This is a genomic window from Acidovorax sp. SUPP1855 (assembly GCF_030158955.1).
GTDB lineage: Bacteria > Pseudomonadota > Gammaproteobacteria > Burkholderiales > Burkholderiaceae_C > Paracidovorax.
This window is the reverse complement of record NZ_BQXI01000007.1, coordinates 1-55,639: the sequence shown is the minus strand read 5'-3', so window position 1 is coordinate 55,639 and position 55,639 is coordinate 1. Positions and strand designations below refer to the sequence as shown.

The 55,639-nt window shown below is 67.2% G+C and carries 53 protein-coding genes and 1 riboswitch (1 of these 54 cut by a window edge); of the genes, 34 read left to right on the top strand and 19 right to left on the bottom strand.

What is annotated here, in order from left to right:
* From AVMA1855_RS08150 to AVMA1855_RS08125, 6 genes are all read left to right on the top strand, one after another.
* Positions 1-590 carry the final stretch of an acetyl-CoA C-acyltransferase gene (locus AVMA1855_RS08150; protein ID WP_284425320.1) on the top strand. The gene continues 610 nt to the left of window position 1, outside the view, so 590 of the gene's 1,200 nt are visible here — the last part of the coding sequence; its start codon lies beyond the left edge, outside the window; the stop codon is at positions 588-590.
* A gap of 94 nt (positions 591-684) precedes the next feature.
* Entirely contained in the window at positions 685-1,512 is an 828-nt protein-coding gene (locus AVMA1855_RS08145; RefSeq protein ID WP_284425319.1) for an acyl-CoA thioesterase, read from the top strand.
* Positions 1,513-1,573: 61 nt separating this feature from the next.
* Positions 1,574-2,353, top strand: coding sequence for an enoyl-CoA hydratase (locus tag AVMA1855_RS08140; RefSeq protein WP_272565146.1), 780 nt, complete (start codon positions 1,574-1,576; stop codon positions 2,351-2,353).
* 120 nt (positions 2,354-2,473) lie between these two features.
* Positions 2,474-3,511 (top strand): tripartite tricarboxylate transporter substrate-binding protein, encoded by a 1,038-nt coding sequence (locus AVMA1855_RS08135; protein ID WP_284398164.1) that lies wholly within the window; start codon positions 2,474-2,476, stop codon positions 3,509-3,511.
* Between the two features lie 18 nt (positions 3,512-3,529).
* Positions 3,530-4,018, top strand: coding sequence for a thioesterase family protein (locus tag AVMA1855_RS08130; protein ID WP_284404954.1), 489 nt, complete (start codon positions 3,530-3,532; stop codon positions 4,016-4,018).
* A 150-nt stretch (positions 4,019-4,168) separates the two neighbouring features.
* Positions 4,169-4,756 carry a bactofilin family protein gene (locus AVMA1855_RS08125; protein WP_284413805.1) on the top strand — a complete coding sequence of 196 codons (588 nt, stop codon included), beginning with the start codon at positions 4,169-4,171 and terminating at the stop codon, positions 4,754-4,756.
* Between the two features lie 114 nt (positions 4,757-4,870).
* Here the strand turns inward: AVMA1855_RS08125 and AVMA1855_RS08120 are convergent, their stop codons facing one another.
* On the bottom strand, positions 4,871-5,308 hold the full coding sequence (locus AVMA1855_RS08120; RefSeq protein ID WP_284404957.1) for an acyl-CoA thioesterase: 438 nt from the start codon (positions 5,306-5,308) through the stop codon (positions 4,871-4,873).
* A gap of 41 nt (positions 5,309-5,349) precedes the next feature.
* Here AVMA1855_RS08120 and AVMA1855_RS08115 point away from each other — a divergent pair, with 41 nt between their 5' ends.
* On the top strand, positions 5,350-7,179 hold the full coding sequence (locus AVMA1855_RS08115; protein ID WP_284425318.1) for an ABCB family ABC transporter ATP-binding protein/permease: 1,830 nt from the start codon (positions 5,350-5,352) through the stop codon (positions 7,177-7,179).
* A 58-nt stretch (positions 7,180-7,237) separates the two neighbouring features.
* Here AVMA1855_RS08115 and AVMA1855_RS08110 read toward each other — a convergent pair whose 3' ends face one another.
* From AVMA1855_RS08110 to AVMA1855_RS08100, 3 genes are read right to left on the bottom strand one after another with little or no spacing between them, the layout of a single operon-like run.
* Positions 7,238-8,269 (bottom strand): DctP family TRAP transporter solute-binding subunit, encoded by a 1,032-nt coding sequence (locus tag AVMA1855_RS08110; RefSeq protein ID WP_284425317.1) that lies wholly within the window; start codon positions 8,267-8,269, stop codon positions 7,238-7,240.
* Between the two features lie 51 nt (positions 8,270-8,320).
* Complete coding sequence (locus AVMA1855_RS08105) at positions 8,321-9,619, bottom strand: TRAP transporter large permease (protein ID WP_284425316.1); 1,299 nt, start codon at positions 9,617-9,619, stop codon at positions 8,321-8,323.
* Entirely contained in the window at positions 9,616-10,173 is a 558-nt protein-coding gene (locus tag AVMA1855_RS08100; protein WP_284425315.1) for a TRAP transporter small permease, read from the bottom strand. Before AVMA1855_RS08100 ends, AVMA1855_RS08105 begins: the two co-directional genes overlap by 4 nt.
* A gap of 197 nt (positions 10,174-10,370) precedes the next feature.
* On the opposite strand from AVMA1855_RS08100, the gene AVMA1855_RS08095 reads away from it, so the two are divergent.
* The 7 genes from AVMA1855_RS08095 to AVMA1855_RS08065 all read left to right on the top strand — a co-directional run bounded on the left by AVMA1855_RS08095 (position 10,371) and on the right by AVMA1855_RS08065 (position 16,420).
* On the top strand, positions 10,371-11,309 hold the full coding sequence (locus AVMA1855_RS08095) for a LysR substrate-binding domain-containing protein (RefSeq protein WP_272565137.1): 939 nt from the start codon (positions 10,371-10,373) through the stop codon (positions 11,307-11,309).
* Between the two features lie 185 nt (positions 11,310-11,494).
* Positions 11,495-12,382, top strand: a complete 888-nt coding sequence (locus AVMA1855_RS08090; protein ID WP_272565136.1) for an amino acid ABC transporter substrate-binding protein — start codon at positions 11,495-11,497, stop codon at positions 12,380-12,382.
* 122 nt (positions 12,383-12,504) lie between these two features.
* The gene (locus AVMA1855_RS08085; RefSeq protein WP_284425314.1) at positions 12,505-13,407 is read left to right on the top strand and encodes an amino acid ABC transporter substrate-binding protein; all 903 of its coding nucleotides are present in this window, start codon (positions 12,505-12,507) and stop codon (positions 13,405-13,407) included.
* A gap of 122 nt (positions 13,408-13,529) precedes the next feature.
* Positions 13,530-14,261 (top strand): amino acid ABC transporter permease, encoded by a 732-nt coding sequence (locus tag AVMA1855_RS08080; protein ID WP_272565134.1) that lies wholly within the window; start codon positions 13,530-13,532, stop codon positions 14,259-14,261.
* Position 14,262: 1 nt separating this feature from the next.
* Positions 14,263-14,955: an amino acid ABC transporter permease gene (locus AVMA1855_RS08075; RefSeq protein ID WP_284425313.1), complete on the top strand. Its 693-nt coding sequence runs from the start codon at positions 14,263-14,265 to the stop codon at positions 14,953-14,955.
* A gap of 23 nt (positions 14,956-14,978) precedes the next feature.
* Positions 14,979-15,716 carry an amino acid ABC transporter ATP-binding protein gene (locus tag AVMA1855_RS08070; protein WP_272565132.1) on the top strand — a complete coding sequence of 246 codons (738 nt, stop codon included), beginning with the start codon at positions 14,979-14,981 and terminating at the stop codon, positions 15,714-15,716.
* 218 nt (positions 15,717-15,934) lie between these two features.
* A complete protein-coding gene (locus AVMA1855_RS08065; RefSeq protein WP_502870298.1) occupies positions 15,935-16,420 on the top strand; it encodes a hypothetical protein in 486 nt (161 codons plus the stop codon).
* A 61-nt stretch (positions 16,421-16,481) separates the two neighbouring features.
* On the opposite strand, the gene AVMA1855_RS08060 is transcribed toward AVMA1855_RS08065, so the two are convergent.
* Positions 16,482-18,983: a glucose/quinate/shikimate family membrane-bound PQQ-dependent dehydrogenase gene (locus AVMA1855_RS08060; RefSeq protein WP_502870297.1), complete on the bottom strand. Its 2,502-nt coding sequence runs from the start codon at positions 18,981-18,983 to the stop codon at positions 16,482-16,484.
* A 300-nt stretch (positions 18,984-19,283) separates the two neighbouring features.
* Here AVMA1855_RS08060 and AVMA1855_RS08055 point away from each other — a divergent pair, with 300 nt between their 5' ends.
* Entirely contained in the window at positions 19,284-20,246 is a 963-nt protein-coding gene (locus tag AVMA1855_RS08055) for a tripartite tricarboxylate transporter substrate binding protein (RefSeq protein WP_284404963.1), read from the top strand.
* 79 nt (positions 20,247-20,325) lie between these two features.
* On the opposite strand, the gene AVMA1855_RS08050 is transcribed toward AVMA1855_RS08055, so the two are convergent.
* The 8 genes from AVMA1855_RS08050 to AVMA1855_RS08015 form a co-directional block, all read right to left on the bottom strand.
* Positions 20,326-21,153: an HAD-IIB family hydrolase gene (locus AVMA1855_RS08050; RefSeq protein WP_502870300.1), complete on the bottom strand. Its 828-nt coding sequence runs from the start codon at positions 21,151-21,153 to the stop codon at positions 20,326-20,328.
* Between the two features lie 119 nt (positions 21,154-21,272).
* A complete protein-coding gene (locus tag AVMA1855_RS08045; protein ID WP_284425310.1) occupies positions 21,273-23,117 on the bottom strand; it encodes a hypothetical protein in 1,845 nt (614 codons plus the stop codon).
* A gap of 91 nt (positions 23,118-23,208) precedes the next feature.
* Positions 23,209-25,011 carry a hypothetical protein gene (locus AVMA1855_RS08040; protein WP_284425309.1) on the bottom strand — a complete coding sequence of 601 codons (1,803 nt, stop codon included), beginning with the start codon at positions 25,009-25,011 and terminating at the stop codon, positions 23,209-23,211.
* Positions 25,008-26,021: a glycosyltransferase family 2 protein gene (locus AVMA1855_RS08035; RefSeq protein WP_284425308.1), complete on the bottom strand. Its 1,014-nt coding sequence runs from the start codon at positions 26,019-26,021 to the stop codon at positions 25,008-25,010. The genes AVMA1855_RS08040 and AVMA1855_RS08035 overlap by 4 nt, the downstream gene beginning before the upstream one ends.
* The gene (locus AVMA1855_RS08030) at positions 26,018-26,371 is read right to left on the bottom strand and encodes a DMT family transporter (protein ID WP_272565124.1); all 354 of its coding nucleotides are present in this window, start codon (positions 26,369-26,371) and stop codon (positions 26,018-26,020) included. Before AVMA1855_RS08030 ends, AVMA1855_RS08035 begins: the two co-directional genes overlap by 4 nt.
* Before the next feature lie 21 nt (positions 26,372-26,392).
* Positions 26,393-27,808, bottom strand: a complete 1,416-nt coding sequence (locus tag AVMA1855_RS08025) for a hypothetical protein (RefSeq protein WP_284425307.1) — start codon at positions 27,806-27,808, stop codon at positions 26,393-26,395.
* Positions 27,809-27,855: 47 nt separating this feature from the next.
* Positions 27,856-29,484 carry a peptide chain release factor 3 gene (locus AVMA1855_RS08020; RefSeq protein ID WP_272565122.1) on the bottom strand — a complete coding sequence of 543 codons (1,629 nt, stop codon included), beginning with the start codon at positions 29,482-29,484 and terminating at the stop codon, positions 27,856-27,858.
* A 191-nt stretch (positions 29,485-29,675) separates the two neighbouring features.
* Positions 29,676-30,713: an acyltransferase family protein gene (locus AVMA1855_RS08015; protein WP_284425306.1), complete on the bottom strand. Its 1,038-nt coding sequence runs from the start codon at positions 30,711-30,713 to the stop codon at positions 29,676-29,678.
* Between the two features lie 152 nt (positions 30,714-30,865).
* Positions 30,866-30,962, top strand: a riboswitch (S-adenosyl-L-homocysteine riboswitch).
* Between the two features lie 68 nt (positions 30,963-31,030).
* Between AVMA1855_RS08015 and ahcY the strand changes: the two genes are divergently transcribed.
* The 5 genes from ahcY to AVMA1855_RS07990 all read left to right on the top strand — a co-directional run bounded on the left by ahcY (position 31,031) and on the right by AVMA1855_RS07990 (position 35,695).
* Entirely contained in the window at positions 31,031-32,461 is a 1,431-nt protein-coding gene (gene ahcY, locus AVMA1855_RS08010; RefSeq protein ID WP_284413776.1) for an adenosylhomocysteinase, read from the top strand.
* A 117-nt stretch (positions 32,462-32,578) separates the two neighbouring features.
* Complete coding sequence (locus tag AVMA1855_RS08005) at positions 32,579-33,580, top strand: TlyA family RNA methyltransferase (RefSeq protein WP_284425305.1); 1,002 nt, start codon at positions 32,579-32,581, stop codon at positions 33,578-33,580.
* Positions 33,577-34,419, top strand: a complete 843-nt coding sequence (gene metF / locus AVMA1855_RS08000) for a methylenetetrahydrofolate reductase [NAD(P)H] (protein ID WP_272565118.1) — start codon at positions 33,577-33,579, stop codon at positions 34,417-34,419. The genes AVMA1855_RS08005 and metF overlap by 4 nt, the downstream gene beginning before the upstream one ends.
* A gap of 51 nt (positions 34,420-34,470) precedes the next feature.
* Positions 34,471-35,073, top strand: a complete 603-nt coding sequence (locus AVMA1855_RS07995) for a hypothetical protein (protein ID WP_284425304.1) — start codon at positions 34,471-34,473, stop codon at positions 35,071-35,073.
* Positions 35,039-35,695 carry a septal ring lytic transglycosylase RlpA family protein gene (locus AVMA1855_RS07990; protein WP_284425303.1) on the top strand — a complete coding sequence of 219 codons (657 nt, stop codon included), beginning with the start codon at positions 35,039-35,041 and terminating at the stop codon, positions 35,693-35,695. Before AVMA1855_RS07995 ends, AVMA1855_RS07990 begins: the two co-directional genes overlap by 35 nt.
* Positions 35,696-35,705: 10 nt before the next feature.
* Here the strand turns inward: AVMA1855_RS07990 and AVMA1855_RS07985 are convergent, their stop codons facing one another.
* Entirely contained in the window at positions 35,706-36,599 is an 894-nt protein-coding gene (locus AVMA1855_RS07985) for a 23S rRNA (adenine(2030)-N(6))-methyltransferase RlmJ (protein ID WP_284425302.1), read from the bottom strand.
* Positions 36,600-36,848: 249 nt separating this feature from the next.
* Here AVMA1855_RS07985 and AVMA1855_RS07980 point away from each other — a divergent pair, with 249 nt between their 5' ends.
* From AVMA1855_RS07980 to mdtD, 7 genes are all read left to right on the top strand, one after another.
* Complete coding sequence (locus AVMA1855_RS07980; RefSeq protein ID WP_284425301.1) at positions 36,849-38,768, top strand: serine/threonine protein kinase; 1,920 nt, start codon at positions 36,849-36,851, stop codon at positions 38,766-38,768.
* Between the two features lie 162 nt (positions 38,769-38,930).
* Entirely contained in the window at positions 38,931-39,359 is a 429-nt protein-coding gene (rplM, locus tag AVMA1855_RS07975; protein ID WP_092745280.1) for a 50S ribosomal protein L13, read from the top strand.
* 11 nt (positions 39,360-39,370) lie between these two features.
* Positions 39,371-39,763: a 30S ribosomal protein S9 gene (rpsI, locus tag AVMA1855_RS07970; protein ID WP_092745279.1), complete on the top strand. Its 393-nt coding sequence runs from the start codon at positions 39,371-39,373 to the stop codon at positions 39,761-39,763.
* Positions 39,764-39,928: 165 nt separating this feature from the next.
* Entirely contained in the window at positions 39,929-40,642 is a 714-nt protein-coding gene (locus AVMA1855_RS07965) for a DUF6776 family protein (RefSeq protein ID WP_284425300.1), read from the top strand.
* A 60-nt stretch (positions 40,643-40,702) separates the two neighbouring features.
* Complete coding sequence (locus AVMA1855_RS07960; protein ID WP_272565112.1) at positions 40,703-41,101, top strand: bactofilin family protein; 399 nt, start codon at positions 40,703-40,705, stop codon at positions 41,099-41,101.
* A gap of 59 nt (positions 41,102-41,160) precedes the next feature.
* On the top strand, positions 41,161-41,526 hold the full coding sequence (gene erpA / locus AVMA1855_RS07955) for an iron-sulfur cluster insertion protein ErpA (protein WP_008907234.1): 366 nt from the start codon (positions 41,161-41,163) through the stop codon (positions 41,524-41,526).
* A gap of 95 nt (positions 41,527-41,621) precedes the next feature.
* On the top strand, positions 41,622-43,046 hold the full coding sequence (mdtD, locus tag AVMA1855_RS07950; protein WP_272565111.1) for a multidrug transporter subunit MdtD: 1,425 nt from the start codon (positions 41,622-41,624) through the stop codon (positions 43,044-43,046).
* Positions 43,047-43,050: 4 nt separating this feature from the next.
* Here mdtD and AVMA1855_RS07945 read toward each other — a convergent pair whose 3' ends face one another.
* Together AVMA1855_RS07945 and AVMA1855_RS07940 are read right to left on the bottom strand one after the other, a co-directional pair.
* Positions 43,051-44,160, bottom strand: coding sequence for an anhydro-N-acetylmuramic acid kinase (locus tag AVMA1855_RS07945; protein ID WP_284425299.1), 1,110 nt, complete (start codon positions 44,158-44,160; stop codon positions 43,051-43,053).
* A gap of 22 nt (positions 44,161-44,182) precedes the next feature.
* Positions 44,183-45,544 carry a M23 family metallopeptidase gene (locus AVMA1855_RS07940; protein WP_284425298.1) on the bottom strand — a complete coding sequence of 454 codons (1,362 nt, stop codon included), beginning with the start codon at positions 45,542-45,544 and terminating at the stop codon, positions 44,183-44,185.
* A gap of 178 nt (positions 45,545-45,722) precedes the next feature.
* Between AVMA1855_RS07940 and tyrS the strand changes: the two genes are divergently transcribed.
* On the top strand, positions 45,723-46,958 hold the full coding sequence (gene tyrS, locus AVMA1855_RS07935) for a tyrosine--tRNA ligase (protein ID WP_284398336.1): 1,236 nt from the start codon (positions 45,723-45,725) through the stop codon (positions 46,956-46,958).
* A 31-nt stretch (positions 46,959-46,989) separates the two neighbouring features.
* Here tyrS and AVMA1855_RS07930 read toward each other — a convergent pair whose 3' ends face one another.
* Entirely contained in the window at positions 46,990-47,982 is a 993-nt protein-coding gene (locus AVMA1855_RS07930; RefSeq protein WP_284425297.1) for a LysR substrate-binding domain-containing protein, read from the bottom strand.
* Between the two features lie 118 nt (positions 47,983-48,100).
* On the opposite strand from AVMA1855_RS07930, the gene AVMA1855_RS07925 reads away from it, so the two are divergent.
* The 5 genes from AVMA1855_RS07925 (at position 48,101) to AVMA1855_RS07905 (ending at position 52,664) form a co-directional block, all read left to right on the top strand.
* Positions 48,101-48,628, top strand: coding sequence for a DUF2917 domain-containing protein (locus AVMA1855_RS07925; RefSeq protein ID WP_284425296.1), 528 nt, complete (start codon positions 48,101-48,103; stop codon positions 48,626-48,628).
* A 194-nt stretch (positions 48,629-48,822) separates the two neighbouring features.
* Positions 48,823-49,122: a DUF2917 domain-containing protein gene (locus AVMA1855_RS07920; RefSeq protein ID WP_284413753.1), complete on the top strand. Its 300-nt coding sequence runs from the start codon at positions 48,823-48,825 to the stop codon at positions 49,120-49,122.
* Positions 49,123-49,407: 285 nt separating this feature from the next.
* Positions 49,408-50,178 carry a Crp/Fnr family transcriptional regulator gene (locus AVMA1855_RS07915; protein WP_284425295.1) on the top strand — a complete coding sequence of 257 codons (771 nt, stop codon included), beginning with the start codon at positions 49,408-49,410 and terminating at the stop codon, positions 50,176-50,178.
* Positions 50,179-50,345: 167 nt separating this feature from the next.
* Positions 50,346-51,782, top strand: a complete 1,437-nt coding sequence (gene glmU / locus AVMA1855_RS07910; protein ID WP_284425294.1) for a bifunctional UDP-N-acetylglucosamine diphosphorylase/glucosamine-1-phosphate N-acetyltransferase GlmU — start codon at positions 50,346-50,348, stop codon at positions 51,780-51,782.
* Positions 51,783-51,785: 3 nt separating this feature from the next.
* Complete coding sequence (locus AVMA1855_RS07905; RefSeq protein WP_284425293.1) at positions 51,786-52,664, top strand: sensor histidine kinase; 879 nt, start codon at positions 51,786-51,788, stop codon at positions 52,662-52,664.
* Between the two features lie 33 nt (positions 52,665-52,697).
* Here the strand turns inward: AVMA1855_RS07905 and AVMA1855_RS07900 are convergent, their stop codons facing one another.
* Positions 52,698-53,210: an Lrp/AsnC family transcriptional regulator gene (locus AVMA1855_RS07900; protein WP_284425292.1), complete on the bottom strand. Its 513-nt coding sequence runs from the start codon at positions 53,208-53,210 to the stop codon at positions 52,698-52,700.
* A 138-nt stretch (positions 53,211-53,348) separates the two neighbouring features.
* Between AVMA1855_RS07900 and glmS the strand changes: the two genes are divergently transcribed.
* A complete protein-coding gene (gene glmS, locus AVMA1855_RS07895) occupies positions 53,349-55,271 on the top strand; it encodes a glutamine--fructose-6-phosphate transaminase (isomerizing) (protein WP_284425291.1) in 1,923 nt (640 codons plus the stop codon).
* Positions 55,272-55,374: 103 nt separating this feature from the next.
* On the opposite strand, the gene AVMA1855_RS07890 is transcribed toward glmS, so the two are convergent.
* The coding region (locus tag AVMA1855_RS07890; RefSeq protein WP_284425290.1) for a hypothetical protein at positions 55,375-55,639 on the bottom strand (265 nt) is incomplete at its 5' end.

Below are 55,639 nucleotides of genomic sequence, written 5' to 3'. Positions count from 1 at the left end.
GCACGGCGAACCTGGAGACGGGCGAGAGCATCGCCAAGACCCGCACCGTGGCGCTGGACGAAGGCGCACGGCCCGACACCAGCCTGGAAGGCTTGGCCAAGCTCAAGACGGTGTTCGCCGCGCTGGGCTCGGTCACCGCCGGCAACAGCTCGCAGACCAGCGACGGTGCGGGCGCGCTGATCCTGGCGAGCGAGGCGGCCGTGAAGCGTTTCGGCCTCACGCCGTTGGCCCGCTTCGTGAGCTTCGCCAGCAAGGGCGTGCCGCCCAGCATCATGGGCATCGGCCCCATCGAGGCCATTCCGGCCGCGCTGCGCTACGCGGGCCTCAAGCACGAAGACATCGACTGGTTCGAGCTGAACGAAGCCTTCGCCGCGCAGTCGCTGGCGGTCGTGCGCCAATTGGGCCTGGACCCCTCCAAGGTCAACCCCATGGGCGGCGCCATCGCCCTGGGCCACCCGCTGGGCGCCACGGGCGCCATCCGCGCCGCCACGGTGGTGCATGCGCTGCGCCGCAAGAACCTCAAGTACGGCATGGTGACCATGTGCGTGGGCATGGGGCAGGGCGCTGCAGGCATTTTCGAGCGCGTCTGAGGTCGGGGGCGCATTGCGCGCCCCGGCATTCCGGGGTTCAGGCAGTCGCCGGCACGACGGGACGGAGAAAGCAATCACGGCACACTCGCACACCATGACTCTCGATCTCCATCCCCTGGACGACGCGCTGGCCCTGGAGCCGGCCGGCGCCCACCGGTACACCGGCCGGACCACGCCCGCCTACTGGAACATGGTCGGCCCTTTCGGCGGCGCGACGGCCGCGGTGCTGCTGCAGGCCGTGCTGCAGCACCCCGACCGCCTGGGGGAGCCGCTGTCGCTCACCGTCAATTACGCCGGTGCGGTGGCGCAGGGTCCCTTCACGGTACAGGCCACGCCGGTGCGTACCAACCGGTCCACTCAGCACTGGACGCTGTCCATCGTGCAGCCCGACGCCGACGGCGAATGGGTCACCACCACCACGGGCACCGCCGTGACCGCCGCCCGCCGCGAAACCTGGAGCCTGGCCGACACCCCCATGCCGACAGCGCCCGGCCCCGACACCCTGGAGCCGCTGGCCAAAGGGCTGGGCGTGGCCTGGCTCGACCGCTACGAACTGCGGCCGGTGGCGGGGGCCTTGCCGCAGCGCTGGGACGGCAGCTGCGACAGCAGCCTGTCGCAGCTGTGGATGCGCGATGCGCCCGCCCGCCCGCTCGACTTCTGCGCGCTGGCGGCGCTGGCCGATGTGTTCTTTCCGCGGGTCTGGCTGCGTCGTGCGCACCGGGTGCCGGCAGGCACGGTGTCCCTCACGGTGTATTTCCACGCGGGCCGGGAGCAGCTGGCGGCCACGGGCACCGGATTTTTGCTGGGCCAGGCGCGTGCGCAAGAATTCCGCAATGGCTTTTTCGATCAGACCGCCCAGTTGTGGAACGATGCCGGCACCATGCTGGCCAGCAGCCACCAGATCGTTTATTACAAGGAATGAGGCGCCCCCGGCGCCCCGTTCGCTTTCCCCGCCCACGACCTTCCATGGCAGGAGCTTTCCCATGACCGATACCCCGACCCAGGACATCCTCGTTCACACCGAATCCGGCGTGGCCACCATCACCTTCAACCGCGTGGAGAAAAAGAACTCCATCACCACCGCGATGTACGCCGCGCTGGCGGATGCGCTGGAGTCCGCCGCGGCCGACAGCGCGGTGCGCGTGGTCGTGCTGCAGGGCGATGTGGCCATCTTCAGCGCCGGCAACGACATCGGCGACTTCCTGAACAAGCCACCATCCACGCAGGACTCGCCGGTGTTCCGTTTCCTGCGCGGCATCGCCACGTTCCCGAAGCCGGTGGTGGCCGCGGTCTGCGGTCCGGCCGTGGGCATCGGCACCACCATGCTCTTTCACTGCGACCTGGTCTATGCGGGCGACAACGCCGCGTTCTCCATGCCCTTCGTCAACCTGGGGCTGTGCCCCGAGGCCGCGTCCAGCCTGCTCGTGCCGCAGATGATGGGCTACCACCGTGCCGCCGAGGCGCTGCTGCTGGGCGAGCCCTTCCTGGCCGAGGCGGCGCTGGAGGTGGGACTGGTCAACCGCGTGGTGCCGCCCACCGAGTGCAACATGGTGGCCCAGACCCAGGCGCGCAAGCTGGCCGCCAAGCCGCTTTCCGCGCTCATCGAGACCAAGCGGCTCATGAAGCAGGGCCAGACGGCTGCGGTGCTGGAGCGCATGGCGCAGGAGGGTGCGAGCTTCGGTCGCATGCTGCAGGAGCCCGCGGCGCGGGAGGCGTTCAGCGCCTTCGTCGAGAAACGCCGGCCGGATTTCAGCGCGGTGTGACAGCATCTGGGGGGGACGGCCTGGCGTTTTGCCTGGGAACTGGGCATAACGATAGATGCCGGTGGCATGAATCTGGCAGTACATTCCTGCTCATCCATAAACCCCCTGCCGGACCGTGCCATGACTGCTGTCAAACCACCTTCGCCATTCGCTGCTCCCCGCGCGCCGTCGCGCCGCGCCTTTGTGCAATGGGGCGCATCGCTTGCCAGCGGCGCCCTGGGGTCGTCGGCCCTGGCGCAGGGGGCGGTCGCTCCGGCACCTGTGCCGCTGGAAGGCGGCATCCTCAAGGTGGTGGTGCCGTATGCGGCCGGCGGCGCATCCGACCGGGCCGCGCGCCTGCTGGCCGATGCCCTCGGGCCCCGGCTGGCGGTACCGGTGGTGGTGGAAAACCGCGTGGGCGCGGGGGGGCGGCTGGCCGTCCAGCAGTTGCACCGCGACAGTTCCGGCCAGAACCAGGTCGTGCTGGCCAACCCGGCCACCATGCTGGTGGCGCCCCTGGTCTTCAAGGACAACGGCTACGACCCCGACAAGGACTATGTGGCCCTGTCCCAGATCACGAGCTATCAGTTCGGCCTGGCCGTGTCCACGGCCGTGCCGGTCAAGGAATTCGCCCACCTGCACGCCTGGATGCTGGCCAATCAGGACAAGGTGGCCGCCGGCGTGCCGGCCACTGGCAGCCTGCCGCATTTCTTTGCCCTGATGCTGGCGGAAAAGCTTTCCCTGCAACTGCCCGTCGTCGGATATCGGGGGTCCGCGCCGCTGCTCAACGATCTGATGGGCGGTCACGTCCCCATCGCCGTGGACACGCTGGATGCGCTGGAGCCGCTGCACAAGGCCGGCAAGCTGCGCATTCTGGCGGTGTCGGGCGATCACCGGTCGTCCACGCTGCCGACGGTGCCCACCTTCAAGGAGGCGGGGCTGGGCCTGTCCGCCCTGGGCTGGAACGTGCTCTACGCGCCTGCGTGGCTGCCGCCCGCCCGCGCCCGGCGCATCGCCGACACGGTAACCCAGGTCATGGCGGACCCGGCCCTGCAGGCCCGCTTCGTGGCGGCCGACATGGTGCCCGTGGTCAGCTCGCGAGACCAGACCGCCAAAATGCTGACGGCCTACAAGGCGCAATGGGCGCCGGTGGTCCGCCATTCGGGCTTTCAGCCCTGAACCCTTGCCCCTTCCTCGATGACTCCACCCCCTGATTCCGCCCAGCCCTCTCCGTTCGAGGCCGAGTTCATCGATGGTTTGAAGGACATCTTCGAGCAGCGCATCGTCTTCAACCAGCTGCTCGGTCTCAAGGTCACGCACCTGGGGGCCAAGCATGTCGAGGCGCGCATCGAGATGAAGCCCGAGCTGGTGGGGCACTACGCCTACAACCGCGTGCACGGCGGTGTCATCAGCGCGGGGCTGGATGCCATGGGGGGGCTCGCGGTGATGGCGGCCATCGGTGCCCGCCACATGGACGAGCCGCCTGCGCAGCGCCTGCACCGCTTCGGCAAGCTGGGCACCATCGACCTGCGCATCGACTATCTGCGGCCGGGCATCGGGAGCCACTTCACCCTGCGGGCTGAGGTGCTGCGGCTGGGCTCGCGCGTGGCCAGCACGCGCATGGAGTTTTTCGGCCCGGACGGCACCCTCATGTCGGCGGGTGCTGCGGCCTACATCGTTTCGTAGCCGGAGCCTACGCGCGATCGCGGCGATGTATGTCGCTGCAAAGCATGCAAGTGCATGCAACGATCGAATGGTTTGGTTACCGTTCTTGCGTAACGCGGGGAGTTTTCGCGGAACGTCGCTTCTAGCATGGCTCTTTTTCAAGGAGATCTGATGGCCGTGCAAAACCCCTTCTTCGGCAAGCGTGAACCCGACGCATTCCAGCCTCGCCAACCTTCTTCCGTCCTCGGCGGTGCGACCACCGTGGTGCCCGGTGGCAACAGTGCCACGACCACCACCCCTTCTTCCGCCAAGCCCGTGTCCACGGGCACGGCGCCCGGCAGTGCCGTTTCCGACGGCGTGGGCAGCAAGCTGACGGTGGGCCCGAACATCAAGCTCAAGGGGGTGGAGATCACCGATTGCGACACGCTCGTGGTCGAAGGCACGGTGGAGGCCACGATGGACTCCCGCGTGATCCACATCGCCGAGCAGGGCGCCTTCCGCGGCTCCGCCGAGATCGACATCGCCGAGATCCATGGCGAGTTCGACGGCACGCTCACCGTGCGCGAAAAGCTCGTGATCTACAGCACCGGCAAGGTGACCGGCAAGATCCGCTACGGCAAGGTGGTGATCGAAGAGGGTGGCCAGCTGGCCGGCGAAATCTTTGCCGGCACGTCGGGCCCCGCTCCCCGAGCCAATGCGGTGAGCAACAACAACACCACCAACGCGCGCAACGAAGCGCCTGCACTCGCCGCGGCCTGAGCCTCGGCGGGCATTGCGATCAACCCCGGCGTGCGCCGAGGGCGCGCTTCACCGACCTGCCACGTACGGCCCGTGGCAGGCCAGGCGTTTCGCGCCGGGGTTTACTCCACGTTCTCAGCCTGCCGCGCCACCCTCGGGCGCTGCGGTGGCCGGTAGCGGGCGGGGCCTGCCTGCGGCATCGATGGCCACATAGGTCAGTCGCGCTTCCGTGACCTTCACATACCGGCCCTGCGCTGAAAAGCGCTCTGCGTACACCTCGACCTCCACCGTGACCGAGGTGCGTCCGGTGCGCGTGACCGCCGAGAAGAACGACAGGATGTCCCCCACGCGAACGGGCTGCTTGAACACGAATTCGTTCACCGCCACGGTGGCCATGCGGCCCTGCACATAGCGCGCCGGCAGCACCGACCCCGCCAGGTCCACCTGGGCCATGACCCAGCCGCCGAAGATGTCGCCGTTGGCGTTGCAGTCGGCCGGCATCGGAATCACCTTGAGCACCAGCTCCTTGTCGGTGGGCAATTCGGTCAACGCAGCGCTGGGAAGAGCGGTCATGGGCACAATCTCGGTAAAAACAACAACCGGAATTGTCCTTCATGCGCCCCCACGGCGAATCCCCACCCCCTCTCGTCGCGCGCCCCGGCGCCGGCTCCCGCACCGACTGGGCCACGCTCGGCCGGCTCGTTCCCTATCTCTGGCAATACAAATGGCGGGTGATCGCGGCGCTGGTCTTCGTCGTGGGGTCCAAGGTGGCCAACGTCGGAGTGCCGCTGCTGCTCAAGCAATTGATCGATGCCATGTCGATCGCTCCGGGCGACCCCGCCGCCGTGGTGGTCGTGCCCATCGCCCTGTTGCTGGCCTATGGCGGGTTGCGCCTGTCCACCTCCATCCTGACCGAACTGCGGGAACTGGTCTTCGCCAAGGCCACGCAGGGCGCGGCCCGCAGCATCGCGCTGCAGACGTTCGAGCACCTGCATGCCTTGAGCCTGCGCTTTCACCTGGAGCGGCAGACGGGTGGCATGACGCGCGACATCGAACGCGGCGTGCGCGGCATCGAATCGCTGATCTCGTTCACGCTGTTCAACATCGGCGCCACCCTGATCGAGGTGTTCCTGGTGCTCACCGTGCTGGCCGTCAAGTTCGACGCGTGGTTCGCCTGGATCACGCTGGGCGCCCTGGGCCTCTACATCGCGTTCACCGTGCTGCTGACCGAATGGCGCACGAAGTTCCGCCGGCAGGCCAACGAGTTCGACTCGGCCGCGCACGCCAAGGCGGTGGACTCGCTGCTGAACTACGAGACCGTCAAGTACTTCAACAACGAGGCGTTCGAAGCCCAGCGCTACGACGAAAGCCTGCAGCGGCTGCGCCATGCGCGGCTCAAGAGCCAGACCTCGCTGTCGCTGCTGAACAACGGGCAGCAGCTCATCATCGCCACCGGCCTGGTAGCCATGCTGTGGCGTGCCGCGCAAGGCGTGGCCGATGGCCGCATGACGCTGGGTGATCTGGTCATGGTGAACGCCTTCATGATCCAGCTCTACATTCCGCTCAACTTTTTGGGCGTGATCTACCGAGAGATCAAGCAGAGCCTGACCGATCTCGACAAGATGTTCACCCTGATGGACAAGGAGCGCGAGGTGGCCGATGCGCCCGGCGCCCAGCCGCTGGTCCACCTGGAGCACCCGGCCGTGCGCTTCGAAGACGTGCACTTCGCCTACGAAAGCCGTGCGGGCAGCGCGCGGCCCATCCTGCACGGCATCAGCTTCGAGATTCCTGCTGGCAAGACGGTGGCGGTGGTGGGGCCTTCGGGCTCGGGCAAGTCCACGCTGGCGCGCCTGCTCTTTCGCTTCTACGACATCCAGTCGGGCCGAATCACGGTGGCCGGGCAGGACATTCGGGCCGTCACGCAGGACAGCCTGCGGCGCGCCATCGGCATCGTGCCGCAGGACACCGTGCTGTTCAACGACACCATCGCCTACAACATCGCCTACGGCCACCCGGGCGCGGGCCAGGATGCCGTGGAAGCCGCCGCCCAGGCCGCGCGCATCCACGGCTTCATCGCCGCCACGCCGCTGGGTTATGCCACGCAGGTGGGCGAGCGCGGCCTCAAGCTCTCCGGCGGCGAGAAGCAGCGGGTGGCGATCGCCCGCACGCTGCTGAAGAACCCGCCGATCCTGATCTTCGACGAGGCGACGTCTGCGCTCGATTCAGCCAATGAGCGGGCCATTCAGACCGAGCTGAAAAGCGCGGCGCGCAACAAGACGGCCCTGGTGATCGCGCACCGCCTCTCCACGGTGGTGGATGCGCACGAGATCCTGGTGATGGAAGCCGGCCGCATCATCGAGCGCGGCACCCATGCCGCGCTCCTGGAGCAGGGCGGCCGCTACGCCAGCATGTGGGCGCTGCAGCAAAGCGGAGAGGCCGGCTGACGGGCCGCCGCAGCGCGCCCTGGTGCACGGGCGCCGGCCCGCAGGCCGGCCCGGCCCGTCAGGGCTTGCGCGCTGCGATCGCCTTCTCGGCCTGGTCCACCAGGTCCGCGCCGATCTGGCCCTTCCACTTGTCGAACACCGGGCGCGTGGCCTTGGCGAAGGCCATGCGCTCGGCGGGGCTGAGCTGGGTCACCGTCACCCCGTGGCTGGCGATTTCCTTGAGCAGGGGCTTGTCGGCTTCGACCATGCCCTTGCGCGCGATGGCGATCTGTTCCTTGCCGGCGTCGATGGCGGCCTGCTTGACGATTTCGCGGTCGGCGGGCGTCCAGGAGTTCCAGATGTCCTTGTTGACCACGAAGATCAGCGGGTCGTTCATGTAGCCCCACAGGGTCATGTATTTCTGCGCCACGGTGTAGAGCTTGGCGGCCATGTAGACCGACACCGGGTTCTCCTGCCCGTCCACGGCGCTGCTGGCCATGGCGGGCTGGGCGTCGGCCCAGCTCATCTGGGTGGGGTTGGCGCCCAGTGCGGAGAAGGTGTCCAGGAACAGCGGCGAGCCGACCACGCGGATCTTCAGGCCCTTGAGGTCTTCGGGGCTCTTGATGGGGCGCTTGGAGTTGGAGATTTCGCGGTAGCCGTTCTCGCCCCAGGCCAGCGGCACCACGCCGGCCTTGTCCAGCGTCTGGAAGATGCTCTTGCCCACCTCGCCTTGCGTCACCGCATCCACGGCGGCGTAGTCGGGAAACAGGAAGGGCAGTGAGAACAGGTTGAGCGGCTTGACCTGGGGCGACCAGTTGATGGTGGAGCCCACGGCCATGTCGATGACGCCCTGGCGCAGCGCGCTGAACTCGCGCGTCTGGTCGCCCTGGATCAGCGAAACGCCGGGGTAGAGCTTGATGTTGATGCGGCCCTGCGTGCGTTCGCGGACCTTGTTGGCCCACAGTTCGCCGCCCTTGCCCCAGGGGAAGGCGGTGCCCAGCACCAGCGACATGCGGTATTCGCTCTTGTAGTTTTGCGCCAGGGCCGGCGTGGCGAAGGCCAGTGCGGCGGCGGCAGCGACGGCGCTGGTGAGGAAGGTGCGCAGTTTCATGGGTTCAGTCTCCTGGTTCTCGGTGAAAAGGGGGCGGTGGGGTCGATGGGGTCAGTAGCCCAGGCGGGCGGGCAGCCACAGCGCCAGCTGCGGGAAGGCGATGACCAGCACCATGACGACGAACATCGCCAGCAGCATCGGCCCCACCCAGCGCACGGTGGACTCCATGCGCACGCCGGCGATGCGGCACGACACCATGAGGTTCACGGCCAGCGGCGGCGTGAACTGGCCCAGGGCGACCTTGAGCGTGAGGATGACGCCGAACCACACCGGGTCCCACTGGTAGTGCTGCATGATGGGCAGCAGCAGCGGCACGAAGATCAGGAAGATCGAGATGCCGTCGAGGAACATGCCCACCGTGATGAGCAGCAGGATCAGCAGCGCCATCACGCCGTATTCGCCCAGGCCCGAGTTCACGATGGCCTTGGCCACCGGATCGATCACGCCCAGCGTGGACAGCGAGAACGCGAAGATGCCGGCCAGCGACACCACCAGCAGGATCACGGCCGAGAGTTCGCCCGCCTCGCGCAGGATGGGGAACAGGTCGCGCACCTTGATCGTTCGGTGAATGCACATGCCCACGAACAGGCCGTAGAACACCGCCACCACGGCCGCCTCGGTGGGGGTGAACCAGCCCGCCCGCATGCCGCCCAGGATCAGGACCGGCGCGGCCAAGCCCCAGGAGGCCTCGCGCAGGCTGCGCCAGAACGGCGGGCGCGGCATGGAGGATTCGAGCGCGCCCATCTTGTGCCGGCGGGCCAGCCACACCGCGGGCACGATCAGCGCGATGCCGGCGAGCACGCCGGGAATCATGCCGGCCGCGAACAGCGCGGGCACCGAGGCGCCTGGCACCAGCACCGAATAGATGATGAACGCGACGGAGGGCGGGATCAGGATGTCGGTGGCCGCCGCGGCGCCCACCACGCTGGCGGAGAACGAGCCCGGATAGCCCGCCCGCGACATGGCCGCGATCATCACGCCACCCACCGCGGCCGCATTGGCCGGGCCCGAGCCGGAGATGCCGCCCAGGAACATCGCCACGGCGATGGCCACCAGGGGCAGCATGCCCGGGCCGCGGCCCACGATGGCCACCGCGAAGTTCACGAGCCGAAGCGCCACCCCGGAGCGGTCGAAGATCGAGCCCACGAGCACGAACATGGGAATGGCCAGCAGCGGGTACTTGCCCAGGCCGGCATAGAAGTTCTGGGGCACGGCCAGCAGGCCGAACCACTGGCTGTCGGCATTGGCCAGCGCAATGGCCGCCACCCCCGCCAGCCCCAGCGCGGCGCCGATGGGCACGCCCACGAACATCATGGCGAGGAACGCCACGAACAGCAGGGTCGCGATCATGCGGAAGTGTCCTGCCGGCCCGCCGAGGAGGCCGTGCGGCTCCGGCGGATGAACAGCCCCACCGCCCGCCAGGTGATCAGTGCGGACAGCAGCGGCAGCCACACCGAGTACCACCACTGTGGTACGCCGATACCGGGAGAGGTCTCGCCGAAGCGGTAGTCGTCCCACACTACCCGCACGCTCAGCACGGCGATCACGCCGAACAGCAGCGCCACCATCAGCGCACCGAAGCGCGCCAGCGCGTGCCGGCGGGCCGCCGAGCCGCCCTCGGCGAACCATTCGATGCGGATGTGCTGGTCGCGCGCGACCGCGGCGGAGCCCGCCACCAGCGCCAGGACGATCATGAGGAAGACCGAGATCTCCTCGGTCCAGGCGAAGGAGGAGTTGGTGAAGTATCGCACGAGCACGTTGGCGAAGGTGATGAGGGCCAGCGCTGCCATCACGATGACGGTGAGCCAGTCTTCGATGCGCAGGGAGCGGGGAGCGTCGTCGGGCGGTGCGGCAGGCCGTGCCGCGTCGTGGGACACGGGCCCGGACGGGGGAAGTGAGGACATGGGAGGCAGAGGGTCGAGAGAACGGACAACGTGGCGTGCGGGTCACTCTGCCCGCCGGCCTTGTGCGCCAGGGGCCCGGACGGGGCGGCGCTCGGAGCGCCGAAGCCATTTTGCAAGCAAACGTGGCAGGGCCCGGTGCAGGGTTTCCCCAAGGGGCCTTGCGGCGCAGGCGCGCGCGGCCCCCGATAATGCGCGCCATGGAAACCAAGTGGCTCGAGGATTTCGTCAGCCTCGCGGAAACGCGCAGCTTCAGCCGTTCAGCGCAATTGCGCCACGTGACCCAGCCGGCGTTCTCGCGCCGCATCCAGGCGCTGGAGGCCTGGGCCGGCACCGATCTGGTGGACCGCAGCTCCTACCCGACCCGGCTCACGCCCGCGGGCAAGACGCTCTATGAAGAAGCGCTGGAGATGCTGCAGGCCATGCAGAACACCCGCGCCATGCTGCGGGCCCACACCAGCGCCGGCAAGGACATGATCGAGTTCGCGGTGCCGCACACGCTCGCCTTCACGTTCTTTCCCGCCTGGCTGTCGAGCCTGCGCGAGCGTTTCGGGCCGGTCAAGAGCCGCCTCATCGCGCTCAACGTGCACGATGCCGTGCTGCGCCTGGTGGAGGGGGGGTGCGACCTGCTGATCGCCTACCACCATCCCTCGCAGCCCTTCCAGCTCGACGCCGACCGCTACGAAATGGTGACCCTGGGCCAGGAAATCCTCTCGCCCTATTCGCGCGCCAATGCCGATGGCCAGCCCCTGTTCAGCCTGCCGGGCCGCGCGGGCGAGCCGCTGCCCTACCTGGGGTATGCACCCGGGGCCTATCTGGGCCGCGTGACGGATTTGATCCTCAAGCAGTCGGGCACGGCCATCCACCTGGACCGCGTCTATGAAACCGACATGGCCGAGGGACTGAAGGCGATGGCGGTCGAGGGGCACGGGGTGGCCTTCCTGCCGCACAGCGCGGTGAAGAAGGAACTGCGCTCGCGCCGCCTGGTTAGTGCGGCGCCCCCGGGCGTGGAGGACCTGCAGATGGCGATGGAAGTGCGGGCCTACCGCGAAAAGCCGTCCGGCAAGGAACCCTCCAAGGGCATCGCGCAGTCGCTGTGGACCTACCTGCAGGCCCACAGTACGGACAAGCCCCTTTGACCGCAGGGTCAGGTTATGTGTCAAATGCATATTCCACCGTGCATTTGGCATTGGAAAGACCGTGTGACGGGACGTACATTCCGTCCCGGCGTCCGGAGCGAAGTGCACAAGCCTTCGCCCAACAGAGAGGCCCGGCCTGGCACGGTGTTTGCTCAGGTTAGAACTTACGAACTTTGAGACAAGCCATGAAAACATTCCATTGGAAGGCCGTATGGGGCGTTGCCGCCTTGTGCTGGGGCATGGCTGTCTCCGCGCAGGGGGTACTGGAGCGGGTCACCGCCGGCGGCAAGCTGGTGCTGGCCTACCGGGAATCCTCGGTGCCCTTCTCCTATGTGGACGCCGGCAAGCCCGTGGGCTATGCGGTGGAGCTGTGCCAGCGGATCGCCGAGGTCGTTCGCAAGAAGACCGGCCGCAAGGACATGGATGTGGAATTCGTGCCGGTCACCTCGGCCAACCGCATGGAGACCATCGAGAAAGGCCGCGCCGACATGGAGTGCGGCTCCACCACCAACAATGCCGAACGTCGCCAGGTCGTGGCGTTCACTGTGCCCCACTTCATCACCGGCGCCCGCCTGCTGGTGCCGGCCCAGAGCAACGTGGACCGCATCGAAGACCTCAGCGGCAAGAAGCTCGTGTCCACCAAGGGCACCACGCCCTTGAAGGCGGCACAGCAGATCAACCGCGAGCGGCTCCTGCAGATCAACATCGTCGAAGCCCCGGACCATGCCCGGGCCGTCGAGATGGTGGAAAAGGGCGAGGCCGACGCCTTCGCGATGGACGACGTGCTGCTCTACGGCCTGGCGTCCAACCGCCCCAATCCGGCCGCCTTGAAGGTGGTCGGCAAGTTCATCACCACCGAGCCGCTGGCCATCATGCTGCCCAAGAACGACCCCGCGTTCAAGAAGCTGGTGGACGACGAGATGCGCCGGCTGATCACCAGCCGCGAGATCTATCCCATCTACGACAAGTGGTTCGCCCAGCCCATCCCCCCGTCCAACCGCGCGCTCAATCTTCCGGTGAGCTATCTCTTGCGGGATTTCTGGCGCTATCCCACCGATCAGGTTCCGTTTTGAGCGCCGTTTTTTAGCTGCGCTGACCCGATGTTCCGGGTATTCGGCATGGTGGCGAATTCCACTCCGTGCCACTATCTAGAATGATTGTTTCCGTTGTATCCGTAAGTTCTAAGGAGATCCTGATGAAGAAGCATTTGCTGGCAGTCGCCATCACCGCCCTGGCCGCAGGGAGCGCATTCGCGCAAGCCAACGACACGCTGGCCAAGATCAAGGCCTCCGGCACGATCACCGAAGGTGTGCGCGAATCCTCCGGCCTGTCGTACACCCTGGGTGACGGCAAGTACACGGGCTTCCACTACGACGTGTGCGCCAAGGTGATCGCCGACGTGCAAAAGCAGCTCGGCCTGGCCAAGCTGGACGTCAAGTACCAGCCCGTCACGTCGCAAAACCGCATCCCCCTGGTGCAAAACGGCACCGTGGACATCGAGTGCGGCTCCACCACCAACAACGCGGCCCGCCAGAAGGACGTCGCCTTCGCGGTCACGACCTATGTCGAGGAAGTGCGCATCGCCGTCAAGGCCGATTCGGGCATCACCGGCATCAAGGACCTGAACGGCAAGAACATCGCCACCACCACGGGCACCACCTCGGTGCAGACGCTGCGCAAGAACAAGCGCGCCGAAGGCCTGACGTTCAAGGAAGTGTTCGGCAAGGACCATTCCGACAGCTTCCTGCTGCTGGAATCCGGCCGCGCCGACGCCTTCATCATGGACGGCTCGATCCTGGCTTCCAACATCGCCAAGTCCAAGAGCCCCAACGATTTCAAGATCGTCGGCGAAGTGCTGAGCGTGGAACCCATCGCGATCATGATCCGCAAGGACGACCCCGCCTTCAAGAAGGCCGTGGACGACAGCATCAAGGCGCATATCAAGTCCGGCGACATGGCCAAGCTGTACGACAAGTGGTTCCTGCAGCCCGTGCCCCCGAACAACGTGAAGATCGGCCTGCCAGCGAGCGAAGCGACGAAGGCGGCCTGGGCGAACCCCAACGACAAGCCCATGGAAGAGTACGCCACCAAGGACTGAGCGCCCGGCGCTCGCATGCGGCAAACGCCCACCTGACGGTGGGCGTTTGTTTGTTTCCCCGGCAGGGATGCCCGGGATGGGGCGCCAAGTTTGAAGACAACGAGATTTGAGAAGGATTTCCCATGGGATCAAATTGGGATTGGCAAGTCTTCCTGCAGGACCCAGGGGGTGAATACCCGACCTACCTCCAGTGGATGCTCTCTGCCTGGGGCTGGACGGTGTCGGTGGCCCTGCTGGCCCTGGTCATCGCGCTGGTGATGGGATCGATCGTCGGGACACTGCGCACGCTGCCCGACAACAAGGTGCTGGTCGGCTTCGGCAATGCCTGGGTCGAGCTGTTCCGCAACATTCCGCTGCTGGTGCAGATTTTTCTGTGGTACCACGTGCTGCCGGCGATCTTCCCGGTGCTCAAGGGCGTCTCGGGCTTCATCCTCGTGGTGCTGGCGCTGGGCTTCTTCACCTCGGCACGGATCGCCGAGCAGGTGAGGGCGGGCATCCAGGCCCTGCCGCGCGGCCAGCGCTACGCGGGCATGGCCATGGGCTTCACCACCGTGCAGTACTACCGCTACGTGCTGCTGCCGATGGCGTTTCGCATCATCATTCCGCCGCTCACGAGCGAGACGATGAACATCTTCAAGAACTCGTCCGTGGCCTTCGCCGTGTCGGTGGCCGAACTGACGATGTTCGCGATGCAGGCGCAGGAAGAGACCTCGCGCGGCATCGAAATCTATCTGGCCGTGACGGGCCTGTACGTGATCTCGGCCTTCGCCATCAACCGCATCATGGCCTTTATCGAAAAGCGCACGCGCGTTCCCGGCCTGATCGTGTCCGGCGGCACGGGGGGAGGCCACTGACATGATGAATCTCGACCTTTCCTTCTACAACTGGGACATCATCAGCAAGTTCGTCGTCAAGGGCTTTTACTTCAGCATCATGCTGACGCTGATCGCCACGGTCGGCGGCATCCTGCTGGGCACCGTGCTGGCGCTGATGCGCCTGTCGGGCAAGAAGTGGCTGGACGCGCCGGCCACGTTCTACGTCAACGGCATGCGCAGCATCCCGCTGGTGATGGTGATCCTGTGGTTCTTCCTGCTGGTGCCGGCCTCGTTCTACGCGGCCCTGCCCGGCGGAATCGGCACGAGCTACCGCTCGGAGCTGTCGGCCATCATCACCTTCATCGCCTTCGAGGCCGCGTACTTCAGCGAGATCATGCGGGCCGGCATCCAGTCGATCTCCCGCGGACAGGTGTTCGCGGGCCAGGCGCTCGGGATGACCTACGGCCAGAACATGAAGCTCGTGATCCTGCCGCAGGCGTTCCGCAACATGCTGCCCGTGCTGCTCACGCAGACCATCATCCTGTTCCAGGACACTTCGCTGGTCTACGCCATCGGCGCCTACGACATGCTCAAGGGCTTCGAGACGGCGGGCAAGAACTATGGGCGGCCGATCGAGGCCTACCTGCTGGCAGCCGTCGTGTACTTCGCGATGTGCTTCGCACTGTCCTGGGTCGTCAAGCGCCTGCACCGGAAAATCGCCATCATCCGCTGAGCGGAAAGAGTGAGGAAATAGCAATGATTGAAATGAAGAATGTCTCGAAGTGGTACGGCAGCTTCCAGGTGCTGACCGACTGCTCCACTTCCATCCAGAAGGGCGAAGTCGTGGTGGTGTGCGGCCCGTCGGGCTCCGGCAAGTCCACGCTGATCAAGACCATCAACGCGCTCGAACCCTTCCAGAAGGGCGAGATCTTCGTGGACGGCATCGCCGTGCACGACCCCAAGACCAACCTGCCCAAGCTGCGCAGCCGCGTGGGCATGGTGTTCCAGCACTTCGAATTGTTCCCCCACCTGTCGGTGACCGAGAACCTGACGATCGCGCAGATCAAGGTGCTGGGCCGCGGCGCGGACGAGGCCAAGAAGCGCGGCCTCAAGATGCTGGACCGCGTGGGCCTGTCGGCGCACAAGGACAAGTTCCCCGGCCAGCTGTCGGGCGGCCAGCAGCAGCGCGTGGCGATCGCCCGCGCGCTGTCGATGGACCCCATCGTGATGCTGTTCGACGAACCCACGTCCGCCCTCGACCCCGAAATGGTGGGCGAAGTGCTGGACGTGATGGTGGGCCTGGCCAACGAAGGCATGACCATGATGTGCGTGACCCACGAAATGGGCTTCGCGCGCAAGGTCAGCAACCGCGTGATCTTCATGGACGTGGGCGGAAAGATCCTGGAGGACTGCTCCAAGGACGATTTCTTCAACAACCCGGATGCCCGCCAGCCGCGCACCAAGGACTTCCTCAACAAGATCCTGCAGCACTGATCCGCTGCGATCCCCCGAGCCCCTGCGCCCCCGTCGCCAGCAGCAGGGCACGAACGAGAAGCGCCCCCCGGGGCGCTTTTTTCATGGGCATCCGGGCAGGGACGGCGGGGTGGCGCAACAATGGGGCGCCCTGGCGGATGGGGCCGTGGTTCGCGACCGTCCGCTTCTCTTTTCCCCTGCGTGCGCGTTGCCCGCCTTTCCTGGATCCCCAATTGCCCATGCCACTGCCCGACGACATTCAGGCCGACGATGCAGCCGCTGGCGGCGCATGTGCAGGCGCTGGTGCGGGTCGGGAAGTGGATGCCCGTGCGGGAGCGCATGGCCCGGATTGGCAGGTCGTGCACCTGCACCCCTCTGCCCCGCAGCAGCCGGGGCAAGGTGCGCCCTGCAACGGCTGCGGCCTGTGCTGCCTGGCCGAGCCCTGCCCGATGGGCATGCTGGTGTCGCGCCGCCGGCATGGCCCGTGCGCGGCGCTGCGCTGGCGCGAAGAAGGCGCTGGCGGCGATGCCGCACCGGGCCGCTATGTCTGCGGCATGGTCGCGGACCCCGGCGAGGTCATGGGCTGGCGCAGTGCCTGGGCCGTGCGGCTGGTGCGCGCGCTGGCCCGGCGCTGGATCGCGGCCGGCATCGGCTGCGATGCGCCGCCGCTGCGGGTGCCTGAGGGGGCGGTCCATCCCCAAAAGGGCCCAGGCAGATTGCTATAAAAATAATAGCTATATGCCCTAGTATCGATTGTGCTGGAGGCCTTTTTGGTTCAAAACCTTGTCAAGTGCGCGGCAGGGCGTAGGCGATCAGCCAGTCCCCCGTGCGCGTGCCGAGCGAGCCGTGCCCTCCCGCCGCCACCACGATGTACTGCCGGCCATCGGCCCCGGTGTAGGTCATCGGGGTGGCCTGGCCGCCCGCGGGCAGGCGGCTCTTCCACAGCTCGTTGCCGTTGGAAACATCGTAGGCCCGCACGTAGTAGTCGAGCGTGCCGGACAGGAAGGCCACGCCGCCGGCCGTGGTCACCGGGCCGCCCAGGTTGGGCACGCCCATCTTGAACGGCACGGGCACGGGGGCCAGGTCGCGCACGGTGCCGTTCTTGTGCTTCCAGATGATCTTGCCCGTGGTCAGGTCCGCGCCGGCCACATAGCCCCAGGGCGGCGCCTGGCAGGGAATGCCCAGCACCGAGACGAAGGGCTTCAGGCGCACGGCGAACGGCGCGCCCACGTTTTCGTTCAGTGCGGGCAGCATGCCGTGCGGTGGCGCACCGCCGGGCTGAACCAGCAAGGTGGTGTCGTCGGTGCGCGGGATCAGCTGCGAGGTGAAGGCCAGGTAGGTGGGCGTGGTGAACGCCATCTCGCGCTGCGGGTCCACGGCCACGCCGCCCCAGTTGAACACGCCGAAGTTGCCGGGATAGACCAGGGTGCCGCGGGTGGAGGGCGGGGTGAAGCGGCCTTCGAAGCGCAGCTTCTCGAACGCGATGCGGCACATGAGCTGGTCGAAGAGGGTCACGCCCCACATGTCCGCGCCGGTGAGCGGTGCGGGGTCGAACGACAGGGCCGATTTGGGCTGCGTGGGCGCGGTGCGGTCGCCCTCGGCGGCGCCCTGGGGGGCGGGCACCTCGGTGACCGGCAGGATGGGGGTGCCGGTGCGACGGTCGAGCACGAAGACCTCGCCCTGCTTGGTGGGCTGCACCAGCGCGGGAACGCGCTCGCCCTTGACGGTCAGGTCCACCAGGCTGGGCTGCGCGGGCACGTCGTAGTCCCACAGGTCGTGGTGCACGGTCTGGAAGTGCCAGCGCACGCGGCCGGTGGCCAATTCGAGCGCGACGACGGAGGACGAATAGCGCTCCACCTCGGGGCTGCGGCGGCCGCCCCACTGGTCGGGCGGCTGGTTGCCCATGGGCACGTAGACCAGGCCCAGGGTTTCATCCACGCTGGAGATCGACCAGCTGTTGGGCGAATTGGCGGTGTAGGTTTCGCCGGGGCCGATGGGCGCCGTGGCCTCGGGTTTGGCCGAATCCCAGTTCCACACCAGCGCGCCGGTATGCACGTCGTAGGCGCGGATCACGCCGGACTGCTCCTTGGTGGAGGCGTTGTCCAGCACGGTGCCGCCGATGATGACGAGATCGCGCGTGACCACGGCGGGCGAGGTGGAGTAGTAGGCGCCGGGGCGGCGGTTGGGCATGCCGGTCCACAGGTCGATCTGCCCGGTGCCGTTGCCGAAATCGGTGCACAGGCCGCCGGTGCGCGGGTCCAGCGCGAGCAGCCGGCCATCGGCCGTGGGCATGAACAAACGCCCTTCGCAGGACGCGGTGGGCAGGGCGGGTGCCGAGGCCGGCACGGGTGTGGCCGGCTTGGCTGCGGGTGGGGAAGAGGGCGCTGGCGCGGCCGTCGGAACGGCCGCGGTGCCGGCGGTGGCCGGCTCGGGCGGCTGGTACGACAGGCCGCGGCAGGTCAGGTGCTGCAGCGCCAGTTCGCCTTTGCCCTGCACCTGGGTGTCGTAGCGCCAGACCTGCGCGCCGGTGGTCGCGTCGAGCGCGATGACCGACTGGTGCGGGGTGCACAGGTACAGGCGGTTGCCGACCTTCAGCGGCGTGACCTCGAAGGTCGTCTCCTGCGGATCGCCGGGCTCGCCGCGCACGTCGCCGGTGCGGTACTGCCAGGCGACCTCCAGGCCGCGCACGTTGTCGGGGGTGATCTGGCCCAGCGGGGAGTAGCGCTGGCCCTCGCCGGTGCGGCCGTAGGCATGCCATTCGCCGGGCGGGATGGCGCCGTTGTCGCCAGGGCCGCCAGCCGCGGCAGGCACCGTGGTGGTGGGGGTGGGGGCGGCATGCGCGGCGAAGGCGCCGGGCACGTCGTGCGCGTCATGGAACCACGATGCCACGGCCACGGCCAGGAAGGCCGCCAGCGTCACGCCCAGCGCACGGCGCGGGCCGCGCTGCGATGGCGAGACCAGGCCGCGGGACCCCCAGGGCGTGAGCAGCAGCACGCCCAGCACGAAGAACACGTCGCCCCGTGCGGCGAGCGGCCACCAGTCCAGCCCGGCCTCCCACAGCGACCACAGCAGCGTCACCAGCACCAGCCCGGCATAGACCCACAGGGCGGCGGGGTTGCGCTGGGCCAGCATCCAGCCGGCGAGCAAAGTGGCCAGGCCCGCGGGCAGGTAGTACCACGAGCCGCCCAGGGCGATGAGCCAGACCCCGCCCACGCCGATGGCCAGGCCGATCACGACGAGAAGCACCCCCAGGAAAACAGGCGCGTGGCGTTGGTTGGGCATGACCATTCCTCTTGAATAGGCAGTTCCCGGGCATGGCCTGCGGGCCGGATGTGCGGGGGGTGGGGCTGGGAAGCGGCACGCTGGAAGTCGCGTGCGCCGGGGGTGACGTTAAGCGGGCACCCCGCGCCCCCGTGTCGGTTCCGCCCGTCGGCCCATGTAGGACGAACGCACCGGCCCTTCCGGCGCCGTTGCAATGGGGTCCGTGCATGACGCGTGCGTGACAGGGCCTCAGGGTTTCCGGCCTGCAGGGACGGGGCTGCCCTGCGCTGCAATGGCGGTTGCTTACTTTGCGAGAACCGACCGACCATGCAGCGCCGCCATCTCATGCAGCTCGGGGCCGCGGCCCTGGCCGCCCCCGCCCTCACCGCCCGTGCCCAATCCTTTCCCGCCCGGCCCATCAAGCTGGTGATCGCCTTCCCGGCCGGCGGGCCCACCGACATCACCATGCGCGTGCTGGCCGACAGCGCCGGCAAGGCGCTGGGCCAGCCGGTCATCGTGGACAACAAGCCCGGCGCCGGCGGCACGCTGCCCGCGCAGCTGCTGCAGTCCTCGGCGGCCGACGGCTACACGGTGGCGCAGATCCCGCTGGGCGTGTTCCGCATGCCCTACACCACCAAGATCAACTGGGACCCGGTCAAGGACATCACCTATGTGCTGAACGTCACGGGCTACGCCTTCGGCGTGGTGGTGCCGGCCGATTCGCCGTTCAAGACCTGGGCGGACTTCGTGGCCTATGCCAAGGCCAACCCCGGCAAACTCAGCTACGGCTCCACCGGCACGCTGACCAGCCCGCACCTCACGATGGAGCTGGCCGCGCAGCAGCTCGGCCTGCAACTGCTGCACGTGCCGTACAAGGGCAGCGCCGACCTGATGCAGTCCATCCTGGGTGGACAGATCATGGCCGCGGCCGACTCCACCGGGTTCGCTCCGCAGGTCGAGGCAGGCAAGCTGCGCGTGCTGAACACCTGGGGCGCCGAGCGCCTGGCGAAATTCCCCGATGCGCCCACGCTCAAGGAACTGGGCATCGACGTGGTGCAGAACTCGCCCTTCGGCATCGGCGCACCCAAGGGCACGCCGCCGGACGTGGTCAAGCGCCTGCACGATGCGTTCAAGCAGGCGATGGACCAGGAGTCCTACCGCACCGCGCTGGCGCGATACGACATGGTGCCGATCTACATGGACAGCGCGCGCTATCGCCAGTTCGCGCAGGACACCTTCACGCGCGAGAAGGCGCTGGTGGAGAAGCTGGGCCTGGGCAAGCCGCTGTAGGCCCCCGCGCACCGGGGCGGGGCGCTGCTTGCGATGGACTGATTTGCTATGAAAATAATAGCTACAAGGGCAATATTTTCTAGGGCATGCGACCCATTGCACCCAAAATGGCCTGCGCGACCTCGGCGAAGCCCGCGCCGCGCTCGCCCCGGGTGACGTAGCGCGGCCGGTGGCGCAGCTGCGGCACGAAGCGCGCCACGTTCGCCACGCCCACGCTGTGGGCGAAGCGCTCGAACATCAGTTGGTCGTTGGTGGAGTCGCCCACGTACACCCAGCGGTCGATCTCGGCGTCTAGGTCGCGGCCCAGGCGCTCGCGCACGATCCAGCGGGCGCCCTCCAGCTTGTTGTGCGCCCCGAACCAGCCGTTGATGTGGATGCTGCTCACCGTGGCGTGCATGCCCGCCGCGTGCAGGCGGTCCACCACCTGGTCGATGGCGGCCTGCGGCAGGTGCACGAACTCGCTGTGGTCGATGGCGATGTCGCACTCGCGCCCGGCGGAATCGGTGGCGCGGCGCGCGCCCGGCACTTCGCGCTCGATCTGCGTCAGCACGGCCTGCATCCGCGCGTAGTTGGCCGCCCGCGTCGGCGCATCCTGTTGATACCATTTTGATAGCACGATGTCGGCGTTTTCATTGCGCTCGAGGGCATTCTGGTTCCGCTCCGCCACCAGCGCCACCGCGCCGTTCTCCGCCACGATGGCGTCCACCGGCCACGCAGCCGCGAAGGGCTCGCTCCAGCCCACGGGGCGCCCGGTGATCGGGATCACGTGCAGGCCCGCCGCTTTCAGGTCCGCGATGGCGGCCAGCGCATCGGCGGTGATGGCGCCGTCGGTGGTGAGGGTGTCGTCGATGTCGGTGAACACCCCGGCGAGCGTGGCCGGCGGTTGCCACGCGGCCAGGGGCTGCAAGGTGGCGGGGAGGGGGGAGGGCGAAGGCATGGCGGTGGCAGGAAAAGGCGTGGCCGGAAAGTCGGGAAGGGGAGGCGCCCACCAGGGCCTGGGCCGCCCCGTTGGGCGTCCCCTGGCCCTCAGCGCTTGGCGAACTCGATGATGGCCCGGTAGAAGCGGTCGGAGCCGTCCTTCGTGTTGTCCGGTCCCAGCTCCATGCGGTTCACGCCGTTTTCGGCGCTGCCCTTGAACCGGTTCGGAATCACGGAAAAGTAGTACGGGCTGATGAAGCGCGCGCCGCCGGTGTAGTGCGACTGCATGGCCGCCAGGTGGGCACCGTCGCGCTTCCACTGCTGCGGATTGAATTCCGGCACGCCGTAGTCGGCGATCTTGCGTTCGGCCAGGAAGCCCCGCACCCAGTCGCTGTCGGTGGCGCCGCCATACAGGTTGATGCCGTGCTTCCAGGGCAGCGAGCCGTGCAGGGTCTGGTCCGCCGCGAAGAGCTGCGGGTTCCAGGAGGAGTTCACGTTGGGCACGATCTGGTGGGAGTACAGCTTGTCGGCCGGCAACCCTTCGCTCGAGGCGATGCGGTGGAACTCGCCCAGCAGCCGCGCCACCTGCTGCTCGCGGTAACGGTTCCAGTCCCGCGCCAGTGGGTTGAACAGCACGCCCTGCTGCGGCTTGGGCAGGTCGAGCCACGAGCGCACGCCAGGCAGCTCGCTCGCGGCCTTCATGCCGAAGACCTCCGGCGGGCGGCGGGTGGGCGGCGCCACGCGGCGGTCGCGCGGCATCACCGTGAACTCGGTCTGCGCCACCTCGAAGCGCGCCCCGCCCACGCGCGCCACGATCTGCGCCATGTGCTTGCCGGGGCGCAGGGCACTGAAGTCCACGTCGGTGCGAAAGCCCACGTTCGGCGTGGTGACCTCGTCCAGCGCGCGGTACACGTCCAGCCGGTTGTAGCCGCGCCCCACCGGGCCGATGTAGCGCGCATCCAGGTACAGGTCGAGGCCGGTCACGCGGCCTGCGGGGTCCCACAGCCAGCCGGAGAGCGGCAGGGTGCCGTCGGCGAAGGCGTCGTAGTGCTCGCCCAGGCTGCTGGCCGGCTCGCGGCTCACATCGTGCGACGGGGCGGGAACGGTGTTGAACGCGGCGTAGGCCGTTCCGGCCTGCCGGTTGAGCGCCGCGATGCTGCCGTACTGCCTGGCCAGGTAGGCCTGGAAGCCCGCCACCGAGGCCGGGCTGTAGTCGGTGGTGCGGATGTTCTGGTACTCGCCCATGCCGTGTTCGAAATCGGGGAACAGGTGGTGCAGTTCGCCCGCGAGCGTGATGGCGACGATGCGCTGCTGCTGCTCCGCAGGCAGGGCCTTGATGCGCCGGGCCACGTAGCGCAGGGCCTCGTAGCGGTAGCGGTTGACCGGAATGCTCGCATCCGTCTCCAGCGTGTAGGGCGCGATGCGGTAGCCGAAGTAGCCCAGCTCCAGCGGCTTGCCTCCAGGCAGTTGCATGAGGTTGCGCGGGTCTTTCTCCAGCTCGTCGGTCAGGGGACCAGCGGAGTCAAAGTGGTCCCCGGCCAGGTACAGCACGACGGGGCGTTTCACATCGGCCACGAGCTGCAGGAATTCATCGACCCGCGCCGTGTCAATCTCCCAGCCGCTGGCGGTCCTGCGGTACAGCGCCAGCAGCTGGAGCGTAGCCGTGAAGCCGATCTGCACTTGCCCCCGCGGGCCGCCGGGCTCCAGCGTGTCGAGCAGGCGGTTGATCGCCGCCGCGCCCGTGCGCTTGCGCGCGTGGCACAGATCGATGGCCGCTTCGTAGGTCTTGACCCGCGGGTCGTTGGCGGCCTCGTCGCACACCATCGTGCCGACGATGGTCGGGGCGACGATGAACGGCGCGCGCGCCGGGCGGGGGGCGGTGTCCGCCTGCGCAGCGGCTCCCAGCAGGGACAGTGCCGCTGCCAGAATCCGGTGAGCGTTGAAAAAGCGCATGGCAGAGTGTCCGTCAAGGAAAAGAGCTGCAAGGCCATGTCCGGCCGTGCAGAAGGGCCTCCGGTGTGGGGGGCTGGGGGAAAGCGGAGTCTCAGGGTGGGCTGAGCGCCTTCTCCCGGTAGAAACGTCCCTCGCTGGCCTCGTACAGGCCCAGCTCGCCGAACTGCATGCGCGTGCCCGGCTTGCAGTGGAACTCCATCGTCAGGCGCCCTGGCGGGCCGGGCATCAACAGCGGCATCGTGCCCCAGGTGATGTCCTGCCCGGCCTTCAGGCCGTCCAGGCGCACGAGGCTGGCGCGTGCGGCACCATCGGGCCGGGTGTAGCCCACCCACAGGCGCTGGCACTGGCCTTCCAGGCGCTCCAGGGGCAGCCGCAGGATGGAGATGCCATCCATCTTGAAGACCTTCGCGCGCCACTCGACCAGGGCTTTCCCGGACGCCATGGGCACCTCGGCCGTGAACGGGTCGCCCTCCCACCCCTGGGTCTGGACCGTGCCGGGCTCGGCCATCTGCAGCAGCACGGGGTGCCCGAGGCTCAGGTCGGGCATGAGCGGCGCGCTGGTGCGCAGGTGGTAGGCGCCCAGCGCCACGCCCGCCACGATGGTGGCCAGGGCGCCGCCCAGGGCCATGCCCCGGCGTGGCTGGCGCCACAGCATCGCCACGCCCTGCGCGGCCAGCAGCACGAACAGGATATCGAGCGCGCTGATGCTGTAGCGCGGGTTGTAGAGCACCGGCACGTGCACCGCGCACTGGTAGGCCTCGGCGCCGGTGACCATCCACACCATCAGGTGCCGGCGTCCGCCCCACGCCCCCAGGCACGCCAGGATCACCAGCACCACGCGCCAGGACCGGTCGTTCATGACATGGCGGTCCAGGTGCGCGCGGCTGAAGAACAGCACGGCGCCGAGCTTTTGCACGTACATCTGCGCCAGCACCGGGAAGGGCGTTTCGCGCAGCATGGTCTTGGCCACGGCCATCAGGCGGCGGTCGCCCTCGATCGAGAGGTGCCCCTGGCCGTCCGTGATGGTGGACTCGTCATGGACCAGTCCGAAGTACGGCGGCTCGTAGCCCGACAGCACGGGGTTGCTGCCGAAGTACAGCGCCGCGCCTGTGCCCGTGGCGACAATGGGCCGGCCGAATTCCTCGTTCTGCCGCGCCATGTAGGCGCCTACCAGTGCGAGGGCGATCAGGTGCACCGCCGCGATGCGCACGGCCGCCCCGCGTTGCGCGCCCTGCAGCTTGCGCGATGCGGCGAAGAAAGCCACCACGGCGAACGGCAGCCAGTACATGTAGGTCCCGCGGGTCAGGGTGGCCGCGGCGAGGGCCAGGCCCGCCAAAACCACGGCGCCGATCCGCCAGCGCGCTGCGCGCGTACCGGCCGTGGTGTCTACCGCATAGGTGGTGGCCCAGAGCCACACGGCAACCAGGAACACGAAGGGCGCTTCGCCCATGAGCACCGCCCCGGCCTCCACCAGCATGTGGGGCAGCACGAACAGCCAGGCCGCGGCGGCGGCGGCCACGCGGCCGCCGATCTTGCGTGCGGTATCGAACGTGAGCACCAGCGCCACGAGCGAGATCGCGAGATTCGCGGCCTTGACGGCCACCGGGTCCGCCCCCGAAAGCGCCATGTAGACGACCGCGCCGGGCGCCACCTTGAGCATCTTCGGATCGCTGAACAGCTGCGCCGCATCCTCCAGCAACTGGCGCGCCAGCGGCAGGTAGGTGTGCAGCGAGTCGAACGGAATTTCCACCCGCGTGAGCACTTCCACCGTGCGCGCCGCGTAGAAGATGAGGGGCACGACCAGCCCCCACAGCATCCAGTGCAGGGTGGCGCGCTCGGACGGTGCGAGGGTGTGGCTGGCGTTGGGAGCGATGTGGCCTTGGGAGACGCTCATGGCATGGCCTTTCCCGCCAGGTCGGCGGCGGCATCGAGGTCGTCCGGATGCAGGTAGGTGCTCAGTGGCTCGGTGGGCACGCTGCCCACGTCGTAGTGCAGGAACGCCACCAGGAACTGGATGCCGATGAGCACCGGCAGCGCCGCCAGCATCACGGTGCCGCTCGTGGCCGGATGGGTGCCGTAGGCGCTGTTGATCCAGTGCATCGCGCCGAACAGGCCCCCGGCCAGTAGCAGGAGCATGCCGAAGAGGCTGTAGATGGAGCCCACGTTGAAGTCGCGCACCAGATAGCTGTACACATAGCGCCGGGCCAAGCGCGAGGCGTGCTTCTTCAGGAATTCGGGCAGGACCTTGCCGATCTTGAGGTTCGATTCTTCGTCCGCGTACACGGCGTCCATGGGCACGTCGCGCACCACCGCCCGCAGCGTGTTCAAGCGGAACAGCATGTCGGTCTCGAAGAAGTAGCGGCGCTCCAGCTTGTCCAGCGGAAGCTCGCGCAGCACGCTGGTGTGGATGGCGGTGTAGCCGTTCGTCGGGTCCATGATGGACCAGTAGCCGCAGCTGAGCTTGGTCATGAACGACAGCACGGCATTGCCGAACAGGCGCATCCCGGGCATGCCGCGCACCGATTCGGGCCGGAAGAAGCGGTTGCCCTTGGTGTAGTCGGCCCGGCCGTCCTGGATGGGGCGCACGAAGAGCGGCAGCAGGCGGGGGTTCATCTGGCCGTCGCCGTCGATCTTGACCACGATGTCGATGCCGTCTGCGACGGCCTGGCGGTAGGCCGTGACCACGGCCCCGCCCACGCCCTGGTTCTCGGGGTTGAACAGCACCTGCACGCGCGGGTCGGTGCAGTGCTGCTGGACGAAGGCGCCGCTGCCGTCGGGGCAGGCGTCGTCCACCGCGTAGATGCGGGACACGCTGGCCGGAATCGTGCGGATCACCTCCAGCACATGCTGGGTGACCTTGTAGCAGGGGATGGCGACGGCGACGCTCATGGTGTGCTTCGTCATGCCGAAGCCCTCCCCGCCACGGCGATGCCTGCCAGGATCAGCGCCCCCCCGATGAAGGTCTGCAGATGCAGCGGCTCATCGAGGAACAGCCACCCCAGCGCCGGCACGATCAGGAAGGCCAGGCCCATGAACGGATAGGCCAGGTGCAGCGGTGCGCTGCGCAGCACCCAGATCCACAGCAGCGTGGTCACGCCGTAGAGCGCCAGGGCGACGATGAGCCAGCCGTTGAAGATCCAGTCGGTCAGCACCGGCTGGGCCGGCAGCATCATGGCGGCCTTCTTGAACAGCAGTTGCCCGAGCGAGATGCCGAGCACGCACAACAGGGTCAGGGACGTGAGTAAAAGGGACATGGTGAGAAGGCAGGGGGCGTGTCATGCCGACACGGGGCGGGCCGGGGTGGGGCGGCGCAAGGCGAAAGCGGGAAGCAGGGCCAGGGGCAGGGTGAAAAACGGTAGGAGATAACGGTATTCGCCCGCGGTGGACAGCAGGAAGATGGCCACCAGCTGCACGGCCATGGGCAACGCCACGATCAGCACGGGCAGGTCGCGCCGGGCGATGCCACGGCACAGGGCCCACACCAGCAAAATCATGCCGAGCCAAGGGGTCCACAGCAGCCACCGCCATGCATGGCTGGCCTTTTGCAGGGCGATGAAGCGGCGCTCCACGCCGCGCAGGTCGAACTGGCGAAAGACCGACGCCGACTGCGTGCGCTGCAGCACGTAGGTGGCGTAGGTCACGGAGGGAAAGCCGCCCTGCGCGAGCGCGGCGGCCAGGAAGACGTTGACCCGGCTGGCGATGAAGTCGGGCAGGTTCTGCCAGAGGTTGTAGGTGAAGAATTCACGCACCAGTGCCTTCTGGTCGGGCTGCGGCAGGCCTTGCACCTGTGGGCCTTCGGGGTGGAAGACGAGCATGTCCCAGTACGCCGGGTCGGCATAGGCCTGCAGTTGCGGCAGGGGGCGGTAGCGCCCGAGCATCTCGATCGTCGCGGGCGACACCTTGGGCCGGTCCAGCACCCAGGGATCGTTCATGTGGGGGTACTGGTCCCACAGGCGGTTCATGGCCCGGGGCTTGAGAAAGTTCACGGTCTCGAAGACCACCATGGGATAGACGGCTTCCTGTGTCCTGGACGGATGCAGCTGGTGGCCCGCGAACATCGCCGAGCCCACCGCACCGATGACCGCCGCCAGCGTCCAGCGGCTGCGGCGGTCCAGGAGCAGTAGCACGGCAACGGCCGGCAGCAGAAAGACGATGCCGTTCGGCCGGGCGAAGGCCGCGAAGGGCAGCGCCACGGCCACCATGGTCAGCGAGGCCGCGCCCATCGTGCGCTGGCGGGCCGCCAGCCACAGCTCGAACAGCAGGCCGCAGGACGCCACGGCGAAGATGCCGTCCGGGTACAGCGTGCCCATGAAGTAAACCATGTGCGGTGCCAGGCACACCAGCACCAGCACCACCGCGAAGCTCTTTCTCAGGCCCTGCCGCCAGTACCACGCCAGCACGCGGGCGAAGATCAGCGCGCACAGGCACAGCAGCACCGCCACGGGCACTTCCACCCGCCGCGTGCCCTCGTAGAACAGGCGCACGAAGTAGTACCAGAAGACGGTCTTGCCGGAGCGGAAGTCGCCTGCGCGCTCCACCTCCAGCAGGATGGACACCGAGTCCTCCCCCAGGATGCCGGGCCAGAAGGCCATCAGCCAGGTGCCGTACAGCGCCATCAGGGCGCTCCAGATCACCAGAAAGGGGGCGGCTGCCCGCCAGCCATCCCGCGGGGCACGGACCGCGCGGGCCATGGAAGGGGATGGCAGCGTCGCTCCCACGGTCGGGCGATGGTCTGCGCTCAACCGGCGGCCTGCAGCGCCAGGCCGGCGTGCTCGCGCAACGGATGGAAATGGATCTTGGGAAACCGCTCCTGGGCCAGGCGCACGTCGTAGGGCGAGGTGCACAGGTAGGCCAGCGTGTCCGCCGCGTCGTGCGCGAGCCGCAGCGGGTAGGCATCGGTGAACGCACGCAGGTCGGCCGGGCTGTCGGCGGTGATCCAGCGGGCGCCGGTGTACTGGCAGCCCTCCAGCCGCACGTCGGCGTCGTATTCGGTCTTGAGGCGATGCTGCACCACTTCGAACTGCAGCTGGCCCACCGCACCCAGCAGCATGGCACCGCCGGCGTCGGGCTTGAAGACCTGGATCGCGCCTTCTTCACCGAGCTGGGCCAGGCCCTGCTGCAGCTGCTTGGTGCGCAGCGGGTTCTTCAGGATGACCGTCATGAACAGTTCGGGCGCGAAGAACGGCAGGCCGGTGAACTGCAGGCTGGCGCCGTCGGTGATGGTGTCGCCCAGCTGCACGCCGCCATGGGTGGTGAAGCCGATGATGTCGCCGGCATAGGCCTCTTCCACCGCCTCGCGGCGCTGCGACATGAAGGTCACCACGCTGGTGGGGCGCAGTTCCTTGGCGGTGCGCTGCACCTTGAGCTTCATGCCCGGCGTGTACCGCCCCGAGGCCACGCGCACGAAGGCGATGCGGTCGCGGTGGTTGGCGTCCATGTTGGCCTGTACCTTGAACACCACGCCTGAGAAATTCTGGTCTTCGGGCTGCACGGTTTTCTCGACCGGCTGCTTGTTCACCTGCAGGCTGCTCAGGCGGGGACGCGGCGAGGGGGCCAGGTCCACCAGCGCATCCAGCACTTCCATGACCCCGAAGTTGTTCACGCCGGAGCCGAAGAACACCGGCGTCTGCTTGCCGGCGAGGAAGGCCTCGTGGTCCCAGGTGGGCGAGGCGCCCACGGCGAGTTCCATGCTCTCGATGGCGGCGTCGAATTCGCTGCCGAAACGCGCGCGCAGGTTGGCGGCGTCCGACAGGGGAATGGTCTCGAAGTCCTGCGGGCGGCGCTCGCTGCCCGACTCGAACACCGTCATGGCCTGCGTGCGCAGGTTGATGATGCCGCCGAAACCCTTGCCCTGGCCCACGGGCCAGGTCATGGGCACGCAGGGCATGCCCAGCTCGCGCTCGACCTCGTCCAGGATGTCCAGCGGTTCGCGCACTTCGCGGTCCATCTTGTTCACGAAGGTGATGATGGGCGTGTCGCGCTGGCGGCAGACCTCGATCAGGCGGCGCGTCTGCGCCTCCACGCCGTTGGCCGCGTCGATCACCATCAGGGCCGAATCGACCGCGGTGAGCACGCGGTAGGTGTCTTCCGAGAAGTCCTTGTGGCCTGGCGTGTCCAGCAGGTTCACCACGTGTTCGCGGTAGGCCATCTGCATGACCGAACTGGCCACCGAGATGCCGCGCTGCTTTTCGATCTCCATCCAGTCGCTGGTGGCGTGGCGGCTGGCCTTGCGGCCCTTGACGGCGCCCGCGATCTGGATCGCACCCGAGAACAGCAGCAGCTTTTCCGTGAGCGTGGTCTTGCCCGCGTCAGGGTGGGAAATGATGGCGAAGGTGCGGCGGCGCCGTGTTTCGGAGACGTAGGACACTGTGTTTTTTGGTGAGGGCGCGGCGCAGGCAGGTGGGCCGAAGTACGGGCGCCAGGGCCGGCGCGCTGGCGTGCCGCCGCGGAGGGCGCCCGCGGAAAAGTGGCCGTATTCTAATGGCCGCCCTCATGCCGGACCTCGGTGGGACCGCACCGGCCGGGCCCCGTGGCCGCCGCCTTGGCCGCTCGCAAGGGTCAGGGGGCCGCTTGAGGCGCCACGGGCGTTCGCTGGAACCACCGCTTGAACCGCAGCGCCGGTGATTCCACCAGGTGCCAGGAGGCATAGCCTGCCACGGCGGCCAGTGCCACCGACAGCATCAGGCTCGGAATGAACGCCAGATCGGGCCAGAGCGCATACACCGACTGCTGCACCGGACAGCCGTACAGATAGATGCCGTACGACGGGTCCCCGCCGCGCTGCAGGAAGGCCAGCGCGGGCACGTTCAGCGAGCCGATGTGGATGAGTAGCGGCGGCAGCAGGAGTAGGCCTGCCGTGTGCTCCATCTGCAATCCGAAGAACAGCACGGCGGCCAGCGGCGCCAGCAGGAGCAGCAGCCGGCCGGAGCGGGCATGGAACGCATCGCGGAAGACGGCGATGAGCGCGCCATAGGTGAAATAGGCGGGGTATTCGAACCAGTGCCGCATCTCGCCCGTCAGGTCGGCATTGCGGGCGGTGATAAAGAACGCGATGTAGGCCACAGCGGCGAGGCTGGCGAGCCAGCGAGACCGGAACACGCCGAGCAACCCCGCACCCGCCAGCACCAGGTAGCACAGGCTTTCTATCGGGATGGTCCACAAGGGCCCATTCATCAGGTGCTTGATCGGGTTGTTTTCGAACACGCCCGGCAGATAGGGGTAGTCCCTGATCAGCAGCAGGTTGCGAAAGTAGCCGAGCGTATCGGGGTGGGCCAGAAAGTCCGCGGCCGGCAGCGAGTTGAAGAAGATCCCGAACAGAAAGACGTTGGTGAGCACGGCGAACAGCACCCCGGGCCAGATCCGTAGGAACCGCTTGGACAGGAACGCCAGCGCCTTGGGCTGGCGCAGCCAGCTCTGGGTGACGAGGTAGCCGCTGATCGTGAAGAACGTCATCACCGCCACGCCACCCACCATGTCGGAATGCAGCCAAGTGGGCGACGCGGTGTGCGTGATGTGGAAGTGGTGGCTGAAGATCACCGCGCTCGCCGCGCAGATGCGCATCCGATCGAACAGGTTGCCCCGGTGTTGTGTGGACATTGTCTCTGGGTTCTTCTGGCCCTTTGCGGGCGTATCGCTGGTTGTCTTGTTGTCATGGGCGGCACCTCGAATCCATGCCGGTCTCGGTTCTGCAGCGCGCCACGGTCGGCGCGCTGGTATGGGCGCGAAGCGCGATGTCCTTATAATCGCCGCTTTCCGAGGAGCGTTGCAGCGTCTTTACCCCCGGTGCCCGGTGTGCGGCAGGGACGCGAGGCTCGGATCATCATTTTGCAACGACGCTCGCCCACGCTTCTTGTGCGGTGAGTGAGCCATTCCCCTCCGATGCGTGGTTTTTACCTTCTTTACCGGAGAAAACCATGAGCGCAGTTCTCAAGCCCCAGGCCGACCAGGCCATCGCCGACCTTTCCCTTGCCGCGTGGGGCCGCAAGGAAATCCGCATCGCCGAGACGGAAATGCCCGGCCTGATGGCCATCCGCGACGAGTTCGCCGCCAGCCAGCCGCTCAAGGGCGCGCGCATCACCGGCTCGCTGCACATGACGATTCAGACCGCCGTGCTGATCGAAACGCTGAAGGCCCTGGGCGCCGACGTGCGCTGGGCGTCGTGCAACATCTTCTCCACGCAGGACCATGCCGCTGCCGCCATCGCGGCCACGGGCACGCCGGTCTTCGCCATCAAGGGCGAGTCGCTGGAAGATTACTGGGACTACACCCACCGCATCTTCGACTTTGCGCCTAAGGGCAGCGCGGGCGAAGGCCCCAACATGATCCTGGACGACGGCGGCGATGCCACGCTGCTGATGCACCTGGGCCAGCGCGCCGAGAAGGACGCCTCCCTGGTCGCCGGCAACGGTGCCAGCGAGGAAGAGCGCATCCTGTTCGCCGCCATCCGCAAGAAACTGTCGGAAGACGCGACCTGGTACACCCGCAAGTCGGCCGAGATCATCGGCGTGACGGAAGAAACCACCACCGGCGTGCACCGCCTGAACGAGATGTCCGCCAAGGGCACGCTGCTGTTCCGCGCGATCAACGTGAACGACTCGGTCACCAAGTCCAAGTTCGACAACCTGTACGGCTGCCGCGAATCGCTGGTGGACGGCATCAAGCGCGCCACCGACGTCATGATCGCCGGCAAGGTCGCCGTGGTGGCCGGCTACGGCGACGTGGGCAAGGGCTCCGCCCAGGCACTGCGCGCGCTGTCGGCCCAGGTGTGGGTCACCGAGATCGACCCCATCAATGCCCTGCAGGCCGCCATGGAAGGCTACCGCGTGGTGACGATGGACTACGCCGCCGACAAGGCCGACATCTTCGTGACGACGACCGGCAACAAGGACATCATCACCCACGACACCATGGTGAAGATGAAGGACCAGGCCATCGTCTGCAACATCGGCCACTTCGACAACGAGATCGACGTCGCGTCGATCGAGAAGTACGAATGGGAAGAGATCAAGCCCCAGGTGGACCACATCACCTTCCCGGACGGCAAGAAGATCATCCTGCTGGCCAAGGGCCGCCTGGTCAACCTGGGCTGCGGCACGGGCCACCCAAGCTTCGTGATGTCGTCGTCGTTCGCCAACCAGACCATCGCGCAGATCGAGCTCTTCACCAAGCCCGATGCCTACGAGGCCGGCAAGGTCTACGTGTTGCCCAAGCTGCTGGACGAGAAGGTCGCGCGCCTGCACCTGAAGAAGGTCGGCGCCATGCTGACCGAACTGACGGACTCGCAGGCCGCCTACATCGGCGTGAGCAAGAGCGGCCCCTACAAGCCCGACACCTACCGCTACTGATCGGTGGATGGCCGGCCGGCCATCCGCGCCGGCTGCTGGTTTGCTATAAAAATAATAGCTTCCTGCGCTAGATGAATATGCGCTGGAGGCCTTTTTGACTCTGAAAAGGACGGGCGCATGCGCGCAGACGTGTATCTGGTGGACAAGGGCCACGCCGCGACCCGGTCGCAGGCGCAGCGCCTGATCGCGGCCGGCGTGCAATGGCGGCTGGCACCCAGCCTGCCCTGGCACAAGGTGGCCAAGAACGGTGACGAGATTCCGGACATCGCCGAAGTGCAGTTGCTCGACCAGTCCGAGGCGCGCTACCTCTCGCGCGGCGGCCTCAAGCTGGAAGGGGCGCTCGTATCCGCGGGCCTGGACGTGGCGGGCTGGCGCTGCCTGGACGTGGGTCAGAGCACCGGGGGCTTCACCGACTGCCTGCTGCAGCGCGGCGCGGCCCAGGTGATCGGTGTGGACGTGGGCCACAGCCAGTTGCACGACCGCCTGCGCCAGGATCCACGCGTGGTGGCCGTGGAAGGCGTCAACGCCCGGTCATTGACGGCCGCATCGCTGCAGGAAGCCTGCGAGGACGCCCTGTCCGAGCAGGTCGAGCAAGACCCCGACGACAACGAGACCCAGCCCGAAGCGCCCTACAGCTGGATGCGCAACGGCGGCTTGATCGACGACGAATACGACGACAGCGACGACGCCAAGGAACACGACGTCGAAGCCTTCAAGGCCGAGCGCTCGGCCCGGGCGCGGGCCCGCGCGGAGGGCGCCCTGCCCACCGTGCGCCGGCGCCGGGCAGGGCTGGAGCAGGTGGACATCACCCCGGTGTTCGACCTGGTGACGGGCGATGTGTCGTTCATCTCGCTCACGCTCATCCTGCCGGCGGTGGCGCCGCTGCTCAAGGCCGGCGGCGACCTGCTCATGTTGGTCAAGCCGCAGTTCGAACTGCAGCCCGGCCAGGTGGGCAAGGGCGGCATCGTGCGCGATGTGGCGCTCTACGCCGTGGTCGAGCAGCGCATCCGCGACTGCTGCGCGGAACTGGGCCTGACCGTGGCCGCCTGGATGGACAGTTCCATCGATGGCGGCGACGGCAACCGTGAATTCTTCGTCCATGCAAGGAGGGCGGCATGAGTGCCTCCAATCCACCCTTACCCGTCAGTTTCGAATTTTTCCCCCCCAAGACGCCCGAAGGGGCCGAAAAGCTGCGTGCCGTGCGGCAGGCGCTGTATGCCCGGCGGCCCGAGTTCTGCTCCGTCACCTACGGTGCGGGCGGCTCGACGCAGGAGGGCACCTTCACCACCGTGCGCGAGATTCTGGCGGAGGGCGTGAGCGCGGCCTCGCACTTCTCGTGCATCGGCGCCACGCGCGAGACGGTGCGCAGCCAGCTGGCCACGCTCAAGGCCATGGGCGTGAAGCGCCTGGTGGCCCTGCGCGGCGACCTGCCGAGCGGCTACGGCGCGGGCGGCGAGTTCCACTACGCCAGCGATCTGGTGGCTTTCATCCGCGCGGAGACGGGCGACGACTTCCACGTGGAAGTGGCCGCCTACCCCGAAGTGCATCCCCAGGCCCGTTCACCCGAAGCCGATCTGCAGGCCTTCGCGCTCAAGGTGCGGGCCGGCGCGCACTCGGCCATCACGCAGTACTTCTTCAATGCCGACGCCTACTTCCGCTTCGTGGACGACACGCGGCGGCTGGGGCTGGATGTGCCCGTGGTGCCGGGCATCATGCCCATCCTGGGCTCCACGCAGCTCATGCGTTTCTCCGACGCCTGCGGCGCCGAAATCCCACGGTGGATCCGCATGCGGCTGCAGGGTTTTGGCGACGACACGGCCAGCATCAAGGCCTTCGGCCTGGATGTGGTCACCGGGCTGTGCGAGCAGCTGCGCGACCGTGGCGTGCCGGGCCTGCACTTCTACACGATGAACCAGAGCGCCACCACGCTGGAGATCTGCCGTCGGCTGGGTCTCTAGACGCCGGCGGTCACTCCGGTAATATCGCCCCTTCGTTTTTCGTGCCCTTCCATGACGTCCGCCTTCGCTCCCCTGTTGGTCGCCACCCTGTGCTGCGTGGCGTCTGCCCCGTCGTGGGCCCAGACGCGGTACGTCTGCCGGGATGCCGCGGGCAACAGCTTCACGATGTCGCGCCCCTGTCCTTCGGGCACGACGACGTCGGTGGCGGCCGCAGGGCCTGTCTCCCCGCCCCCGGCGTGGCGCTATGAGCCCCCCGTGCGTTCCGTGCCCGAAGGGCCGGCGTACCAGCGCTACATGAGCGCCCGTTGCCGGTCCCTGAGCGACACGCTGCGCGGAGGCTCCTCCGGCATTCAGCCCGACGCCTACGCCGGCATGCGCCGGGAGTACCAGCGCGATTGCCACGACGAGGAATCCGACGCTTCCTCCCGCTATTTCAGGGAGCAGAGCGAGGCGCGCAGGCAGCGGCAGGAGCAGGAACAGCAACTTCGCGTGGCGGCCCAGACCTCCCGCGAAGAGGCCACGCGCCACGCCGAACAATGCCGGGAGTCGCGCCGCATCCTCACCGCCAAGCGGGCCCGCACGGACCTGACCGAAGGCGAAAGAAAGGACCTGAAGCGTTTTGAAGACGCCTACGAAACGCGCTGCCAGCGCTGAACTGCCCCACCACCTCTGTGCGCTGTTGTCGGGCGCGCTGCTGTCGTGCGCCCTGGTGGCCTGCGCGGTCAAGGCACCCGTGCCCGGCGACGACACCATCGCGGCGCCGCAAAAGCCATCGGTTCCCCTGCCTGCGCCAGCCCAGCCGCCCCGCGCCGCGGCCCCTGTGAAGCCCCCGCCGGCCATTGCGGGCGATGCGCCATCCAACCCGTCGGACGCGGACGCCTCCTCCGAGAGCGACACCGCCGATGCGTTCGTGCAGGAAGGCTTGGCCTCCTGGTACGGGGCGCGTTTCCACCGCCGCCGCACGGCCAGCGGAGAGCGCTTCGACATGAACGAATTCACCGCCGCCCACCGCACTTTGCCCTTCGGTACGCGCGTGTGCGTGCGCAGCCTGGTGACCGGCCGCGCCGTGCAGGTGCGCATCAACGACCGCGGGCCCCACTCGCCCGGCCGCATCATCGACGTGAGCCGCGCCGCCGCCGGGGCGCTGGGGCTGCTGGGGCTGGGCACCAAGCCGGTCGTGGTGTCGCAGGCGCCGGAGGATGCCGCGGCGCAGTGCCCCGATGCCTCGGCTTCCGGCCTGTCGCAGGCCGGCCCGTTGCCAGCCGCTGGCGAATAGGCGGACGGGCTCAGCCGCCCGACTCGAGCGTGTGCGAGGCGTGATGGTCCTGCGCCAGCAGTTCGGCCATCTGCGGCAGCGCGGGCTTGAGCGCCGCTTTCAGCGTGAACGGCGGATTGATCAGGAACATGCCGCTGGCCGGCAACCCCGGGCGGCGGGCCTGTCCGTCCGCGGCGCCCGTCACCTTGCTCGATTTCACGGTGAGCGTGGCATGCAGCCACGACTTGCCGGCCTTGGTCGCCAGCGTCTTGAGCCGCCGCGGCAGGTCATGGGCTTCGGGCCGGGGAATGATCGGGTACCAGACGGCATAGGTGCCCGTCGCAAAGCGCTTGAGCGAGTCTGCGGCCATGTCCAGGACGCGCCCATAGTCGCTCTTGATTTCATAGCTGGGGTCGCACAGCACGAGAGCGCGGCGGGCCGGTGGGGGCAGGAATTTCTTGATGCCTTCGAAGCCATCCTCATGCAGCACCGCCACCTGGCGGCCGGCCTCCAGCTGGGCCACGTTGCCGGCCAGCGCGCGCAGGTCGGTCGGGTGCAGTTCGAACACCTTGAGCTTGTCGCGGTCGCGCAACAGGCGCTGCGTGATGAAGGGCGAGCCGGGATAGACCCGCGTCACGTTGCCTTGGTTGAAGGCGCCGACCATGTCGACGTAGGCCTGCAGAGCGGGCGCCAGGGGCTCTTTGAGCACAGCGGGCGGCACCAGGCGCAGGATGCCGTCCCCCGCCTCTCCGCTCGTGGCGGCATAGTCGCCGTCCAGCCGGAACAGGCCGGCGCCGGCATGGGTGTCCAGCACGGTGAGCGCTGCGTCTTTCTGCGTAAGGTGTTGCAAAGTGGCAATCAGCATCGTGTGCTTGAGCACATCGGCGTGGTTGCCCGCATGGAAGGCGTGGCGGTAACTGAACATGATGGGCCAATGGTAACCACGCACCGCCCGGTTGCCGCGTGATCGTGCCCCTCGTCGGGGTGCAGTGGGGCCCGGGGGCGCTGCCGGTGCGACGGCTTGGGGGCAGTCGCCGGGCGCTTTGTTGCCGCCAGGGGGCGGGCTTGCTGCATGATGGCGGCTTCGGCCAATGTGTTGCAATCCATCCACTTGTCCGTTGCCGGGTGCGCCGTTGCTGGTGCACCATTGCCGCCCGAAAGCCCAGCCGTCACCATGTCCGCCATCACCAGCACCGAACCCCCGACCGACGTCCACCACGTCGACGCCCTGCCGGCCGGGACGCGCCTGGGGGAGTTCGAGGTGCTTTCGCTGCTGGGGGTGGGCGGGTTCGGCATGGTCTACAAGGCGTTCGACCATTCGCTCCTGCGCTTCGTGGCCATCAAGGAATACATGCCGTCGGCGCTGGCGGCGCGGGCGCAGGGGCAGTCGCTGTGGGTGCGGTCTTCCACCCAGGAGCAATCCTTCCAGGCGGGCCTGGCCTCGTTCGTGAGCGAGGCCAGGCTGCTTGCCCAGTTCGACCATCCCTCGCTGGTCAAGGTCTTCCGATTCTGGGAAGCCAATCACACCGCCTATATGGTCATGCCGCTCTACACGGGCATGACCCTCAAGCAGGCCCGCGCGCACATGCGCACGCCGCCGCCCGAGGCCTGGCTACGCAAGCTGCTGTGGTCGGTGCTGAGCGCGCTGCGCGTGCTGCACGACGGCCAGACGCTGCACCGCGACATTTCGCCCGACAACATCTTCCTGCAGGACAGCGGCCCTCCCGTGCTGCTGGACCTGGGTGCTGCACGCCATGCGATCAGCGACCACGGGCACCAGCACACGGCGGTGCTGAAGGTCAATTACGCGCCGATCGAGCAGTACAACGACGGCGAGAGCGATCTGCGGCAGGGCCCGTGGAGCGATCTTTATGCCCTCGGTGCCGTGGTGCATGGCAGCCTGTGCAACGACACGCCGCTGCCGGCCACGTTGCGGTCGATCCGCGACCGCATGGTGCCGTTCTCACGGGTGGCCAAGACCGTGCGGCGCCAGTTCGGCGTCGAATATTCCCCGCCCTTCTTGGCCGCGATTTCACAGGCATTGGCCCTGCGGCCGGACGAGCGCCCCCAGAGCATCGACGAATTCCTGCGCACCATGGACATGGTCGCTCCGCCGGAGGGCATCGACCAGTTCGATTTCCGCGCCGAGCTGGGCGATATCTGGTTGGAGCCGGCCGACCGGCATGGCACGGGCGTGGCGGTGCCCATGATCGACATCACCTCGGTTCCTTTGCCGACGGTGGGCGCACCCTTGCCTGCGCCTCTGGCCGCTGCGGTGGAGGCGCCGACGGTGGACACGGGTGCGCAGTTGCACATCGATCGGCAGGAGGCTGGCGACACCGTGGTGTCCGATGGCCAGGACACGGTTTTCATGGATGGAGGACAAGAGGTGGCAGATACCGTGACAGGTGGCGATACGGTTTTTGAGGAGCGCCGTCCTCAGCATCCGGAACGGCTGGGGCGTCCGAAGACCCGCCGCAGCCAGGCTGCGGGCGAGGAATCGCCGGCATCGGCCGCCGCTGGCGTGCGCCGCCGTCCCTTGCTTTGGGCGGGTGCCGGCGTGGTGGCCGTGGCCGTGATCGCTGCCGGACTGTGGTGGAACGCCTCGCGCGACACGCGCCATCCCACCAAGTACACACCAGAAGACCAGATCATCACGGAACTGGCCGAGCCGCCAGCGCCGGTGGCCTCTGCGCCTGCCGAAGTGATCCCCGTGGTCGATGAAGCGGCCGCCGCACCGGCGCTGCCAGCCGCATCCGCTGCATCGGTGGCCGCAGCGCCCGCATTCGTCGTTGCATCGGCACCACGGCCCAAACCGGCGCCCCGCAAGGTCGCTGAGCCCACGCCAGCGGCCGTGGCCGCGGAAGCGCCCGCGTCGCCCGAGCCTGCGCCGGCTCCGGCGGCTACGCCCAAGCCGGCGGCCACACGCGTGGCGGGGCCGGACGAAGCGTGTGCCAACGCCGGATTCATCGCCCGACCGATGTGCATCCACCAGCAATGCCAGAACGCGGCGGTGGCCAACCACCCGCTGTGCGTCGAGAACCGCCGCAGGCTGGAAGCCGAAGAACGCCGCCGCACGATGCTGTCCCAATAGCCTTGCCTTGGCATTTTCCCGCCGCTTCGTATAATGGCGGGCTTCGCAGCGCTTTTTTGGTCCCGCGGCGGAGCATTCACACCACCTAAGAGGCTTCCTTCAGAGATGCACCGACCGTGGAAAAGGACCGACAAACCCCCCGTTCTTTGAAAAGAGAAACTCATGTCTACTTTCAGCGCAAAGCCCGCTGAGGTCGTGCACGAGTGGTTTGTGATTGACGCGACCGACAAGGTCCTCGGACGAGTAGCCAGCGAAGTTGCTCTCCGTTTGCGCGGCAAACACAAGGCCATTTATACGCCTCACGTCGATACCGGTGACTTCATCGTCATCATCAACGCCGCTCAGCTCAAGGTCACCGGCACCAAGTCCCTGGACAAGGTGTACTACCGCCATTCGGGCTATCCCGGCGGTATCACGGCCACGAACTTCCGCGACATGCAAGCCAAGCACCCCGGCCGCGCGCTGGAAAAGGCTGTCAAAGGCATGCTGCCCAAGGGTCCCCTGGGCTACGCGATGATCAAGAAACTCAAGGTGTATGGCGGTGCTGAGCATCCCCACACCGCCCAGCAGCCCAAGGCGCTGGAAATCTAAGGAGCCTTGAGATGATTGGTGAATGGAACAATGGCACCGGCCGTCGCAAATCCAGCGTCGCCCGCGTGTTTCTCAAGAAGGGTTCCGGCAAGATCACTGTGAATGGCAAAGACATTCAGCAGTATTTCGGCCGCGAAACCTCGATCATGATCGCCAAGCAGCCGCTCGCGCTGACCAACCATGTCGAAACCTTCGACATTCAGGTCAACGTGCACGGCGGCGGTGAATCCGGCCAAGCCGGTGCGACCCGCCACGGCATCACCCGTGCCCTGATCGACTACGACGCCACGCTGAAGCCCGCACTGAGCCAAGCCGGCTTCGTGACCCGCGATGCACGTGAAGTCGAACGTAAGAAGGTCGGTCTGCGTTCTGCACGCCGCGCCAAGCAGTTCTCCAAGCGTTAAGCTTCGCCGCTGCAAAAGACTGCCATGCCGTACTGCGCCTTTACAAAGGCTGCAAGAGGGGCATGTCAGTCGGCCGAAAGCACTATCGGGTGCTTTCCGGCTTCAGAAAACCGCCTGTCCGGCGGTTTTTTCATTTCTGCTCCTCCATTTGGTGGATAGGGAAACATGCGACTCAAGCTGCTACGGCGCCGGTTGACCATCAGTGCCCCGCGGGTGTCGGTCCGCAGCGCGATGCCATGGCCTGTTCGCTGGGTGCTGCTGGCCATTTTCTTCGGCCTGTGCGCCGCGCTGGCGCTCTGGGCCTTCGAGTTCGGCAAGAGCATCGCAGGCCTGGACTCCCGCTCCCGGGCCGAACTGGTGCGGTTGCGCGAAGAGGTAGCTCAGTTGCGCGAGGAGCAGCGCTTGCAAAAGGACACGTCGAGTTCCACCGGCACGCTGCTGACCGCAGAGCGCACCACGATGGATCGCCTGATGGCCCAGATGCGCCAGCTGGAGGCGGACAACCGCGCCCTCCGGGACGATCTGGGCTTTTTCGAAAAACTCATTCCTGCAGGCAAGACCGAGGGCGTCAGCATCCGTGGACTGCAGGCCGACGTGATCGGCGGCAATCAGTTGCGCTGGCAGGTGCTGGTGATCCAGCCGGTGCGCAATGCGCCGGACTTCCGTGGGCGGCTGGAGTTGCTGCTGGCAGGCACGCGCGATGGACGCCCCTGGACACAGGCGATGCCTGCGGATGGGCAGCCCCTTCAGTTCCAGCAGTACCGCCGAGTGGAAGGGTTGTGGCCTTTGCCCGGCAATGCCGTGGTAAAAACCGTGACCGCGCGGGTCTTGGAGGGCAGTGCGGTGCGTGCCACCCAGACCCTGAGCATCGAAGAATAGCGGCGGTGGCGGCGTCGGCAATGGGCCATTCCCTCCCGCGCCAACCGACTGGAGTGTTCCATGTTCTCTCGCAAGAAGCAGCCCCCGATCAAGAGCCTGATTGCCCATGGCACCCGCATCAACGGCGAAGTGCGGTTTTCCGAGGGCCTGCGGATCGATGGCGAGGTGGCAGGGGACGTGCGGGCCAGCGACGAGCAGCCCAGCATTCTGGTGATATCGGAGTCCGCCCGGGTCGAAGGCGCGGTGCACGCGGCCCATGTGATCGTCAACGGCACGGTGCTCGGACCGGTGCATGCTGCAGAACTGCTGGAATTGCAACCCAAGGCCCGAATCACCGGCAACGTGCACTACAAATCGCTTGAAATGCACCAAGGTGCCACGATATCGGGACAGATGAGCCCATCGACCGTGCTGGTCGAGGAAAAACCCACACTGAAGTTGGCGTCAAACGCCAGCTGACCCACATTCGAGGGGCATTGCAGTACCATCGACGGCAAACCCTCCCGAAGGAGCACTCCATGAGCGCCGTAGCCGAAAACATCCAGACCGAAATGCCCGCCCCGATCCTGTTCACCGACAGCGCGGCGGCCAAGGTGGCTGACCTGATTGCCGAAGAAGGCAACCCCGACCTGAAATTGCGTGTGTTCGTCCAGGGCGGCGGATGCTCGGGCTTCCAGTACGGCTTCACGTTCGATGAAATCACGAACGAAGACGACACCACCATGACCAAGAACGGCGTCTCGCTGCTCATCGATGCCATGAGCTACCAGTACCTGGTCGGTGCCGAAATCGACTACAAGGAAGACCTGCAGGGCGCCCAGTTCGTCATCAAGAATCCGAACGCGACCACCACCTGTGGCTGCGGATCAAGCTTCTCCGCCTGATGGCGCGATTTTTCGCCTGACTCAAAAGCCGCCTTCGGGCGGCTTTTTGCTGGGCATGTGCGGCGGAACACCTCACCGCCGTTGATCGGAACGGCATGCAACAAGAGCGCTCCCTTCAAATCCTGCTGTGGCTGGTGGCCGTCGGGTTCTTCATGCAGACGCTGGACGCCACCATCGTCAACACGGCCCTGCCCACCATGGCGCACAGCCTGGGGGAAAGTCCGCTGCGCATGCAATCGGTCGTGGTGGCGTATTCGCTGTCCATGGCGCTGCTGATCCCGGCATCGGGCTGGGTGGCCGACCGCTTCGGCGCACGGCGCGTGTATTTGAGCGCCATCGTGCTGTTCGTCGTGGGATCGGTGCTTTGCGCTGTGTCGAGCCGGCTGGACCAACTGGTGGCGGCGCGGGTGGTGCAGGGCCTGGGCGGAGCGCTGTTGCTGCCGGTGGGGCGGCTGGTGGTGCTGCGCACCTTTCCGCGCGAGAAGTTTCTGCAGGCCATGAGCTTCGTGGCGATCCCCGGCCTCATCGGGCCGCTGATCGGCCCCACGCTGGGTGGCTGGCTGGTGGAGGTGGCATCGTGGCACTGGATCTTCCTGATCAATGTGCCGGTCGGCCTGATCGGGTGCCTGGCGACCCTGCGGTACATGCCGGCCGTGCCCGGCGCCCCGGTGGCCCGCTTTGACCTGGCGGGCTATCTCATGCTGGCCTTCGGCATGGCGGCGCTGTCTCTGGCGCTGGATGGACTGTCGAGCCTGGGGCTGCGGCAGGCGAGTGTGCTCGTGTTGCTGATTTTCGGGCTGGCGAGCCTGGTGGCGTACTGGCTGCATGCGGCGCGTAAGCCGAACCCACTGTTCTCGCCCCGGCTGTTCTCGGTGGCCACGCTGCGCATCGGGCTGCTGGGCAACCTGTTTTCGCGCCTGGGCAGCTCGTGCATGCCCTTCCTCATCCCCCTGATGCTGCAGGTGACGATGGGCTACACCCCCCTGCATGCCGGACTGATGATGCTGCCGGTCGCATTGGCCGGCATGTCGATGAAGCGTTTCACGACGCCATTGATCACGCGGTTCGGCTACCGCCGCGTGCTGGTGGGCAACACGTTGATGGTGGGGATCACGATGGCGAGTTTTGCCCTCTCGACCCCCTCGCAGCCGCTGTGGTGGCACATCGTGCAACTGGCGATCTTCGGCGCGGTGAATTCGCTGCAATTCACTGCGATGAACACGGTCACGCTCAAGGACTTGAACCAGGGCATGGCCAGCAGCGGCAACAGCCTGCTGTCGATGGTGCAGATGGTGGCCATGGGCATGGGGGTGGCCGCCGCGGGCGGGGTGCTCTCGGCATTCACGGGCCACTTCGGGAGCGGGGGCGCGCAGCAGACGCTGTGGGCCTTCCAGGGCACGTTCGCCTGCATGGGGCTGGTGACCATCGCCTCGGCAGGCATCTTCTGGCAGTTGTCTCCACGCGATTCCGAAAGCGGCGCGGCTGCGGACGATGTGCCCGACGTGCCGGAGCACGTCTGAGCCATCAGGCGGGGTAGATCGCGCCCAGGATGCGCGGCCCGGCCGCACCGGTGACGCTGGCCAGATTGCCACTGCGCCGCTCCACGGCTCGGTGGGCCAGCCAGGCGAAGGCGGCGGCTTCCACCTGCAGGGCCGGCATGCCGTGCTCGTCGGAAGCCGATACGGCGGCCCCGGGCGCAAGCGCCTGCAATCGACGCATGAGGTGGCCGTTGAGGGCGCCACCGCCGCACACGATCAACGGGCCGTCGCCTTCACCGAAACGGCGAACGCCATCGGCGCAGACACTGGCCGTGAATTCGGTCAGCGTGGCCTGGACATCGGCCGGGGCGGCCGATGCGAACGCCGGCAGGTGCCCTTCCAGCCAGGTGGGGTTGAAAAGGTCACGTCCTGTGCTTTTGGGCGGTGGCTGCGACAGATACGGCTCGGACCGCAGTGTGCCGAGCAGTGCGGGCAGGACCTGCCCGCTGGCGGCCCAGGCACCGTCGCGATCGAACGGTTGGCCCGTGTGCTGCTGGCACCAGTGGTCCATCAGCGCGTTGCCGGGCCCGCAATCGAATCCCAGCACCGCACCCTGTGCACCCAGCACGCTGAGGTTGGAGATGCCGCCGATGTTCAATACGCAGACTGTCCGGCCGGACTGGCCGAACACCCCCTGGTGAAACGCCGGTACCAGCGGTGCACCCTGGCCGCCTGCCGCCACGTCGCGGCTGCGGAAGTCGGCCACCACGTCGATGCCCGTCGATTCGGCCAGCAGGGCGGCGTTGCCCAGTTGCAGTGTGTAGCCGGTGCCGTCAAAAGTCTGGGGGCGGTGGCGCACCGTCTGCCCGTGGGCGCCGATGGCGCGAACGGCGGAGGGCGGCAGGCCGGCCTGTCTCAAAAGCGTGTGCACCACGCTGGCATAAGCGCGTGCCAACGCATTGCCGGCCAGCGCCGCGCGGTGGAGTTCGTCGGCACCGGGTGTGTTGAGCGCAAGCAGCTCTGCTCTTAAATCAGGAGCAAAGGGTGCGCATGCATATTGCGCGACCTTGCATTTTTGTTCGGAGAAATCTGCCAGCACCCCGTCGACTCCGTCGAGCGAGGTGCCCGACATGAGCCCGATGTACAGCGCTGGCATGGGGCCGGAACGCGCAGCGCGCTTACTGGGCGCTGGCTTGCTGCACCTGGGCGGCAGCCGACAACTGGATACGCATGTTCGATGCCAGGCGGTTGAAGGCGGCGCGCGAGGCGCTGGACACCGGCGTGGCGGCTTCGCTTTGCTGCGCGATCACCATGGGGTCCTGGTGCTGGCCATCCACGCGGAACTCGAAGTGCAGGTGGGGACCGGTGGCCCAGCCCGTCGCGCCGACGGCGCCGATGGTCTGTCCCTGCTCCACGCTCTGGCCCTTGCGCACGTCGATGCGGCTCAGGTGGGCATACACGGTGACGTGCTGGTTGCGGTGCTTGACGTAGATGACGTTGCCATAGCCGTTCTGCACCCCGGCGAAATCGACCGTGCCGTCGCCCACGGTGCGCACGGCCGTGCCGGTGGGCGCTGCGAAGTCGGTGCCCAGGTGGGCGCGCCACTTTTGCAGGATGGGATGAAAGCGCATCTTGAAGCCGCTCGAGATGCGCAAGAACTCCACCGGCGAGGTGAGGTAGGCGCGGCGCATGCTTTCGCCGTCCAGCGTGTAGTACGCGCCCTTGGAGGCGGGCGTGTCCTGGAACCAGACGGCGTCGTGCGTCTTGCCGTTGTTGTGGAATTCCGCGCTCAGCACGCGGCCGCTGCGCAGCGGCTCGCCATCGGCTTCGAGCGTTTCGTAGACCACCGAGAACCGGTCGTCCTTTCGCAGGGCACGGTGGAAATCGATGTTGCTGGCGAACACCTCGGCGATCTGCGTCGCCACGGCATCGGGAATGTTGGAAGCGTCGGTCGCGGCGAACAGCGAGCTGCGGATGATGCCGCCAGCCAGCCGCGTGCCCACGGTGAGCGGCGCCGTCTCGACGCGCGAGGTGAATTCGTTGCCCTTGCGTTGCACGACCAGCCGGCGGAAATTGCCGCTGTCGTCCTGGACCCAGCGCGCCGTAAGGCTGATGAGGCGGTGGTCATCCGTGGTTTCTGCCGATACCGAGCGGCCCGAGCGGCCCAGCAGGGTCTGGCGCACCTGGCCGTCGCTGCGCAGGAAGGCCGCGGCCGCTGGGTCCGCCACACCCAGGCGCTGCAGGATGGCTTCGGCAGTGTCGCTGCTGCGGGTCTGGTCCGAGCGGTAGAGGGAATAGTTGGGGATGTCCACCAGCGCCGGCAGGGACTGGTCGCTGGCCAGCGAATCCACCGCGTATTCGACGGTGCTGCGGGGCAGGTCGGCGGGGTCCGGCGCGAAGGAGGCAACAGCGAAAGCGCCGCCGCCGCCCGTCAGCAACAGCGTTGCGATGGCGGCGGTGATGCGTTTGGGATGGGTCTGGGCGATGCGCGATAGCCGGTCCAGCAGTGCGAGGCTGGCGGATGTCAAGCCATTGTTCAAAGTGTCTTACCCCAGGGTGAGGTGCGTTCGGGCCGGGTGGGGGCGGAACGCACGAGCTTAGGTCAGGCTGCAGCCATTCGGTGCAAGGGTCCGAACCGGCAGGACCACTAGAATCCGCCACTGCAAATGTGGGCCGTAGTATAACGACGAGCGCCCCGGAAACCCCAAAAAAACCCTTATGAATCAATCTGCTGTTACAACATTCCCAATCACCGATGGTGTAGGACGGGCGCTTGAGGTATCGCTCCGGGGCGCTGACGAATTGCTGCCCCGCGACGAATGGACGAAGAAGCTGGCACGCTCCGAGGCGACCGGCGTGCCGCTGCGCATCAAACTGGGGCTGGATCCGACGGCGCCGGACATCCACATCGGCCACACCGTGGTGCTCAACAAGATGCGCCAGTTGCAGGACCTGGGGCACCAGGTGATCTTCCTGATCGGCGACTTCACCAGCCTGATCGGCGACCCCTCCGGCCGCAACAGCACCCGGCCGCCCCTCACCCCCGAGCAGATCAAGGCCAATGCCGAGACCTACTACCGCCAGGCCAGCATGGTGCTGGACCCGGCCAAAACGGAGATCCGCTACAACAGCGAATGGAGCGAGCCGCTGGGCGCGACCGGCATGATCCAGCTCGCCGCCAAGTACACGGTCGCGCGCATGATGGAGCGCGACGATTTCCACAAGCGCTTTTCGACCGGGCAGTCGATCAGCGTGCACGAATTCCTCTATCCGCTCATGCAGGGCTACGACTCGGTGGCGTTGAAGAGCGACCTGGAGCTGGGCGGCACCGACCAGAAGTTCAACCTGCTCATGGGTCGCCATCTCCAGCAGGAGTACGGCCAGGAGCCGCAGTGCGTGCTCACCATGCCGTTGCTGGTGGGTCTGGACGGCGTCGACAAGATGTCGAAATCCAAGAACAACTACATCGGCATTGCGGAAGACGCCAACACGATGTTCGCCAAGGTGCTGTCCATCTCCGACACGCTGATGTGGGACTGGTACACGCTGCTGTCGTTCAAGTCCCTCGCCGAGATCGCCGCGCTCAAGGCCGAGGTGGAGGCGGGCCGCAACCCCAAGGACGCCAAGGTGATGCTCGCCAAGGAGATCACCGCGCGCTTTCATAGCGCGGCGGCCGCCGATGCGGCCGAGGCGGACTTCATCAACCGCAGCAAGGGCGGGGTGCCCGACGAGATTCCCGAGGTGGCCCTGGCCGGGGCGCCGCTGGGCATCGGCGCGCTGCTGCGCCAGGCCAACTTGGCGCCTTCCGGCAGCGAGGCCAGCCGCCTGATCGATGGTGGTGGCGTGCGTGTGGACGGTGGTGTCGTCAGCGACAAGGGGCTCAAACTGGAAGCGGGCACTTACGTGCTCCAGGTGGGCAAGCGCAAGTTCGCGCGGGTCACGCTCAGCGCCTGAGCGCGCCGGACTGCGGCACGGGCCGCACGCGTCAATCCAGGTTGTCGCTCAGATCGGGGTCGGGCACGTCGCCGATCGCCTCGCGCGTGGCCTGTGCCTGCAGGGTGAGCCAGGCGCAGAACGCCCGGATTTCCGGCCGCTGCCCGCCGCGCGGCCCCACGAGCAGCCAGTACGCCAGCGGTGAATCGAGCCGGTAGCCCGGCAGCACTTCCACCAGATCGCCCGACGCCAGCGCGTCGGCGATGAGCGGCATGCGCGCCAGGGCCAGGCCCTGGCCGGTGAGCGTGGCCTGCACGATCTGATGGGCGTAGTTGAAGTACAGCCAGCGCTTGGGCTGCAGCTTTTCCTGCCCATTGAGTTCGAACCAGCGGCGCCAGGTGAGCCATTCGAGGTGCATGGTGCGGTGCGCATCGCCCGCTTCGATGAGCGTGAAGCGCGCCACGTCCGCGGGCCCGCGGATGGGCGGATTGCTCTTGATGAGCCAGGGGCTCGCCACCACGGCCAGCTGCTCGCCGAACAGGCGCTGCGAGCCGCTCATGTTGGCGCTGGGCAGGCTGTAGCGCAGGGCCAGGTCCACGTCGGCGGTTTCCAGGTCCACGGCCACATCGCTCGCGTCGATGCGGATGTCGATGTCGGGGTTTTCGCGCTGGAACTCCTCCATGCGGGGAATGAGCCACATCGAGGCGAAGCTGGCCCAGGTGGTGATGGCCACGCTTTTGCGGCCCGCGGTCTGCCGCACCAGCCGCACGCAGGCATCCATGCGTTCAAGAGCCGGGGCGACGGCCCGCTGCAACTGCGCGCCGGCGCTGGTCAGCTCCACCGCCCGGGTGTGGCGCAGAAACAGCGGCACGCCCACTTCTTCTTCCAGCGCCTGGATCTGGCGGCTGACCGCCGACTGGGTGAGCGACAGCTCTTCCGCGGCCGCCCGGAAGTTCAGGTGGCGGGCCACCGCGAGAAAGGCGCGCCAGTGGCCGACCGCCACTGGCCGGGTGCGCAAGTGGGTGATGGGGGCAGGCAGATTCATGGCTGGGATTGATGAGGCTTGGGAATCAAATTATCTCCGGCTTTTCATTGGACCGGATGGGGGTGGTGAGTCGAATATCCAGTCCTGTCAACACCGAAATTCATGCAAGGAGCACTCCATGTCAAACCCTTCCGTTCTGGAATCGCAACAATCCCGGGTGGGCGCTGCGTCGGCCCGGACGATGGCGGGTTGCTGGATTTTGCCCCCACGCCGCGCCTTGGGTTTGTATCCCACCCAGCGGTCGCGGCTGCGCATCGAGCGCGGCGGTGTCTGGCTCACGGTGACAGGCGGCAAGGGCGCACTGCCCAGCGACTGGTTCCTCGGCGAAGGCGATGAGCAGATGCTCGAGCCCGGGGTCCATGCCGTCATCGAGCCGTGGCACGGCGGTCGGGCCGCGCTTTCGGGTGGCGCGGTGGCCGAAGGCGTGCAATTTCGCTGGGATCCGGTCGCCCTGCCAGCGCCCGCAGTGCACTCCGAGGCTTGGTCGCGGGGCGTCGTAGCGCCTTGGGCGGACTTGGTGGGGGCTTTGCGCGGGGCGGCGTGGGCTGGGGCCCGGCTGGTGAAAGGGCTGCTGCAGTGGGCGGGAGCAGGCCGTTGGGCGCCAACGACTGCACCTCGGACCTGCATTGATGCGCAATGCGAATAGATCAGGGAGGTCTTTTGCATTGATGTGGTTCCGGCATGAATCGCCTGGGGCGTTTTCATTGGACGGTGCCACATTGCCAGACGCATGATAGGCACATTGCTAGGGTTTTCCAGGAGAAAGAAATGACCGCTTCAAATGTTCTGAATTTTCAACAATCCGCTGTCTTGCCTCGCGGAGAGGCGAAAGACATTTGCATGCTGGCCATCGGCAATGCCCACAGCCTGCGCCCCCGTGTGCCGATGGCCCTGCGCGTGATGTCCGGCCATGCCTGGGTCACGCTCGACGACGGCCCGAACGGTGAACGCGACGTGGCAGCCGGCGACGTCTTTCTCAATGCCGGCCAGACCTTGTGGGTGGCGGCCGGCCAGCACGCCGTCATCGAGCCCCTGGGCCGCGATGCCGTGCAGTACCGCTTCAGCGCTTCGGCGGTGGTGCGCCATGCGGACAGTGCCTTGAAGGCCCGCTCCACGCAAGGCGAGGCCTGCTGCGCCTGAAGTCTTTCTTGCTGCCGTTCCCCCAGGGAATCGCAGCGAGGCGGCAAGAAACTGGCGCGGTGGCGCTGAAGGCGGGCCGGAAGCTGTCAAAGCTCCCGGCCCGTTTGACATTTCAGGGCCGGTCGGCAGGCTGATGAAAGATCTCCCAGCGGGGGAGAAAGTCAATCGGCGCTGGTGCGCCGGCGCAAGGTCTGTGGCGTGCCGTGCACAGTGTCAAAAGACATAGGGAGGAGTACCCTGGTGTGCCTAGAATCGCCGCCCACCAGTTCTCACCGATTCGCCTTTATGAGCGTGGACTTTGCTTCTGAATCCCTGGCGCACGCCATTCCGCGCCATTGCGATGCCTGCCGGTTGCGCAACACTCCTTCCGCTTTCACTCCGGTATCGCTGCAGGAGCTGCAGTTCATCGACCAGTTCCGCTGCGGCACCGCCACCGTGGCGGCTGGGGGCACGCTGATCCGCGAGCACCAACCCAACGGCAAGCTCTACACGCTCTACACCGGTTGGGCATTCCGCTACAAGACGCTGTCGGATGGGCGGCGCCAGATCCTCAACTTCCTGCTGCCGGGCGACCTGGTGGGGCTGCAGCAGGAGTTCGGCGACACCGCGATGCACGGCGTGGAGGCCGTCACCCCTTGCGCGTTCTGCGTGTTCCCGGCCGACGGGCTGTGGTCGCTGTTTCGCGACCATGGCCGGCTGGGCTACGACGTGACCTGGCTCGCGGCGCGCGGCGAAGGCATGGTGGACGACAACCTGCTCACCACCGGCCGTCGCAATGCCACCGAGCGCGTGGCCATGCTGCTCATGCACTTGTACCGCCGGCTCGACCGCCTGGGACTGTCCGAGAACGGCACCGTCGAATTCCCCATCACCCAGCAACACATCGCCGACTCGCTCGGGCTGTCGCTCGTGCACACCAACAAGACGCTGCGGCGCCTGGCGCAACTGGGTCTGCACGAGATCGCCGATGGGCGGCTGCGCATCATCAATCCGCGCGCGCTGGCCCGCATCGCCGAGTATTACGACGCCATCCCCCGGCCGGTACCCCTGCTCTAGGCTTTGGGTGAAATCGGCCTTCAGTGCAATAAGTACTAGGGCATATTGCTATTAATTTTGTAGCAATCTTAAAACCCCTGGCGGGCGCGGCAGGGCGCCGATAATCGGCGGATTCCCCTGGGACGCCGGTCGCCGTGCCGCGCGGCCGCAACCGAACGGACCCTTTCATGACAGCACTGGACATCATCATCATGGCGGCGGGCAAAGGCACGCGCATGAAAAGCCGCACCCCCAAGGTCCTGCAGCGCCTGGCGGGGCGCCCGCTGCTGCGCCATGTGCTCGACCAGGCGTCCAGCCTGCAGGCGCGGCGCGTGGTGGTCATCACTGGCCATGGCGCGGAGCAGGTGGAGGCCGCCGTCGCCGGCGGTCCGGGGGGCGATTCCGGCGCCGGTTTCGAATTGAAGTTCGCCCGCCAGGAGCCGCAGCTCGGCACCGGCCATGCCGTGCAGCAGGCGATGCCCGCGCTGGCGGGTGACGGCACCGTGGTCGTGCTGTCGGGCGACGTGCCCCTGACCCAGGCCGCCACCTTGCATGCGCTGGTGGAGGCCTCGGCGCGGGAGCGGCTCGCGCTGCTGACCGTGACGCTGCCCGACCCGGCCGGCTACGGCCGCATCGTGCGCGATGCCGCCGGTGCGGTGCAGGGCATCGTGGAGCACAAGGACGCGAGCGAGGCCCAGCGCGCCATCACCGAGGTGTACAGCGGCATCATGGCCGTGCCGGCGCAACGGCTGGCCGGCTGGCTCGCCCGGCTGCGCAACGACAACGCCCAGGGCGAGTACTACCTGACCGACATCGTCGCCATGGCCGTGGCCGATGGGGTACCGGTGGTGGCCCATCGCATCACTGACGCATTGCAGGTGGCGGGCGTGAACAGCCCACTGCAATTGGCGGAGCTGGAGCGCGCGCACCAGGCCCGCCAGGCCGCGGCGCTGATGGAGCAGGGCGTGCGCCTGGCCGACCCGGCGCGCTTCGATCTGCGCGACGATGCCCGCATCGGGGTCCGGGGCCGGCTGGTCTGCGGGCAGGATGTGGAGATCGACGTGAACTGCGTCTTCACCGGCCAGGTGGAGCTGGGCGAGGGCGTGCAGATCGGTGCGCACTGCTGCATCGCCAATGCCACCATTGCGGCGGGCGCGGTGATCCACCCCTACACCCACATCGACGGCGAGAAAGCCGGCGTGCAGGTCGGCCCGGGCGCCCTGATCGGGCCTTTCGCCCGCCTGCGCCCGGGTGCCCAACTGGGCCGCGAGGTGCACATCGGCAACTTCGTCGAAGTGAAGAACTCCACGCTGGCCGATGGCGCCAAGGCCAACCACCTGGCCTATCTGGGCGATGCCACGGTGGGCGAGCGTGTGAACTACGGCGCGGGCAGCATCACGGCCAACTACGACGGGGCCAACAAGTTCCGCACCGTCATCGAGGCTGACGTGCACATTGGCAGCAACAGCGTGTTGGTGGCGCCCGTCACCATCGGCGCCGGTGGCACGGTCGGCGGCGGCTCCACCATCACGAAGGACGCCCCGCCGGGCGCGCTGAGCGTGGCGCGCGGCCGGCAGGTGATCATCGAGAACTGGAAGCGCCCCGCCAAGGTGCCCAAGGCCTGAGCCATGGATGGCCCCCGCAGCGATCTGCCGGATGCAGCGGGCCGCGTGCAGGCCGATGAGGTGGCGCGCCTGCGGGCGGAGCTTGACGCGGCGCGGCAGGAGTATGAGGCGTTCCTGCGGGCCGTGTCGCACGACCTGCGCGCGCCCGTGCGCCACATCCTCGCCTACGGCCGGCTGTTGCGGGAGACGGTTGCAGAGAGCAATGCCGATCCCGAGGCGCTGCAGTTTCTGGACACCATCGCGCAGGCAGGCCAGCAGCTCGGCGGCATGATCGACGGGCTGATCCAGCTGGGGCGCATTGGCTCAGCCCCTGCCACGCTGGGCCCGGTCGCGCTGGGCCCGGTGCTGCAGAGCGCGGTGGCTGCGGCGCGGACTGCGGCTGCGGTAGCGCCGTCACCCAAAAGCGGGGCAGCGAAAGCGCCCGTGTCTTCCGAAGAGGGATCGGCTGGCGCCTGGATCGACGCCGTGCAATGGGATCTGCCCGCGGCCGAGGCCTGCCCCGTGCTGTGGGCGGACGCGGGCTGGCTGCAGGAGGTGCTGGTGGCATTGCTGGACAACGCCCTCAAGTTCTCGCGCGGGGCCCAGCCGCCACGCATCGCCGTGCAGGTGCGGCCGGCACCCGGCGATCGGGTGGACATCACCGTGCGGGACAACGGCGCGGGCTTTCCCGCCGCGCAGGCGGGGCAGCTGTTCCAGGTGTTCCAGCGGCTGCATCCGGCCAGCCAGTTCGAGGGCCTGGGCCTGGGGCTCGCTCGGTGCCGGCGCCTGGTGGCGCGCATGGGCGGCACCATCGGCATCAGTGTGGCGCCCCACCACGGCTGCACGGTGTGCCTGCAATTGCCGGCCGCGGGGGCGCCTGGGCCGGACGCCGCCACCGGCTGAGCGCGGCGATGGCCGCCGCGCCAGTCGGGCGGCTCATGGGGTGTGGGGAGCCAGGCTCTCCGGACGCACGCACGGCAGCTTCGGCTCGAACTTGCTGCGCTTGAGGCTGAAGAAGGCCTTCACGTTGCGCACGTTGCCGTCGCTGGAAAACAGGCGCTGGGCCAGGGTCAGGTAGCCCGGGATGTCCTGCGCATAGATCACCAGAATGAAATCCGGCCCCGGCGATACGCGGTAGCACTGCTGCACTGCGGCTTCCGGCTGCATGCGCTGCTCGAACGTTGCCAGGCGTTCGGTGTCCTGCCGGTCCAGCGTCACTTCCACGATCGCGGTGATGCCGTGGCCCAGGTGCCGTGCCAGAGCATCGGGCTGGATCAGGGCCACCTCCCGCTCGATCAGGCCCGCCTCGCGCAGGCGCTTGACCCGGCGAAGGCAGGTGGGGGGCGACACGCGAACCGCTGCCGCCAGGGCCTGATTGCTGGCTGTGGCGTCGTCCTGCAGGGCACTCAGCAGTTGAAGATCAATGTCATCAAGAAATAATGATTCCATGAAATACATTTTATGGAATTAAATTTCAATGGGTGTTTTTTAGGAAATTTAATTCCGTAAATTGATCGAATAATTAATACATATTTCTTGCCGCCCTGCCTACCATCGCCCATCCACATTCCTTTCAGGAGATCGTCCATGTGCGGCATCGTCGGCGCGGTATCCACGCGCAACATCGTTCCCATCCTCGTGCAAGGCCTGCAGCGCCTGGAGTACCGCGGCTACGACTCCTGCGGGGTGGCCATCCACGATGCCAGCCTGGGCGCCTCCCGCACGGGCGGCCTGCGCCGCGCCCGCAGCACGGCCCGCGTGGCCGAGTTGCTGGAGCAGGTGAACGCCGAGCAGGTCGAGGGAGCCACCGGCATTGCCCATACCCGCTGGGCCACGCACGGCGCCCCGGCGGTGCACAACGCCCATCCGCACTTCAGCCACGGCACGGGCACAGGCGATCCCACGGCCGATGAGCCCCTGCGCCTGGGCCGCGTGGCGCTGGTGCACAACGGCATCATCGAAAACCACGAGGAGCTGCGTGCCGCCCTCCAGGCGCGTGGCTACACCTTTACCAGCCAGACGGACACCGAAGTCATCGCGCACCTGGTGGACAGCCACTACAGCGGCGACCTGTTCCAGGCCGTTCAGGCCGCCGTGGTCCAGTTGCATGGCGCCTACGCCATTGCCGTCATCCACAAGGACGAACCCCACCGCGTGGTGGGGGCGCGCGCCGGCTCGCCGCTCATCCTGGGCGTGGGGGAGGGCGAGCATTTCCTGGCCAGCGATGCCATGGCGCTCGCCGGCGTCACCGACCAGATCGTGTACCTGGAAGAGGGCGATCTGGTGGACCTGCAGCTGGGCCGCTACTGGATCGTGGGCAAGGGCGGCCAGCCGCTGGACGCCAACCGGCGCCCGGTGCGCACCGTGCAGGCGCACAGCGGCGCGGCCGAACTGGGCCCTTACCGCCACTACATGCAAAAGGAGATCTTCGAGCAGCCCCGCGCCATCGCCGACACGCTGGAGGGCGTGCGCGGCATCGTGCCCGAACTGTTCGACGGTGCCCCCGGTCCGGACGGCGAGCCCGGCGCCGCCGCCTGGCGCGTGTTCAAGGAAATCGATTCCGTGCTCATCCTGGCCTGCGGCACCAGCTACTACAGCGGGTGCGCGGCCAAGTACTGGCTGGAGTCCATCGCCGGCATTCCCACCCAGGTGGAGGTGGCCAGCGAGTACCGCTACCGCACCAGCGTGCCGAACCCGCGCGCGCTCGTCGTCACCATCAGCCAATCCGGCGAAACGGCCGACACGCTGGCCGCGCTGCGCCACGCGCAAAGCCTGGGCATGCTGCACACGCTCACCATCTGCAACGTGTCCACCAGCGCCATGGTGCGCGAATGCAAGCTGGCCTACATCACGCGTGCCGGCGTCGAGATCGGCGTGGCCTCGACCAAGGCCTTCACGACGCAGCTGGCGGGGCTGTTCCTGCTTACCCTCGCCATCGCGCAGTCGCGAGGCCGCCTGACCGACGACCAGGAGGCCGAGCACCTGAAAGCCATGCGCCATCTGCCCGTCGCGCTGCAGGCCGTGCTGGCGCTGGAGCCGCAGATCATCAGTTGGGCCGAGGACTTCGCGCGCATGGAAAACGCACTCTTCCTGGGCCGCGGGCTGCACTACCCCATCGCGCTCGAAGGCGCGCTGAAGCTCAAGGAAATCAGCTACATCCATGCCGAGGCCTACCCGGCAGGGGAGCTCAAGCACGGCCCTCTGGCCCTGGTGACCAGCGCCATGCCGATCGTGACCGTCGCCCCCAACGACGCGCTGCTGGAAAAGCTCAAGAGCAACATGCAGGAAGTGCGCGCGCGCGGCGGCGTGCTGTATGTGCTGGCCGATGGCGACACACGGATCGAAAGCGGCGAAGGCCTGCATGTGATCCGCATGCCCGAGCATTACGGCCCGCTGTCGCCGCTGCTGCACGTGGTGCCACTGCAATTGCTGGCGTACCACACGGCTTGTGCCAGGGGGACGGACGTGGACAAGCCCCGCAATCTGGCCAAGAGCGTGACGGTGGAGTGAGTGCCTGTGGTGGCTCCCGCACTTATTCTGGGTAATTAAAGTCGTAAACACGCAAATAAAGTCGTAAACAAGCCTCCAGCAGTCATGCGGGTTCGCGGGGTGGTCATTTGTAACGGTAAAGTCGTAAACTCGAACTCGACGGGTAAAGACGACCTCGAAATACGAAGACAACCGCAGATCTACTTGGGTTTGTTGCTATAAAAAAAGAGCGCTCAGTTTGAGCGCTCTTTTTCTTTGGCTTTGACCCGTCCTGAATGAGGTTGACACCTTTCTGTTCATCAGAAAGGAAAGTCAAGTGGATCAATGGGTTAAGAGAACGCAGAAGGACTACACACTGGCCTTTAAGCTGGCGGTGGTGGATCAGGTAG

What these genes read in the sequence shown, in the direction of transcription:
- AVMA1855_RS08085 (WP_284425314.1), top strand. Translation starts at nt 12,505, where the DNA reads ATGAAGAAGCATTTGCTGGCAGTCGCCATCACCGCCCTGGCCGCAGGG.
- AVMA1855_RS08025 (WP_284425307.1), bottom strand. Translation starts at nt 27,808, where the DNA reads ATGGCCCGCGCGGTCCGTGCCCCGCGGGATGGCTGGCGGGCAGCCGCC.
- erpA (WP_008907234.1), top strand. Translation starts at nt 41,161, where the DNA reads ATGAGCGCCGTAGCCGAAAACATCCAGACCGAAATGCCCGCCCCGATC.
- AVMA1855_RS08035 (WP_284425308.1), bottom strand. Translation starts at nt 26,021, where the DNA reads ATGACGAAGCACACCATGAGCGTCGCCGTCGCCATCCCCTGCTACAAG.
- metF (WP_272565118.1), top strand. Translation starts at nt 33,577, where the DNA reads ATGAGTGCCTCCAATCCACCCTTACCCGTCAGTTTCGAATTTTTCCCC.
- AVMA1855_RS08065 (WP_502870298.1), top strand. Translation starts at nt 15,935, where the DNA reads ATGCCACTGCCCGACGACATTCAGGCCGACGATGCAGCCGCTGGCGGC.
- AVMA1855_RS08140 (WP_272565146.1), top strand. Translation starts at nt 1,574, where the DNA reads ATGACCGATACCCCGACCCAGGACATCCTCGTTCACACCGAATCCGGC.
- AVMA1855_RS08115 (WP_284425318.1), top strand. Translation starts at nt 5,350, where the DNA reads ATGCGCCCCCACGGCGAATCCCCACCCCCTCTCGTCGCGCGCCCCGGC.
- mdtD (WP_272565111.1), top strand. Translation starts at nt 41,622, where the DNA reads ATGCAACAAGAGCGCTCCCTTCAAATCCTGCTGTGGCTGGTGGCCGTC.
- AVMA1855_RS07960 (WP_272565112.1), top strand. Translation starts at nt 40,703, where the DNA reads ATGTTCTCTCGCAAGAAGCAGCCCCCGATCAAGAGCCTGATTGCCCAT.
- AVMA1855_RS08145 (WP_284425319.1), top strand. Translation starts at nt 685, where the DNA reads ATGACTCTCGATCTCCATCCCCTGGACGACGCGCTGGCCCTGGAGCCG.
- AVMA1855_RS07995 (WP_284425304.1), top strand. Translation starts at nt 34,471, where the DNA reads ATGACGTCCGCCTTCGCTCCCCTGTTGGTCGCCACCCTGTGCTGCGTG.
- AVMA1855_RS08030 (WP_272565124.1), bottom strand. Translation starts at nt 26,371, where the DNA reads ATGTCCCTTTTACTCACGTCCCTGACCCTGTTGTGCGTGCTCGGCATC.
- rplM (WP_092745280.1), top strand. Translation starts at nt 38,931, where the DNA reads ATGTCTACTTTCAGCGCAAAGCCCGCTGAGGTCGTGCACGAGTGGTTT.
- AVMA1855_RS08135 (WP_284398164.1), top strand. Translation starts at nt 2,474, where the DNA reads ATGACTGCTGTCAAACCACCTTCGCCATTCGCTGCTCCCCGCGCGCCG.
- AVMA1855_RS07945 (WP_284425299.1), bottom strand. Translation starts at nt 44,160, where the DNA reads ATGCCAGCGCTGTACATCGGGCTCATGTCGGGCACCTCGCTCGACGGA.
- AVMA1855_RS07980 (WP_284425301.1), top strand. Translation starts at nt 36,849, where the DNA reads ATGTCCGCCATCACCAGCACCGAACCCCCGACCGACGTCCACCACGTC.
- AVMA1855_RS08110 (WP_284425317.1), bottom strand. Translation starts at nt 8,269, where the DNA reads ATGAAACTGCGCACCTTCCTCACCAGCGCCGTCGCTGCCGCCGCCGCA.
- AVMA1855_RS08075 (WP_284425313.1), top strand. Translation starts at nt 14,263, where the DNA reads ATGATGAATCTCGACCTTTCCTTCTACAACTGGGACATCATCAGCAAG.
- AVMA1855_RS08015 (WP_284425306.1), bottom strand. Translation starts at nt 30,713, where the DNA reads ATGTCCACACAACACCGGGGCAACCTGTTCGATCGGATGCGCATCTGC.
- AVMA1855_RS07930 (WP_284425297.1), bottom strand. Translation starts at nt 47,982, where the DNA reads ATGAATCTGCCTGCCCCCATCACCCACTTGCGCACCCGGCCAGTGGCG.
- AVMA1855_RS08130 (WP_284404954.1), top strand. Translation starts at nt 3,530, where the DNA reads ATGACTCCACCCCCTGATTCCGCCCAGCCCTCTCCGTTCGAGGCCGAG.
- glmS (WP_284425291.1), top strand. Translation starts at nt 53,349, where the DNA reads ATGTGCGGCATCGTCGGCGCGGTATCCACGCGCAACATCGTTCCCATC.
- AVMA1855_RS08060 (WP_502870297.1), bottom strand. Translation starts at nt 18,983, where the DNA reads ATGGTCATGCCCAACCAACGCCACGCGCCTGTTTTCCTGGGGGTGCTT.
- AVMA1855_RS08080 (WP_272565134.1), top strand. Translation starts at nt 13,530, where the DNA reads ATGGGATCAAATTGGGATTGGCAAGTCTTCCTGCAGGACCCAGGGGGT.
- AVMA1855_RS08040 (WP_284425309.1), bottom strand. Translation starts at nt 25,011, where the DNA reads ATGAGCGTCTCCCAAGGCCACATCGCTCCCAACGCCAGCCACACCCTC.
- AVMA1855_RS07920 (WP_284413753.1), top strand. Translation starts at nt 48,823, where the DNA reads ATGCTGGCCATCGGCAATGCCCACAGCCTGCGCCCCCGTGTGCCGATG.
- AVMA1855_RS08070 (WP_272565132.1), top strand. Translation starts at nt 14,979, where the DNA reads ATGATTGAAATGAAGAATGTCTCGAAGTGGTACGGCAGCTTCCAGGTG.
- AVMA1855_RS08095 (WP_272565137.1), top strand. Translation starts at nt 10,371, where the DNA reads ATGGAAACCAAGTGGCTCGAGGATTTCGTCAGCCTCGCGGAAACGCGC.
- ahcY (WP_284413776.1), top strand. Translation starts at nt 31,031, where the DNA reads ATGAGCGCAGTTCTCAAGCCCCAGGCCGACCAGGCCATCGCCGACCTT.
- AVMA1855_RS08005 (WP_284425305.1), top strand. Translation starts at nt 32,579, where the DNA reads ATGCGCGCAGACGTGTATCTGGTGGACAAGGGCCACGCCGCGACCCGG.
- AVMA1855_RS08100 (WP_284425315.1), bottom strand. Translation starts at nt 10,173, where the DNA reads ATGTCCTCACTTCCCCCGTCCGGGCCCGTGTCCCACGACGCGGCACGG.
- glmU (WP_284425294.1), top strand. Translation starts at nt 50,346, where the DNA reads ATGACAGCACTGGACATCATCATCATGGCGGCGGGCAAAGGCACGCGC.
- rpsI (WP_092745279.1), top strand. Translation starts at nt 39,371, where the DNA reads ATGATTGGTGAATGGAACAATGGCACCGGCCGTCGCAAATCCAGCGTC.
- AVMA1855_RS08120 (WP_284404957.1), bottom strand. Translation starts at nt 5,308, where the DNA reads ATGACCGCTCTTCCCAGCGCTGCGTTGACCGAATTGCCCACCGACAAG.
- AVMA1855_RS08090 (WP_272565136.1), top strand. Translation starts at nt 11,495, where the DNA reads ATGAAAACATTCCATTGGAAGGCCGTATGGGGCGTTGCCGCCTTGTGC.
- AVMA1855_RS07925 (WP_284425296.1), top strand. Translation starts at nt 48,101, where the DNA reads ATGTCAAACCCTTCCGTTCTGGAATCGCAACAATCCCGGGTGGGCGCT.
- AVMA1855_RS08045 (WP_284425310.1), bottom strand. Translation starts at nt 23,117, where the DNA reads ATGCGCTTTTTCAACGCTCACCGGATTCTGGCAGCGGCACTGTCCCTG.
- AVMA1855_RS08055 (WP_284404963.1), top strand. Translation starts at nt 19,284, where the DNA reads ATGCAGCGCCGCCATCTCATGCAGCTCGGGGCCGCGGCCCTGGCCGCC.
- AVMA1855_RS07965 (WP_284425300.1), top strand. Translation starts at nt 39,929, where the DNA reads ATGCGACTCAAGCTGCTACGGCGCCGGTTGACCATCAGTGCCCCGCGG.
- AVMA1855_RS07905 (WP_284425293.1), top strand. Translation starts at nt 51,786, where the DNA reads ATGGATGGCCCCCGCAGCGATCTGCCGGATGCAGCGGGCCGCGTGCAG.
- AVMA1855_RS07985 (WP_284425302.1), bottom strand. Translation starts at nt 36,599, where the DNA reads ATGTTCAGTTACCGCCACGCCTTCCATGCGGGCAACCACGCCGATGTG.
- tyrS (WP_284398336.1), top strand. Translation starts at nt 45,723, where the DNA reads ATGAATCAATCTGCTGTTACAACATTCCCAATCACCGATGGTGTAGGA.
- AVMA1855_RS07915 (WP_284425295.1), top strand. Translation starts at nt 49,408, where the DNA reads ATGAGCGTGGACTTTGCTTCTGAATCCCTGGCGCACGCCATTCCGCGC.
- AVMA1855_RS07900 (WP_284425292.1), bottom strand. Translation starts at nt 53,210, where the DNA reads ATGGAATCATTATTTCTTGATGACATTGATCTTCAACTGCTGAGTGCC.
- AVMA1855_RS08125 (WP_284413805.1), top strand. Translation starts at nt 4,169, where the DNA reads ATGGCCGTGCAAAACCCCTTCTTCGGCAAGCGTGAACCCGACGCATTC.
- AVMA1855_RS08105 (WP_284425316.1), bottom strand. Translation starts at nt 9,619, where the DNA reads ATGATCGCGACCCTGCTGTTCGTGGCGTTCCTCGCCATGATGTTCGTG.